The organism is Pseudoalteromonas nanhaiensis (assembly GCF_051235485.1).
Taxonomy (GTDB): domain Bacteria; phylum Pseudomonadota; class Gammaproteobacteria; order Enterobacterales; family Alteromonadaceae; genus Pseudoalteromonas; species Pseudoalteromonas lipolytica_C.
The window spans coordinates 230,686-287,499 of the sequence record NZ_JBPNYQ010000003.1; the positions used below are offsets into that span (position 1 = coordinate 230,686).

Annotated in this window: 41 protein-coding genes and 1 pseudogene (1 of these 42 only partly in view); 12 read left to right on the forward strand and 30 right to left on the reverse strand. The window is 40.2% G+C overall.

What is annotated here, in order from left to right; translation table 11 throughout:
- From ACSFVZ_RS05075 to ACSFVZ_RS05100, 6 genes are all read right to left on the reverse strand, one after another.
- Window positions 1–157, reverse strand: the 5' portion of a protein-coding gene (locus ACSFVZ_RS05075; protein WP_138557601.1) for a RimK family ATP-grasp domain-containing protein. 1,238 nt of this gene lie to the left of the window's left edge; 157 of the gene's 1,395 nt are visible here — the first part of the coding sequence; the start codon lies at window positions 155–157; the stop codon falls past the left edge of the window.
- A gap of 242 nt (window positions 158–399) precedes the next feature.
- On the reverse strand, window positions 400–876 hold the full coding sequence (locus ACSFVZ_RS05080; protein ID WP_138557602.1) for a GreA/GreB family elongation factor: 477 nt from the start codon (window positions 874–876) through the stop codon (window positions 400–402).
- Between the two features lie 76 nt (window positions 877–952).
- The gene (gene secF / locus ACSFVZ_RS05085; RefSeq protein ID WP_138557603.1) at window positions 953–1,873 is read right to left on the reverse strand and encodes a protein translocase subunit SecF; all 921 of its coding nucleotides are present in this window, start codon (window positions 1,871–1,873) and stop codon (window positions 953–955) included.
- Entirely contained in the window at window positions 1,870–3,681 is a 1,812-nt protein-coding gene (gene secD, locus ACSFVZ_RS05090) for a protein translocase subunit SecD (RefSeq protein WP_253038412.1), read from the reverse strand. Before secD ends, secF begins: the two co-directional genes overlap by 4 nt.
- Before the next feature lie 73 nt (window positions 3,682–3,754).
- Window positions 3,755–4,126, reverse strand: a complete 372-nt coding sequence (locus tag ACSFVZ_RS05095) for a hypothetical protein (RefSeq protein WP_138557605.1) — start codon at window positions 4,124–4,126, stop codon at window positions 3,755–3,757.
- A 207-nt stretch (window positions 4,127–4,333) separates the two neighbouring features.
- Window positions 4,334–5,380 carry an NAD(P)-dependent alcohol dehydrogenase gene (locus ACSFVZ_RS05100; RefSeq protein WP_138557606.1) on the reverse strand — a complete coding sequence of 349 codons (1,047 nt, stop codon included), beginning with the start codon at window positions 5,378–5,380 and terminating at the stop codon, window positions 4,334–4,336.
- 211 nt (window positions 5,381–5,591) lie between these two features.
- Between ACSFVZ_RS05100 and ACSFVZ_RS05105 the strand changes: the two genes are divergently transcribed.
- From ACSFVZ_RS05105 to ACSFVZ_RS05115, 3 genes are all read left to right on the forward strand, one after another.
- Entirely contained in the window at window positions 5,592–7,334 is a 1,743-nt protein-coding gene (locus ACSFVZ_RS05105) for an ABCB family ABC transporter ATP-binding protein/permease (protein WP_435558280.1), read from the forward strand.
- Between the two features lie 74 nt (window positions 7,335–7,408).
- The gene (locus tag ACSFVZ_RS05110; RefSeq protein WP_138625158.1) at window positions 7,409–8,122 is read left to right on the forward strand and encodes a YebC/PmpR family DNA-binding transcriptional regulator; all 714 of its coding nucleotides are present in this window, start codon (window positions 7,409–7,411) and stop codon (window positions 8,120–8,122) included.
- Between the two features lie 54 nt (window positions 8,123–8,176).
- Complete coding sequence (locus tag ACSFVZ_RS05115) at window positions 8,177–9,451, forward strand: protein kinase (protein ID WP_435558256.1); 1,275 nt, start codon at window positions 8,177–8,179, stop codon at window positions 9,449–9,451.
- 35 nt (window positions 9,452–9,486) lie between these two features.
- On the opposite strand, the gene ACSFVZ_RS05120 is transcribed toward ACSFVZ_RS05115, so the two are convergent.
- The 8 genes from ACSFVZ_RS05120 to glk all read right to left on the reverse strand — a co-directional run bounded on the left by ACSFVZ_RS05120 (window position 9,487) and on the right by glk (window position 17,716).
- Entirely contained in the window at window positions 9,487–10,608 is a 1,122-nt protein-coding gene (locus ACSFVZ_RS05120) for a sterol desaturase family protein (protein ID WP_435558257.1), read from the reverse strand.
- A gap of 183 nt (window positions 10,609–10,791) precedes the next feature.
- Window positions 10,792–11,199: a hypothetical protein gene (locus tag ACSFVZ_RS05125; protein WP_435558258.1), complete on the reverse strand. Its 408-nt coding sequence runs from the start codon at window positions 11,197–11,199 to the stop codon at window positions 10,792–10,794.
- A gap of 56 nt (window positions 11,200–11,255) precedes the next feature.
- Entirely contained in the window at window positions 11,256–11,600 is a 345-nt protein-coding gene (locus ACSFVZ_RS05130) for a hypothetical protein (protein ID WP_138600582.1), read from the reverse strand.
- A 122-nt stretch (window positions 11,601–11,722) separates the two neighbouring features.
- Window positions 11,723–12,727, reverse strand: coding sequence for a type I glyceraldehyde-3-phosphate dehydrogenase (gap, locus tag ACSFVZ_RS05135; RefSeq protein WP_135924922.1), 1,005 nt, complete (start codon window positions 12,725–12,727; stop codon window positions 11,723–11,725).
- A gap of 18 nt (window positions 12,728–12,745) precedes the next feature.
- A complete protein-coding gene (locus ACSFVZ_RS05140) occupies window positions 12,746–13,366 on the reverse strand; it encodes a bifunctional 4-hydroxy-2-oxoglutarate aldolase/2-dehydro-3-deoxy-phosphogluconate aldolase (protein WP_063705675.1) in 621 nt (206 codons plus the stop codon).
- Window positions 13,367–13,400: 34 nt separating this feature from the next.
- Complete coding sequence (gene edd, locus ACSFVZ_RS05145) at window positions 13,401–15,251, reverse strand: phosphogluconate dehydratase (RefSeq protein ID WP_135924924.1); 1,851 nt, start codon at window positions 15,249–15,251, stop codon at window positions 13,401–13,403.
- Window positions 15,252–15,681: 430 nt separating this feature from the next.
- A complete protein-coding gene (locus ACSFVZ_RS05150) occupies window positions 15,682–16,695 on the reverse strand; it encodes a LacI family DNA-binding transcriptional regulator (RefSeq protein WP_435558259.1) in 1,014 nt (337 codons plus the stop codon).
- 22 nt (window positions 16,696–16,717) lie between these two features.
- Complete coding sequence (gene glk / locus ACSFVZ_RS05155; RefSeq protein WP_135924929.1) at window positions 16,718–17,716, reverse strand: glucokinase; 999 nt, start codon at window positions 17,714–17,716, stop codon at window positions 16,718–16,720.
- A gap of 413 nt (window positions 17,717–18,129) precedes the next feature.
- Here glk and ACSFVZ_RS05160 point away from each other — a divergent pair, with 413 nt between their 5' ends.
- The gene (locus ACSFVZ_RS05160) at window positions 18,130–19,149 is read left to right on the forward strand and encodes a LacI family DNA-binding transcriptional regulator (RefSeq protein WP_135924931.1); all 1,020 of its coding nucleotides are present in this window, start codon (window positions 18,130–18,132) and stop codon (window positions 19,147–19,149) included.
- A gap of 193 nt (window positions 19,150–19,342) precedes the next feature.
- Window positions 19,343–21,529, forward strand: a complete 2,187-nt coding sequence (locus ACSFVZ_RS05165) for an OsmC domain/YcaO domain-containing protein (RefSeq protein ID WP_435558260.1) — start codon at window positions 19,343–19,345, stop codon at window positions 21,527–21,529.
- 44 nt (window positions 21,530–21,573) lie between these two features.
- Here ACSFVZ_RS05165 and ACSFVZ_RS05170 read toward each other — a convergent pair whose 3' ends face one another.
- A complete protein-coding gene (locus tag ACSFVZ_RS05170; protein WP_435558261.1) occupies window positions 21,574–22,500 on the reverse strand; it encodes a phytanoyl-CoA dioxygenase family protein in 927 nt (308 codons plus the stop codon).
- Between the two features lie 422 nt (window positions 22,501–22,922).
- The gene (locus ACSFVZ_RS05175) at window positions 22,923–23,516 is read right to left on the reverse strand and encodes a DUF1287 domain-containing protein (RefSeq protein WP_435558262.1); all 594 of its coding nucleotides are present in this window, start codon (window positions 23,514–23,516) and stop codon (window positions 22,923–22,925) included.
- 245 nt (window positions 23,517–23,761) lie between these two features.
- On the opposite strand from ACSFVZ_RS05175, the gene ACSFVZ_RS05180 reads away from it, so the two are divergent.
- Window positions 23,762–24,481, forward strand: coding sequence for a transporter substrate-binding domain-containing protein (locus tag ACSFVZ_RS05180; RefSeq protein WP_435558263.1), 720 nt, complete (start codon window positions 23,762–23,764; stop codon window positions 24,479–24,481).
- A gap of 8 nt (window positions 24,482–24,489) precedes the next feature.
- Here ACSFVZ_RS05180 and ACSFVZ_RS05185 read toward each other — a convergent pair whose 3' ends face one another.
- From ACSFVZ_RS05185 to ACSFVZ_RS05220, 8 genes are all read right to left on the reverse strand, one after another.
- The gene (locus tag ACSFVZ_RS05185) at window positions 24,490–24,888 is read right to left on the reverse strand and encodes a hypothetical protein (RefSeq protein ID WP_253038458.1); all 399 of its coding nucleotides are present in this window, start codon (window positions 24,886–24,888) and stop codon (window positions 24,490–24,492) included.
- Between the two features lie 47 nt (window positions 24,889–24,935).
- On the reverse strand, window positions 24,936–25,337 hold the full coding sequence (locus ACSFVZ_RS05190; protein ID WP_253038397.1) for a hypothetical protein: 402 nt from the start codon (window positions 25,335–25,337) through the stop codon (window positions 24,936–24,938).
- A gap of 230 nt (window positions 25,338–25,567) precedes the next feature.
- Window positions 25,568–27,967 (reverse strand): glucan 1,4-alpha-glucosidase, encoded by a 2,400-nt coding sequence (locus ACSFVZ_RS05195; protein WP_435558264.1) that lies wholly within the window; start codon window positions 27,965–27,967, stop codon window positions 25,568–25,570.
- A gap of 12 nt (window positions 27,968–27,979) precedes the next feature.
- Complete coding sequence (locus ACSFVZ_RS05200; RefSeq protein WP_281546501.1) at window positions 27,980–29,464, reverse strand: MFS transporter; 1,485 nt, start codon at window positions 29,462–29,464, stop codon at window positions 27,980–27,982.
- A complete protein-coding gene (locus tag ACSFVZ_RS05205) occupies window positions 29,457–31,331 on the reverse strand; it encodes an alpha-amylase family glycosyl hydrolase (protein WP_435558281.1) in 1,875 nt (624 codons plus the stop codon). Before ACSFVZ_RS05205 ends, ACSFVZ_RS05200 begins: the two co-directional genes overlap by 8 nt.
- Before the next feature lie 94 nt (window positions 31,332–31,425).
- Window positions 31,426–33,276 carry a glycoside hydrolase family 13 protein gene (locus ACSFVZ_RS05210; RefSeq protein ID WP_435558265.1) on the reverse strand — a complete coding sequence of 617 codons (1,851 nt, stop codon included), beginning with the start codon at window positions 33,274–33,276 and terminating at the stop codon, window positions 31,426–31,428.
- A 2-nt stretch (window positions 33,277–33,278) separates the two neighbouring features.
- Window positions 33,279–34,775 (reverse strand): tryptophan halogenase family protein, encoded by a 1,497-nt coding sequence (locus ACSFVZ_RS05215; protein ID WP_435558266.1) that lies wholly within the window; start codon window positions 34,773–34,775, stop codon window positions 33,279–33,281.
- Window positions 34,776–34,879: 104 nt separating this feature from the next.
- Entirely contained in the window at window positions 34,880–37,669 is a 2,790-nt protein-coding gene (locus tag ACSFVZ_RS05220; RefSeq protein ID WP_435558267.1) for a TonB-dependent receptor, read from the reverse strand.
- A 675-nt stretch (window positions 37,670–38,344) separates the two neighbouring features.
- Between ACSFVZ_RS05220 and ACSFVZ_RS05225 the strand changes: the two genes are divergently transcribed.
- Window positions 38,345–39,970 (forward strand): alpha-glucosidase family protein, encoded by a 1,626-nt coding sequence (locus tag ACSFVZ_RS05225; RefSeq protein ID WP_235382461.1) that lies wholly within the window; start codon window positions 38,345–38,347, stop codon window positions 39,968–39,970.
- A gap of 60 nt (window positions 39,971–40,030) precedes the next feature.
- Here the strand turns inward: ACSFVZ_RS05225 and ACSFVZ_RS05230 are convergent, their stop codons facing one another.
- The gene (locus tag ACSFVZ_RS05230) at window positions 40,031–40,579 is read right to left on the reverse strand and encodes a TIGR00645 family protein (RefSeq protein ID WP_435558268.1); all 549 of its coding nucleotides are present in this window, start codon (window positions 40,577–40,579) and stop codon (window positions 40,031–40,033) included.
- 238 nt (window positions 40,580–40,817) lie between these two features.
- Between ACSFVZ_RS05230 and ACSFVZ_RS05235 the strand changes: the two genes are divergently transcribed.
- Window positions 40,818–41,060: a hypothetical protein gene (locus ACSFVZ_RS05235; RefSeq protein WP_435558269.1), complete on the forward strand. Its 243-nt coding sequence runs from the start codon at window positions 40,818–40,820 to the stop codon at window positions 41,058–41,060.
- A gap of 84 nt (window positions 41,061–41,144) precedes the next feature.
- On the opposite strand, the gene topA is transcribed toward ACSFVZ_RS05235, so the two are convergent.
- Both topA and ACSFVZ_RS05245 read right to left on the reverse strand, forming a co-directional pair.
- Complete coding sequence (gene topA / locus ACSFVZ_RS05240; RefSeq protein ID WP_435558270.1) at window positions 41,145–43,811, reverse strand: type I DNA topoisomerase; 2,667 nt, start codon at window positions 43,809–43,811, stop codon at window positions 41,145–41,147.
- Between the two features lie 303 nt (window positions 43,812–44,114).
- Window positions 44,115–47,441: a hypothetical protein gene (locus ACSFVZ_RS05245; RefSeq protein WP_435558271.1), complete on the reverse strand. Its 3,327-nt coding sequence runs from the start codon at window positions 47,439–47,441 to the stop codon at window positions 44,115–44,117.
- 193 nt (window positions 47,442–47,634) lie between these two features.
- Here ACSFVZ_RS05245 and ACSFVZ_RS05250 point away from each other — a divergent pair, with 193 nt between their 5' ends.
- Entirely contained in the window at window positions 47,635–48,966 is a 1,332-nt protein-coding gene (locus ACSFVZ_RS05250; protein ID WP_135924966.1) for a dicarboxylate/amino acid:cation symporter, read from the forward strand.
- Between the two features lie 81 nt (window positions 48,967–49,047).
- On the opposite strand, the gene sohB is transcribed toward ACSFVZ_RS05250, so the two are convergent.
- Window positions 49,048–50,064 carry a protease SohB gene (gene sohB, locus ACSFVZ_RS05255; RefSeq protein ID WP_435558273.1) on the reverse strand — a complete coding sequence of 339 codons (1,017 nt, stop codon included), beginning with the start codon at window positions 50,062–50,064 and terminating at the stop codon, window positions 49,048–49,050.
- Between the two features lie 114 nt (window positions 50,065–50,178).
- Window positions 50,179–52,611, reverse strand: a complete 2,433-nt coding sequence (locus ACSFVZ_RS05260) for a VolA/Pla-1 family phospholipase (protein ID WP_435558274.1) — start codon at window positions 52,609–52,611, stop codon at window positions 50,179–50,181.
- A gap of 228 nt (window positions 52,612–52,839) precedes the next feature.
- Between ACSFVZ_RS05260 and ACSFVZ_RS05265 the strand changes: the two genes are divergently transcribed.
- The gene (locus ACSFVZ_RS05265) at window positions 52,840–53,583 is read left to right on the forward strand and encodes a YciK family oxidoreductase (protein WP_135924973.1); all 744 of its coding nucleotides are present in this window, start codon (window positions 52,840–52,842) and stop codon (window positions 53,581–53,583) included.
- A 57-nt stretch (window positions 53,584–53,640) separates the two neighbouring features.
- On the opposite strand, the gene pssA is transcribed toward ACSFVZ_RS05265, so the two are convergent.
- Window positions 53,641–54,966, reverse strand: a complete 1,326-nt coding sequence (gene pssA, locus ACSFVZ_RS05270) for a CDP-diacylglycerol--serine O-phosphatidyltransferase (RefSeq protein ID WP_138558710.1) — start codon at window positions 54,964–54,966, stop codon at window positions 53,641–53,643.
- A 288-nt stretch (window positions 54,967–55,254) separates the two neighbouring features.
- Here pssA and trxB point away from each other — a divergent pair, with 288 nt between their 5' ends.
- Together trxB and ACSFVZ_RS05280 are read left to right on the forward strand one after the other, a co-directional pair.
- Entirely contained in the window at window positions 55,255–56,205 is a 951-nt protein-coding gene (gene trxB / locus ACSFVZ_RS05275) for a thioredoxin-disulfide reductase (protein WP_135924978.1), read from the forward strand.
- Between the two features lie 103 nt (window positions 56,206–56,308).
- Window positions 56,309–56,740: pseudogene (locus tag ACSFVZ_RS05280) on the forward strand (leucyl/phenylalanyl-tRNA--protein transferase); the annotation flags it as partial.
- Between the last annotated feature and the right edge of the window lie 74 nt (window positions 56,741–56,814).

The following is a 56,814-nucleotide window of genomic DNA, read 5'->3' on the forward strand; positions in this document are numbered from 1 at the left end:
TTAAATACTGCCCTGTATCACACAAGTTTAAAATGCGCGTTTTTGGCTCATTATGTTTTGGGTAATCACGTAAGTAGGTGTCAAAGGTAATGACATTTTCGAAATTTTGAGCAATACGTTGCTCATTGTTATCAACCACAATCAAGGTTTTAAACACGACTTTTCCTAAATTAAGTCTTATGAAAAAAATGAAAACACCCAACCAATTAAGTGAACGCATGAGGCTAAACTTCACTTAACTAGATGGGTGCTTGGAATACCAATTCACAATAATTGTGTAATTAAGCGTATTGGTATAAGCATTAAGCTTGATGTGATTTATAGAGGGTTTTTAGCTTTGTGACCAACGAGTTATTTTTTACCTTAAGATGAAATTTATTGATTAATAAATTTTCTAGATCAGAGTATTTCAGTAATGTTGTAAAACTGCTTATTTCCTGCAATAGTCAGTGTTACTTCATCATTAATTTGCTTGCCAATCAGTTGCTTACCTAACGGCGCTTCTCGGGTTACAACATAAATCGGTTGCTCTTTTACGGTGACCACTAAGCCACCAGCACTTGGACCCATAAAGAACCACTTTGCGTTATCTTGCTCATCGATAAGACACACTAATGCACCTTCACGAACCTTATTAAATTCGCTTTCTTTAAACACCGTATTGAATGCCTGAATATCACGGTAGCACTCATTAACTCGCTCAGCTTGCCCTTGCGCTAAGTATGCAGCCTCTAAACCCAAGGTATCGTATTGAGTTTCAGCAACACTTTCTTCGTGAGTTGCTGCATCATGGGCCGCTTTTGCCGCTTCTTTAGCGTTTTGCAGTTGTGCCTCAAGCGCAAAGCGTAAATGTTCAATTACGTGTGTTTTATTCATATCAAAGCAGTTAAAACAGAAAAGCCGCTATTCTATGGAAAAATAGCGGCTGATGAAAGTAAGTTATAAAACTGACTTACGGCATCTCCATATAGGCTTTGGTTTTATCATCCAGTGTTTGGGTGTAATTTTCTGAACTTAACCCCAATAACTGCGGCAAGGTCGCGGCGATACAAATCGATGAGAATGTCCCCACCACAATGCCCACAAATAACGCGATAGCAAAACCCGTTAATGCAGCCCCTGCAAGCAGCCAAATACAGGCAATGGTCGCAAGTGTTGTGCCTGAGGTGATCAATGTACGCGTTAACGTAGAGCCAATTGCATCATTAATCACAACATGGGTATTTATGCGTTGATTGTCTGGCTGAATACGTAAAAGCTCTCTGACTCTGTCGCCAACAATAATTGAGTCATTTAATGAATAACCAATAATAGCCAGTAAACTCGCCAGCACGGTTAAATTAAACTCAAGCCCTAGCAAAGAAAACAAACCAAGCACTAAAGTTAAATCATGTAACAGTGCAACCACTGAACCTACTGCGAGTCGCCATTCAAAGCGCACGGCAAGATAAACCATAATTGCAATCAGCGCTGCAAATAAAGCTAAACAGCCCTGTTCAAAAAGCTCATCACCCACTTGTGAGCCTAAAAATGAGCTAGATAATACGCTATAGTCGACGCCTTGTTCATTCAGCTCTGCTTGCCAAGTACTGGCTTTACTCACCTCTGGCGCTTCTCTTAAAACAAAGTGATATTCACCCGCTTTAGTGATGGTTAATTTGCTCGCAGCCTCAGAGCTTAACTTTGCTTTTAAATCAGTAATTGTGGTGACTGACGTTGTATTAATTTCAGTAATGTAGCCACCTGTAAAATCAAGGCCAAAGTTAAGCCCCTTAACAGATAAAACACCCAAGCTCGCGATGACTAAAATACAACTTAGCAATAGCCCTAAAACGCGCGCTTTACTCGCGGCAGTTAAAGTAGACCAACTCATGCTTTTGCCCCCGTTAAATTGGTTAGTTTAATGTACAGTGTTTGGCTAAGCGCTTTTGAAATGTAAACGCCAGTAAATACGCTAGTTAATAGGCCGAGCGCTAACGTGATGGCAAAGCCTTTCACAGGCCCATAACCTATGGCATATAAAATAATCGCCGTGATCATGGTTGTTACATTGGCATCAAAAATGGTCGTAAATGCTTGGTTATAACCTTGCTCAATCGCTTGATATGTAGGTCGACCCTTGCGTTTCTCTTCTTTTATTCGCTCAAAGATAATCACATTCGTATCAACAGCCATACCTATCGTCAGAACAAGACCTGCAATGCCCGGTAAGGTCAGTACAACGCCCGGCAATAACGACATTAAACCAACTAAAGCAGTTAAATTTAGTAGCAAAGCAATATTGGCAATCAGCCCTAAGCGACGATACCAAAGCGCCATAAATGCAAGGGTAATACCGATACCCAGCATTAACGCAGCTAAGCCATGCTCAATGTTTTCACTGCCTAAGCTTGGGCCTATGGTTTGCTCTTGTACAATGGTCACTGGTGCTGTGAGCGACCCTGCACGTAATAGAAGCGCTAAATCGTAAGCAGCTTGTGGGCTTTTCATATTGGTAATGCTAAAACGAGAGCTTAAGTGCTGAGCAATGTTTGCCACATTGATCACTTCGCTTTTTTTCACAACTTCGCCATTTTCACCCCGTGAGTATTCAGAATACACAGTGGCCATTGGCTTACCAATGTTGTGCTTCGAAAAAGCAGACATCGCATCACCACCTTGCGAGTCTAAACTGAGCTGAACTAAAGGCTTGCCCCACTCATCTTTACCAACACTGGCATTATTGATGTGATCACCTGAAAAAATCGCTATAGGATTTAAATTAACAACGCCACCGCCTTGCACATTAAACGCTTTACCACCTACTTCGACGACCTGATAAAAATCGAGGGTCGCTGTTGCACCAATAATACGCTTAGCTTCAGATGGGTCTTGCACACCGGGTAACTCGATGCGAATGCGCTGCTTACCTTGTCGTTGCGTTACCGCTTCTGTGATGCCAAGCTCTTCAATACGACCACGCAGGGTTGTTAAGCTTTGCGCCATAACTTGTTTATTGAATTCGCTTTGGCTTTGCTCATTAAAATGCAGTAATACCGTGGTTAGGTTATTAGTGGTTGATTTAGTTTGCATCAGGCCTTTGAATTGACCTTGTAACGTTGAGACGAGCCCTGCGAGTTGCTCCTCGGAGCTTGGTAAAATTTGTAGCTCAACCCCTCCTTTTACTTCACTTGCCCGAATACCACGAATTTTATCTTTACGAAGCGCCAATTTAGTTTGTTGATACACACTGCTTAAGTGCTCTTGCATTGCTTTATCTAAGTCAACATCAAGCACAAATAACACCCCACCATTTAAGTCGAGTCCTAACTTAATTGGTGAAAGACCAAGCTGCTGAAGCCACTGTGGGCTTGTCGCATGCTCAACAATTTTAGCGTCTAACTGTGGATATTGTGTTTTGATAAAACTCAGCGCATTGGCACTTTGGGTTGGCTCGCTTAATAAAATAGCCAGTTGTGCTTGGCTATCATTGGCTTCAGTCACTTCAAAACCATGTTGGTTTAGAGAAGTTGTCACACTTTGCAGCGTCACAGTTTGATCTGGCAAGCTAATGTGCAACCAAGATTTATTAGGATAAAGATTAGGTAATGCGCTTACCGCTAGTAAAATACACGCCGCTATCATAGCGACATAACTCATTTTTAGACGACGCCATAGCGCCGGCTTTGATTTATGTGACATACATGACTTCCTTCCGGCATTGTCAGCCGGTAAAAATTAACTCCAAAAATACAAAAGTAACGAAGGAAGTCGTTTAGTTATGGTAGGTCGTGTTGGCTTTGTACAAAAGATTAGCGTCTTTCCAGCCACTAATGCGGGATTTACGCTGGGTTGCTAAGGCAAACCATGGGATCTCACGCACAGCCCCTGGCGGCGCTAGAAAGTGCTCTTTCCCCCAATCTTCAGCAAAGAATTCTATTAATAGCTCGTAATCAGGGTCAACCTGACTATGATAAAGAAACAATGATGAATTACTGGCAGTTAAACGCGGCACAAGGGTATCAAACCCCGATGGTTCTACCGGTTTGTGGTGTTCTGCTGTATGAGTTTGGGAAATAACTGGGGTTTTAGTCAGCTCGACTTGGAACAATTTAGTCGCAGCAAAGTGTGAGTGAGTATCAGGCATAGCCATGCTCTGTGCACTAAAGAACACAGTAAATAGCAAGATAATGACTGAGAAAAACCGTAACAAGAACTGACCAATAAATTAAGCGGATAACATGGCTATAATGAGGGTAAAAAAATAAAACACAAGGTATTACTTAAATAAAAATAACTAAAATAAAAGCGAGCCCATTTTGGCCCGCTTAGTAATTTAACTTTATTAAACGAGTTAAACCTCTAATGATGACATGTCGATAACAAAGCGTGAGGCCATATCACCTTGCTTTAATTTATCGAATGCGTCATTAATTTGCTCCATTTTGATCATTTCAACTTCAGGCAAAATATTATGTAGTGCACAGAAGTCGAGGATTTCTTGAGTTTGCGCAATACCGCCAATCAATGAGCCTGCAACACGGCGACGCCCCATTAATAACGGCACTGAATTAGACTCAGCAAGCGCACCTACTTGACCAACCAATACTTGAGTCCCATCAATATCTAAAAGCGGGATATACGGCGTAAAGTCGTGTTTTACCGGAATGGTATTAATGATCACATCAAATTGATTAGCATGCGCTTGCATGGCAGCTTCATCGCTTGATACCAATAAATCTTTTGCGCCATAAGATAAAACCTGCTGTTTTTTCTTATCACTACGGCTAATTGCCGTAACATGTGCGCCCATTGCAGCTGCGATTTTAATCGCCATGTGGCCTAAACCACCTAAACCAATCACACCAACACGGCTACCTGGGCCGACATTCCAGGTACGTAATGGCGAATACGTTGTGATACCCGCACATAAAATTGGTGCACATTTAGCAAGGTCTAAGCCTTCAGGCACGCTCAGTACAAATTCTTCACGCACCACAATGTGTTTTGAATAGCCACCTTGAGTGAGTTCACCGCTAATGCGATCTTGTCCTGAGTAAGTCCCTACCATACCTTCACGACAAAACTGCTCTTCACCGTGATGACATTGGTCACAGCTTAAACAGCTATCAACCATACAACCTACAGCAACATTATCGCCCACTTTGTATTTAGTAACGCCGCTGCCTACTTCAAGGACGCGACCAACGATTTCATGGCCTGGCACGACTGGGTATTGAGTCCAGCCCCAGTCGTTTTCTGCGGTGTGCAAGTCTGAATGGCACACGCCACAATAAAGAATTTCAATTGATACATCTTCATCACGAAGTGCACGGCGTTCAAAATGATACGGCTCTAATGGTTTTTCAGAATCATGTGCTGCATAACCGACGGTTTTCATGCTTACTCCTTAATTTTCTTCGTGTTTAACTCATGCAATTAACAAATTTGCTAATGCGCTGGTGTATACTGCACTCAGTATAGAGGTAAATTTGCAAAATACACTTGCCTAAAACACGAAAGCTTTTGCCTATTTTTATCAAATTGATTTTTAAGAGACCCCAATGCGTGGAATGAGCCGCAAAGAACAGGTGACGAGATCGCCTGATGCAATGAACCTATCACAAAGCATCAAAACACTCTGGCCCTATTTAATGACCTTTAAAGGCCGCGTTATTTTAGCCGTAATGGCGCTTATTGCAGCAAAGGGCGCCACATTGCTGATGCCTTGGGCACTAAAAGAAATAATTGAAGCGGTTGATGCGAGTATCAACCCGTTATTAAGCGTTCCTGTTGCCTTGCTCATCGCTTATGGTTTGCTGCGCTTTGCCAGTGTGTTTTTTGGTGAAGTACGCGATGCATTATTTGGCCGAGTTACAGAGCACGCAATGCGCCATATTGGCTTAAAAGTATTTAAACACTTGCATAGTTTAGAGCTTGCCTTTCATCTTGACAGGCAAACAGGTGGAATTAGTCGCGATATAGAGCGTGGTACAAGTGGCCTTAGATTTTTAATGCGCTTTTTGATGTTTAATATCGTACCAACCTTATTTGAAATAATCACAGTAGCGATTATTTTTGCGACCTTATTTTCGCCGTGGTTTGCACTAGTCACCGTTATCGCGGTCGCTATTTACATTGCTTTCACTGTGATAGTAACTCAGTGGCGTAACCGGTTTATTCGTGAAGCAAATACTGCCGATAACAACTCTAATACCCGTGCTATCGACAGCTTACTAAATTACGAAACCGTTAAGTACTTTAACAATGAACAATATGAAGCGAGCACCTACGACAGCTTTTTAGCTAAATGGGAGCAAGCAAGGCTAAAAAATCGTTTATCATTACTGGCGCTTAATTCAGGGCAGGCACTTATAATCGCCGCGGCTATTACAGCGCTAATGTGGCTAGGTGCCAGTTCAGTGGTCAATAAAGAGCTGACAATAGGTGAGCTTGTGATGATCAATGCCTACATGATCCAGCTATTTTTACCACTTAACTTTTTAGGTTTTGTTTATCGTGAGATACGCCGTGCGCTGACTGACCTTGAAAACATGCTCGGGCTATTAAATCGAAAAGCCGCCATTAGCGATGACAAAGATGCAAAACAATTAAAAGCAACCAAAGCAGCTATCCGATTTGAAAATGTCTCTTTTAGTTACGACAAACAACGGCCAATTTTAAATAACTTAAGCTTTGAGGTTACTTCTGGCAGCAAGGTGGCCATTGTGGGTGCCAGTGGCGCAGGTAAAAGCACTCTAAGCCGCCTACTCTACCGCTTTTATGATGTGGATGCGGGCAAAATTTACATCGATGAGCAAGCAATCAACACAGTTACACTTGAGAGCTTGCGCCAAGCTATTGCCATCGTACCGCAAGATACCGTGCTATTTAATACCAGCATTCGCGAAAACATCGCCTACGGAAACCCAACTGCAAGCGAAGATGAAATTGATAAAGCCATAAGCCTTGCCCATTTAGATGGGTTTATTGCCAGCCTAGACAAAGGCGATAAAACCCTTGTTGGTGAGCGCGGTTTAAAAGTGTCGGGCGGTGAAAAGCAGCGCATTGCAATCGCCAGAGCCATTTTAAAAGGTTCACCGATTTTATTATTTGATGAAGCAACATCGGCGCTAGATTCGCATTCAGAGCAAGCCATTCTCAGTGCGATGCGTGAAGTCGCACAAAGGCACACCAGCTTAGTGATTGCACATCGTTTATCAACAATTACTGACGCAGACAAAATTATTGTGATGAAACAAGGACAGGTTGTTGAACAAGGTCAGCACCAACAGCTACTTGCTGCGAATGGTGAATACGCTCGAATGTGGCAGTTGCAGCAAAGCGATGAATAAACACTGTTAACTAGTGGGTTAAATGATTAGAATAACCGCTTTATTTTTATCTATAACAAAAAGGCAACACGCAGATGGGCAGAGCTTATCAAAACAAAAAAGACTCAATGGCAAAAACTGCGGGTGCAAAAACCAAAGTTTATTCAAAGTACGGAAAAGAAATTTATATCTGCGCTAAGAATGGTGGTGTTGATCCCGATGGCAACTTAGCGCTTCGTCGCTTAATCGATCGTGCTAAAAAAGACCAAGTACCTACGCATGTAATCGAGCGTGCAATCGATAAAGCCAAAGGTGGTGGCGGCGAAGATTACGTAGCAACTCGCTACGAAGGTTACGGACCTGGTAACTGTATGATTATTGTTGACTGTTTAACCGACAACAACAAACGTACCTTTGCTGACGTACGTGTTTGTTTTACAAAAGCGAATGCAAAAATTGGTGCGCAAAACTCAGTATCACACTTATTTGATCACCTTGCTATTTTTGTGTTTGATGGTGATGATGACGAGGCTGTTTTAGAAGCACTAATGATGGCTGATGTTGATGTAACAGATGTAGAAGTTGAAGACGGTAAAGTGACTGTATTCGCTCCACACACTGAGTACAACAATACCCGTACAGCACTTGAAGAAATGGGAATTACTGATTTCCACGAAGATCTAATTGCTTTTGTGCCGCAAGTAGAAGCACCCATTGAAGGTGAAGACGTTGAAGTCATGGAACGCTTTTTAGCCATGCTAGAAGACTGTGACGACGTACAAAACGTTTACCACAACGCACAGTTTTAATAAAAAAGGCCAACCAAGTTGGCCTTTTACCTTTTTAGCCCAAAGGAATCAACATTGAATACCCTCGAAGAGTTAAAAGCCGGTTCTCTACAAGGTTGTACACGGCTTCAGCTTGTTGCAGAACTAACCGAATTGCCAAAAGAAATTTATACCCTAGCCGATACGTTAGAAATTCTCGATTTATCTAATAATCAGCTAAGTGATTTACCTGACGATTTTTACAAATTAAAAAATCTCAAACGGCTGTTTTTATCATTTAATCAGTTTAAACATATTCCAGACGTGCTAAGAGAATGCCCAAACTTAATCATGGTGGCATTTAAAGGTAATCAAATTACTGAATTTAAAGCGCACTGTTTGCCAACGCAGATTGAATGGTTAATCTTAACTGATAATCAAATTCCCGCTTTACCTGATACATTTGGTGAGTACAGCAAGCTTAAAAAGCTCGCACTGGCAGGTAATCAGTTAACACATTTGCCAGTCTCAATGGCTAATTGTAAAGAGCTTGAGCTAATACGTTTAAGTGCCAATAAACTTACAAAAATTGAAGATTGGCTTTTAGCTTTACCGAAACTTGCTTGGCTTGCCTTCTCTGGTAACGATTTAAATCGCTCAACTAGCTTGCACTGTGAGCTGTTTAGCCAAATCGCACTGGATGAAATCGAAGTTAAAAAGCAGATTGGCCAAGGTGCATCTGGGGTTATTCACTTAGCCAATTTGCATCAACAGCCTGTTGCTCTTAAGTTATTTAAAGGCGAGATCACCAGTGATGGTTATCCACTCGATGAGCTAAATTGCTGTTTAAAAGCCAGTGAGCATCCAAATCTCATAAAAGCATTGGGCTATGTCGATGAAGAGTCTCAACTCGGTTTAGTGATGGAGCTTATCAGTAAAGAATTTACGAATCTTGGTTTGCCCCCCTCCCTTGCGACTTGTACTCGTGATACCTTTGAAGACAACTGCCAGTACGAGCCAGAAATGGTGCTAAAAGTTGTTAAGCAAATGGCCAGTACCCTCGCTCATTTGCATCAAAAGCAAGTTAGCCATGGTGACATTTATGCCCATAACAGCATGATCAATTCACGTGGCGAGTTATTATTTGGTGACTTTGGTGCGGCAACAGACTTATCGATGCTGACGCCTAATCAACAGCAGCTACTAGAAGGCATTGAAATACGCGCCTTTGGTTATTTCATCGATGATTTACTGACTGTAGTGACTGAAGAAAACGACATTACTAAGATGCTTGCTGACATAGCTCAAGAGTGCTTAGTGCTCAACTCAGACAAACGCCCTCGCCTTTCTGAGCTAGTTTCGCGATTATGATTTAGGGTCATTATTAATAAAGCCTCTGTGAGGCTTTATTTTTGCTTTTTAAACGGGAACACCTGCTGCTTTAACATACCTTCGGGCATGTAATCGCCAACTACACCATATTTATCGGGCCACTCTGCTTGGCCTTTGACAGCAGTGCCAAATAGATAATCTAAAAAAGAAAAATGCGCAGCATAGTTACGGTCAATGGCTGCTTTATCAGATGAATGATGCCAATGATGAAACTGTGGCGTAACCAGCAAATATTTTAACCATCCAAATCTCACACGAACATTGGCGTGGTTAAATACTGCCTGAAAGCCAACAATTATTACATATAGGCTAATAACATCCGATGGAAAGCCGAGCACAAAAATAGGCGTGAGCACTAAGCTGCGCGTCACGAGTATTTCTAAAATATGCTGACGAGAGCCTGCCAGCCAATCCATCTCTTTTGCACTATGATGCACGGCATGAAAACGCCAAAGCAGAGGCACTTCGTGATAAGCCCTATGCACAAAATATTGCATTAAATCGGCTACTAAAATGATTAGAAATAGCTGCAGTAAAAATGGCAGTTGAATAATAAAGCCTTGCACTGTTTCAGACACAGCCCAGCCAAATGCATGATGCACGAACTGATTGGTTGCCAGCAACACAAAACCAATAATTAAGTGATTAACAAAGAAATGATTTAAATCACCCTGCCACTCTGAGCGGAGAATTTTTTGTTCTTTTCGGTGCGGCAGAAGCTTCTCAATTAGAATAAAAATCAGGGTTGAACCAAGTAAGTCAAGAATGAACCAATCAAGCCCCAAGTACGGCGTATTATCTTTAAAGTCGCCCACCTCAACATTCGGCCCACCAAATGCAATAGCCACAACTATAAACACCCAAGCCATTGCACCGAGCCGTTTATTAGTATTACGAACAAAGTTCAACAACCCTAAACTGCCTGAAATAATCAATGCCACAAACATTAGCTGACGTAAAAACTCAACACTGTAGTTTTGCCTGAGCTCTGGGGTCGTTAAGTACTCTGGAAAATGAAAGGCTAACACCCCTAAACAGGATAAAACCGCTAAGAAGCAAGCAATATAACCGCTAATATTGCCTTCACCCACTTGAAACTGCTCAGCCCTAAATAGCCGATGATAAAGACGTGTCATGATATAAAAATCCATTTATCAATTTTTTGCAGCATAACACAGAAGAATTTAGGAACAAATGTACGCTGAGTCATCACGAAAATGTGTAAATTACAAATTAATAGCGAAGAACTGTCTAATATTATTGAACATCCATATCCTTATGAAACGAAATAGGCTTATAAAAGAATAAGCCTTTAACTATTACTGAAATGCTTTATCAAACTTATCTTGATCAAGGTATTTATCAAATGCACCTAAAGCATTACCCACACTTGGCTCAGCCATTAACTCTTGCATTGCAACTTCACCGACAATACCGAATGCGTTTTCCATTGCTCCCTGACCGCCGACTTCAATCGCTGCTTTAGCTTGCTTTGGACAGTCTTCGGTTAATAAACGCGTAACTAACGCACCAACATAGCGATTAGTTTCATCTATATCTTGCTCTGTCACGTTCGAGAAAGGTTTAATTATACTGTGCGTTGACATACCCAGATAAATCCATTTAGCTAGATTTTTCCGCTCTTTGCCATTCAGTGAATCAGTTAAACACACTGCAAGTTGCTGAGCTTCTTCTGATGCTGAAGCATAACTAGGCAGTAACGACATTACAAAGAGTGAAGTAGTTAATAAGATTTTTTCATTATTTTCCTCATAAACTGGGATTAACCATAGAATTCTACTTCAGTTTTTACACCAAATGGTAAAATGAATTCTCTAAATTCAGGGTCCCCTTGCTGAGCTTTTGGATATTTAAGGTTATACATATTCTTTTTAAACATATTTAAGAATTGCTTATTTTGCAGCTTATTATCCAATACACTGACTTTGACAACATCACCCGCTTGATTAACCATCATCATAAATAAAATTTTATCATCAGATCGTCTGAAGTCGTCTTTTGCTTTTGTTATCACATCTTTGGGAATATTAAAATCTGGTAGGTTTTTATCTTGTGTTGATGAGCAAGACACTAACAAGAGGCATAAAGGTATTAAAAATTTATTCATCATCTGTCCCTATAAATGTTTAAAGACAAGATACTGTGAATAAATGCTTTTATCCAGTAAAAACCAAAAAAGCCACGATAAACGTGGCTTTGTTGGATAAAGCTTAAACTTTTACTGTTCTATTATAAGAACTGACCTAGCGCTTTAACTTGGTCTAACATGCGGTTTGAGAAACCCCACTCGTTATCGTACCAAGCCATCACTTTAACAAGCTTACCATCTACTTTAGTTTGTGTAGAATCGAAGATTGAAGACGCTGGGTTGTGGTTAAAGTCGATAGAAACAAGCGGTAATTCGTTGTATTCAAGAATACCTTGCATTGCACCTTCTGATGCAGCTTTAACGACTTCGTTGATTTCTGCTGCAGTTGTTTCACGCTTAGCAACGAACGTTAAGTCTACTAAAGAAACGTTGATTGTTGGAACGCGTACTGCCATACCGTCAAGTTTACCCGCAAGTTCAGGAAGCACTAAGCCAACCGCTTTAGCTGCACCTGTTTTAGTTGGGATCATTGACTGAGTTGCGCTACGTGCACGGTATAAGTCTGGGTGATAAACGTCAGATAAGTTTTGATCGTTTGTGTAAGCATGAATGGTTGTCATGCTACCTTGCTCGATACCTACTGTGTCGTTGATTGCTTTTGCAATCGGTGCTAAACAGTTTGTTGTACACGATGCGTTTGAAATAATGTTGCTGTCAGCGTTTAAAACTTCGCTGTTAACACCATGAACAACCGTTGCATCCATATCAGTACCAGGCGCAGAAACGATTACTTTTTTAGCACCGGCTTCAATGTGTTTTGCAGCTGCTTCACGTGAAGTGAATAAACCTGTACATTCTAATACGATATCGACGTTTAATTCCTTCCAAGGAAGGTTTGCAGGATCACGCTCTTGCGTAAGGGTAATTTCATCATTACCAATTAGCATGGTGTTTTCAGCAAGTGTTACTTTTTGAGAAAATTGACCGTGTACTGAGTCAAATTGAGTTAAATGCGCGTTAACATTTGCTGGTGCTAAATCGTTGATAGCAACAATTTTGATTTCGTTGTTTTGAGCTGACTCATAAAGAGCACGTAATACGTTACGACCGATACGTCCATAGCCATTAATTGCAACATTAATCATTCTAATATCTCCCGTTAATTATTTTACTTCACTTGCTTGGCGAGCAAGCGCTTCAATGGCTTGCCAGTCTTTGTTTTCAATAAGTTGTTTATCTAACATCCAAGTACCACCTACGCAGATTACGTTTTTAAGTGCTAGGTAGTTAGGTGCTGTTTCAAGGCTAATGCCGCCAGTTGGGCAGAAAGTCACTTGCGGTAAAGGGCCACCAATTGATTTAAGCATTGCTGTACCACCTGCCGCTTCTGCAGGGAAGAACTTTAAGAACTTAAAGCCTTGGCTCGCTAATTTCATTACTTCACTTGGTGTTGCTGCACCGGGTAAAAATGGAATATCAGACTCTTTAGCCAGTGCTAATAATTCGTCGTTTACACCTGGGCTAACCATAAAATCAGCACCAGCTTCTACAGATGCATTAAATGTCGCTTTATCAATAACAGTGCCTGTGCCTACGTATGCTTCAGGTACAGCTTCTTTCATAAGCTTTACTGCTTCTGCCGCAATCGGCGTTCGCAAAGTAATTTCTAATGCTTTTAAGCCACCGTTATAAAGCGCACGTGCAAGGGGTGCTGCATCTTCAAGTTTTTCGATAACAACAACCGGTACCACAGGTGCCGATGATAAAATTTTCTCAATGCTCATTGTATGTTCCTCATAGCCCAGTAACGGCGTATTATTATTCTAAACCGAAGGCGCTAGCGCCAAGGTCTGCACTACTTACTATATTTCTGAAACCTGCGAATAATTCTCGGCCTGTACCATATGTTTGGCTTGGTTGGCTAAGTTGTAATTCACGTTTTGCTAATTCTTCATCGCTTACGTGTACTTTTAATACACCCGCTGGTGCATCAAGTGTCACTAAATCACCTTCGTGAATTTTTGCGATTACACCACCTTCAACAGCTTCAGGTGCTAAGTGGATTGCTGCAGGAACTTTACCTGATGCACCCGACATACGACCGTCTGTCACAATCGCCACTTTGTAGCCTTGATCTTGGAGTGTTGCCATTACTGGCGTTAATTTATGAAGCTCAGGCATGCCTTTCGCTTTCGGACCTTGCTCTTTAATTACAGCAATAAAGTCGGTGTTTAATTCACCACGGCTATACGCTTCTTGTAACTCGCCTTGTGAGCTAAATACTTTAGCTGGCGCAGAAACAACCTGATGTGACTCAGCCACTGCAGATACTTTAATAACTGCTTTACCAAGGTTACCTGTAAGAAGCTGTAAACCACCCTGCTTACTAAACGGATTATCAATCGGACGCAATACTTCTTCGTCGTGTGACTTTTCAGGACACGCTACCCATTTAACTTTGCTTGGGCCTGTGCTGTTAGTCATGATTACTGATGAATCTTTATCTAACATTGGCTCTGTGGTGTAAGCTTCAAGGCCATCACCAACAATCGTTTTCACGTCGTTGTGTAGGTAACCTTTGCTAAGTAGTTGCTTCATTAGGAAGCCCATACCGCCAGCAGCTTGGAAGTGGTTCACATCTGCTGAACCATTCGGGTAGATGCGTGTAAGAAGTGGCACAACTTCAGATAAGTCAGCCATGTCTTTCCACGTAAGGATCACACCCGCTGCTTTAGCAATTGCTACTAGGTGGATTGCGTGGTTTGTTGAACCGCCTGTTGATAACAAGCCGACTAAACCATTAATAATTGTTTTTTCACTGACTACGTCTGCAAGGCAGTTAGCATCTTTTGTTTCGATTAACTGCTTTAACATGGTTTCTACAGCATGACCTGTTAAACCATCACGTAGTTCTGTGTATGGGTTAATGAAAGAGCTACCAGGTAAATGTAGACCCATGATTTCCATTAACATTTGATTCGAGTTTGCAGTACCGTAGAAAGTACAAGTACCGGCACTGTGATACGACGCGCTTTCTGCTTCTAACAGCTCTTCGCGACTTACTAGGCCTTGTGCAAATTTTTGACGTACGCGGGCTTTTTCTTTATTCGGGATACCCGATTGCATTGGACCTGCTGGTAAGAAATACGTTGGTAAATGACCAAATGATAAGGCACCAATTAAAAGTCCTGGGACAATCTTGTCACATACACCTAAACAGAAAACACCGTCAAACACGTCGTGCGATAAAGAAACCGCAGTCGACATTGCAATCACGTCACGTGAAAATAATGACAGCTCCATACCATCACGGCCTTGTGTTACACCGTCACACATTGCAGGTACACCACCAGCAACTTGTGCTGTTGCATCGTACTTGGTTGCAAGGCTTTTAATGATTTCTGGATAATCTTTGTAAGGTACATGCGCTGAAAGCATGTCGTTATAAGCGTTGATGATAGCTAGGTTTGGTTGCTCGTCAGCTTTTAAACGAGCTTTGTCATCGCTGCTACAAGCAGCCATAACGTGTGCAATATTACCACAGCCTAAACCTGCACGAACTCTTGTTTGTTTTTTTGCGTGCGCGATTCGCTTTAAATAAGCTTGGCGGGTCTCTTTACTACGTTCAATAACGCGGTCGGTGACTTCTTGGATACGAGGATGCAACATAAAATTCGACTCATCTCTATAGTTAGAGGATAAAGGCTCAGTAACAATTACAGACTCCACGAATATAACTGTACTGAGCATCTTTGATTTACCCGTTCAAAGGTACGCTATCAGGCTGTCTCTCACAACCAACCTGACACCGGTGTCACTGTATTAACTCATGACTGTGACACCGGTGTCAACCCTATCTGTTAAATTTAGTTTAATTTTTTTAAATGACCAAATAATGAACAATTTAATTTTAGTAGAATATGAGGATATTTCATGTTTATATCTACTTATAACGACTTAGATAAAGCATGCACATTACCAAACTTATTATTTATAAACAGTAAGTTAAATTAACATTCGCTCTTTTCTAGCTTCAAAATAAAAAAGCCCGAGAACGCGTCACTCATTCTCGGGCTACTGTGAAAAAATATGATGAAATTTATTTAATTGCGGCTGTTGATTCACGAGTAATTAGCTTTGCTTCAAGTGTCACTTGATAAGGTGACTCTTGTGGTTCACTAATATGTGAAATTAATTGCTTAACTGCTTGTTGTGTCATTTCTTCAACTGGCTGTGCGATGGTGGTTAAGCCTGGCCAAATATGACGGGCAATAGGTGCGTTATCAAAACCTGCAATAGAAATATCGTCTGGCACTTTCAATTGCATTTGCGTAGCTAACTTTAATACCGCTGCTGCCATGTAGTCATTAGAAGCAAATACCGCTGTTGGACGAGGGTTCAAATCTAAAATAGTACGGGCACTATCAACACCAGAATGATAACTAAAGTTACCTTCTTCGACTAAACGCTCATCAAATTCAATGCCGTTTGAGGCAAGTGCACGGCGGTAGCCTTTAAAACGTTGTTCTGTAGCACTATGATCTGGGTGACCTTTAATAAACGCAATTTCTTTGTGACCAAGCTTAATTAGATGCTCAGTTATTTCAAAAGCGCCCTGCTCGTCATTACTTCGTACAGAAATAGAATCATCTTCAAGGGTGGCTGAGGCTACACGAGCATACGGGATCTTTTTCGACTTTAAAAAACTCACTAATTGAGGAAAGTCCGAAAAAGGTGGAGTTAAAACGATACCATCTAAACGAGAGGTTTGAATTAACTGCTCAATGTTACTAATTAACTCTTCGCCACGTAACTCACAAGGATGAATCAATAAGTTGTAATTAAGTTCATGACATGCCGCTAAAGCACCTGTTTGCACGCGGGTAATGTAACTTTTACTCGGGTTGTCGTATAAACAACCAATTATGAAACTGCGATTTTGTGCTAAACCACGGGCAATAGGATTAGGCGTGTAATCTAACTCTTTAAATACTTTTAGTACCTTTTCGCGCGTTGCATCACTCACGTTTGGCTCATTATTCAGCACGCGAGAGACTGTTTTCTTAGAAACACCAGCATGGCTGGCAACACTGTTGATGGTAACTTTTTTCATCCGCTCTTAATCCAACTGCAAATTACGCGTTACTGTTTACATGTAAACACGCAGCAGCACCAATGAATGGAATGTTGTCTTGTGTTACTAGTGTAACAGGGATCTGTGAAGTATATTGCGACATAATACCTTTGTCTGCAAAACGCTCAATAAATCGACTCGATAATAGACGTTGTTGCATGCGTGGTAAAATACCACCACCAATAAATACACCACCTAATGCACCAAATGTAAGTGCTAAATCGCCGGCTACGCTGCCAATCCAATCACAAAACTGATTTAATGTCGCATCACACACTTCGCATTGGCCTGTAGTAGCTAATTCACTAATTTGCGCTGCATCTAAATTTTTAGCTTCTACACCTTTTACCGCAGCCATAGCACGATACAAATGCGCAATACCTGGGCCTGAGAACACTGTCTCTACTGACACATGATTTAATTGTTTTTTAAGCTCAGTGATTAAAAGGCGGTCTAATTCTGTTACTGCGGCAAGGGTAATATGACCCGCTTCGCAGCTAAGTACTGCGCTGCCTTGAGAGGTACGCACTAAGCACGCTGCACCAAAACCAGTGCCTGGGCCCATTACTGCAATATTTGCATTTTCATCTGCTTGACCTGCCTTAACGGCCATATTTTGCGAATCGTCTAAATATGGTGCTGCATAAGCAAATGCGGCAAAGTCGTTGATAACTTCAAGTTGCTCAAATGAAAACTCAGCTTTTAAATCTGCAACGTTAAAGTGCCAGCCAAGGTTTGTTAAGTGTACTTGGCCTGCTTTTATAGGGCCCGCTACCGCTAAACATGCACGCTTAGGCTTTGGGAACGATATTTGACTGAAATACTGATTAATTGCACTTTCTAAAGAACCAAAATCAGCACTTGGGAATGTTAAATTATGCTTTATAACAAACTGATTTGTTTGCGTATTAAAGTCTGTGATTAAAGCGAAACGAGCGTTAGTGCCGCCGATATCGGCAACAAGAATAGGAGCGAATTCTGTAGTTGTCTGTGTGTTCATGTTGTTTTCTCTATTTGTCTAAGCTATTGCCGCTTATTTTTCTAGTTTTCAATGGCAAAGCCACTGTGTCTGCTAAACTTTGGGTCGTTGCCTCAAAGAAGCTATCTTTTGTATTAAAAAAATGCTGCCCAAATGAATGGGCAGCCAAATACGTTTTGACAACAAAATGATAAAACAGTGACATTATGACACCGGTGTCAGATTCGAATCAATAAAAATTTTCATTATTTGTGAATGCATACGTATTTTATTAAAAAACTCACGCCTTAAGTGCTAAAAATCAACAAAATGCACAGAAATAACACCTATTAGCTCTGAGTTTTGCTTGTAATTAACCACTCGTCACAAATAGCTTGAAAAAAATATTAAATAGCCGAAAATGGCAATTACTACTTATGTTATTTGGTAACAATATGAAAGGTAAGGCGACATCTTTTGACATTGCACATTATGCGGGTGTGTCACAGTCAACCGTGTCTCGCGCATTAAGAAACAGCCCTTTGGTCAACGAAGAAACGCGTAGACGTGTTCATGAGGTAGCAAAACAGCTCAACTATAAAGTTGATAAAAATGCCAGTAACCTAAGAACACAACAAAGTAGCACCCTCGCCCTTTTGTTATTTGAAGATCCAACCTCAGATGAATCACAAATAAACCCTTTCTTTTTAGCGATGCTTGGTAGTATTACCAGAGCGTGTGCGAAAGAAGGCTATGACTTGCTTGTTTCGTTTCAATCAAGCAGCTCAGATTGGCAAGCTGATTATGAAGATAGTCACCGTGCCGATGGCTTAATCTTATTGGGTTATGGGGATTACCTCGATTATCAACCCAAATTTAAAACCTTAATTGACCAACACACTAAGTTTGTCTGCTGGGGCGCAAGCGTCGATAACCGCCCTGACTTAACAGTGAGCTGTGATAATTATGGTGGTGGTAAGTTAGCGGCAGAGCATTTATTAGCTACAGGTAGAACAGATTGTGCTTTTATTGGTGATGCCTCTGAGCATAGCCCTGAGTTTTTTGCCCGTTACCAAGGCTTTAAAGATGCATTTTTAGCTAAAGGTGTGACCCTTAACGAACGTAAAATGGCTAATGCCATTTCTACAGAAGAGTCAGGCTATCATGCTACTCGATCATTGATTGCCAATAATATTCGTTTTAACTCTTTATTTGCAGCCAGTGACCTTATTGCTATTGGTGCTATTCGCGCCCTGAAAGAAGCAAAAATAAAAGTTCCTGACGATGTTCACGTTGTCGGTTTTGATAACATTGCTGTTGCCAGCTTTGTTAATCCGCCTCTTACCACTGTTCAGCAAGACACCACTCTTGCGGGGCAAATGTTAGTTGATAATCTACTTAAGCTTATTCGTGGTGAACAAGTAGAAAATACGCTTTTACCGCCTCGTTTAATTATTCGCGGTTCGAGTGTTTAACCCTTAGCGATAACGCCACAGTTATCGCTATCTGCTCTGCAAACTAGGCTTTTATTTATTAAAATCGCTTTTTTTTCGATTTACCCAAGACTATTACTTCGAAAAAGCAGATAATTACACCTATTATGATGAAAATGCTTATCTAGCTGTATAAAGCTTCAGATAGCAATGCGCACAAAGGTGGAATTTTTTAATGGAAATTAAAGTTAATTTTCTCGACAACCTCAGACTTGAAGCCAAGTTTGATGATTTCTCTGTCATTGCTGACCAACCTATTCGCTATAAGGGTGATGGCACTGCACCAAGTCCATTCGATTATTTCTTAGCGTCTTCTGCATTGTGTGCGGCTTACTTTATTAAAGTGTATTGTAATTCACGCGATATCCCGACTGATGGTATTCGTGTTGCGCAAAACAATATCGTTGACCCAGAAGACCGCTATAACCAAATTTTCCAAATTCAGGTTGAATTACCTGAAAGCTTATCTGAAAAAGACCGCACGGGTATTTTACGTTCTGTTGAACGTTGTACGGTAAAACGTGTTATTCAAACTGGGCCAGAGTTTAAAATCGATACTGTGGAAAGTATCGAAGCTGACGCACAAGCAATGCTGATGGCAAAACTAGGTGATGGCAGCAACACGTTTATTTTAGGTAAAGATTTACCGCTTGAAGAAACCATCGCAAATATGACGGCCATCCTTGAAGAATTAGGGATGAAAATCGAGATCTCTTCTTGGCGTAATATTGTGCCTAATGTATGGTCTCTACATATTCGTGATGCAGCCTCGCCTATGTGTTTTACTAATGGTAAAGGTGCAACTAAAGAAAGCGCGTTATGCTCAGCTTTGGGTGAATTTATTGAGCGCTTAAACTGTAACTTCTTCTATAACGATCAGTTCTTAGGGGAAGACATTGCTAATAGCGAGTTTGTTCATTATCCAAATGAAAAGTGGTTTGCTCTGACTGACGATGACTCTCTACCAGAGGGCATTTTAGATGACTATACCCGTGAAATTTATAATCCAGATGGTGAGCTATGTGGCTCACACCTAATTGATACCAACTCTGGCAATAAAGAACGTGGTATCTGTTCTATTCCTTATGTACGCCACTCTGACGGTGAAACTGTTTACTTCCCATCAAACCTAATCGAAAACTTATTCTTAAGTAATGGTATGAGCGCAGGTAACAACTTTGCCGAAGCAAAAGTACAATGTTTATCTGAAATTTTTGAACGTGCTGTTAAGCGCCAGATCATTGAGCAAGAAATTGTTTTACCAGACGTACCTCAAGAGGTTTTAAACAAATACCCAGGGATTGTTGCAGGTATTAATGGCCTTGAAGAACAAGGCTTTCCAGTTGTAGTAAAAGATGCCTCACTAGGCGGTCAGTTCCCTGTCATGTGCGTAACACTCATGAACCCTAAAACTGGCGGTGTATTTGCTTCTTTTGGTGCACACCCAAGCTTTGAAGTTGCGTTAGAGCGCAGCTTAACTGAGCTATTACAAGGCAGAAGCTTCGAAGGTTTAAACGATGTGCCTAAGCCAACATTTAATAGCATGGCTGTGTCTGAGCCAGAAAACTTTGTAGAACACTTCATTGACTCAACTGGCGTGATTTCATGGCGTTTCTTCAGTGCTAAACACGATTATGAGTTTGTTGAGTGGGATTTCTCTGGCAGCAATGAAGAAGAAACAGCGAGCTTATTCGGTATTTTAGAAAGCTTAGGTAAAGAAGCTTACATTGCTGAGTTCTCAGATCTTGGTACTGCATGTCGTATTTTGGTGCCTGATTACTCAGAAGTGTATCCAGTAGAAGACTTAATCTGGGACAATACCAATAAAGCACTTAATTTCCGCGAAGATATCTTAAATCTGCACCGTTTATCAGAAGATCAACTTGCTGATTTAGTTGAGCGCTTAGAACAAAGTGAACTTGATAACTACATTGATATCATCACCTTAATCGGCATTGAGTTTGATGAAAACACAGTGTGGGGTCAGTTAACGATTCTTGAGCTTAAACTACTTATTTACTTAGCACTTGGTGATTTAGAGGCAGCAATGGAGCTTGTTGAAGCTTTCTTACAATATAACGACAATACTATTGTAGAACGTGGTCTATTCTACCAAGCAATGCACGCAACGTTAGAAGTTGCTCTTAGTGATGACCTTGAAATTGAAGATTACATCCATAGCTTTACCCGTATGTTTGGCCAAGAAACAATGGATGCCGTGGTTGGCTCAATCAACGGCGATGTGATGTTTTATGGTCTAACAGAGACCAGCATGAAGCTTGAGGGATTAGATAGACACCTTCGTTTAATCGAAAGCTATAAAAAACTACATACTGCTCGCGCTAAAAAAGCCGGGTTATAAAATCCATACCCCCCTCAAATTCACACTTTGAGGGGGGAAGAATACTATCTACATTTAATTTTTTTTGAGTACATCATTTTCTTTAGATACATTAAATCTCTCGCAGCCCCCCGAAATTCTTTTAATAATGACATACTATATTTAATTTCAAATGTAGACTCCGGGATAAAGGCATAGTTTATGCTGGATAGATTTTTACTTTCTATTGCCCTTCTCAATTCTTCATTATTTACTTTTTCGTCACCAAATAACGACCTGATGATAACATTTTCTTTTGGTACAGAATCACGTACTTTTTGTAGGTTAAATCTTTTTTTATGACTTTTTATTTTTTCATTCAGTTTTATTGAGCTAGTATTTTTATCTTGGAATGAAATTTTCAATACTCTTCGGTAATTATTATTTTTATTCGGGCTAGCTCTGTGAAATGCAGTTCTATTAAATAAAAAAGAATGTCCTCTTTTACCTGTTATACTGTAAAATTTTGAGCTCTTAAACAATCTAGGAAGATAACCTAACTTTTTTGTGCAAACTTCAAATGCACCATCATTGGCACCTACATCAGTTAGATATACAAAAAGGCTTATATGCTGAATACCTCCCTTTTCAAAATCATGAATACAGTCTATGTCTCTATGCCAACCGTCTAAAAAGTTGTCCCCTGCTATATGAGATTTTTGAGACTTACCATCAATTTCATATGAATGACAATGATAAAGAATTGGATTGGGCATTAGCTTATAAATTAATGATATTAAGCTTGGGTTAAAAACATCGTAAAGAACCCCTAAATTAAGCATATCTAAAGCATCTACATAGCGTCTAGATTGATTCTGCTGTAAGAATAATTGATCAAATTTAGTATTCAAATACTCTATGGTTTTATCTGAATAGATTGGTTCAATTGCGACAAAAGAATTTTTAGTAAGCTTTTCAGCTAATGTTGATTTAACTGTAAACTTACTAAGCATATCTATACATTCCAAAAATCAAACAGACAAGAAATATAGAACCATAAATAGTAATAAATTCACTCAACGAATATATGCCTATTAATGATGTTATTAATGTTAATACTAAGGCTATTACACCAAAGCTCTCTTTGATACGTTTTTTCATAATCCCTTCACTTATCGAATTGTTCCTTTTTTGTACTTAAAAAGATTGAAACTGACAGTTTTACTTGAAGCTTTTTATAAAACTGCTCAGCATAAGTTATAGGTACAAAATACCTTAAATTATTATAAAAACAAAATTTATTCCATGTTCTTAATACAAAGAGCTATAAACTTTAACAAATAACGAACAATGCACGCTGTTATAGCAAAAACACGAGGTTATAAAATGCAAGACGATAGCAATTGCTTATGGCTTAATTCTGATTCAGGAAAAACTATTTGCTAAGATTTGGTTCAAATCGATAGTGACCTGTAATTTTATAGTTAAATAACATATCTTCCATTTTCGGCCCCCAGCCAATGTTATGAACAATGAGAGGTCTTAATTTATCTTCAGATAGCTCATCTGTTACAATGCCGATATGAGGCCTATTATTAGGTAAAACCCAAGTCACAATATCACCAGCTTGGTAATCAGCAGCTGTTTTGCTAATAACTTTTCTTGTGCCAAATTTTTCAAAAAACACTTGCAGGTTAGGTACCCTTCGGTGGTCAATGTTGGTATCTGGTTTGGTCAAGCCCCAAATTCGCTTTGAAGGATATAAGGTAAAGTTGTCGCGCATATCTTCATGTACAAGCGTCTGTAAATCAATTCCTAAAGCTCTATAGCTGCGAATTATCACATCGGTACACACACCTATATTTTTTGGTACATCGCCATTGGGGTAGTCAATTTTTCGATAACTGCCGTTATAAACTACAACGTGTTCAGTACGCTCTTTCGCAGCTTTGACTAATTTTGATTGAAAGCTTTGTGCTTGCGTATCAAACGCAATCAATGAAGATAAAATTAAGGCTGTTTTTATCATTTACAAACTCCATTTGGAAAAATAATACAGTACTTCATAGGCTACAAAATGCTACACGATTTCAACATTACAGTTTCCAGCTTTCCCCTCAAGTAAAAAATTCTAACGCACTGTTTTAAAATATATAAATGAATAACTCAAGCTAAATACATACAACGATGTTATTTCAGGCTGCTACCTTGATATTGTTTTTATAGCTAGTCATTGATAAATTAATAATTAATTAAAACATGACAAGCTTATAAATGGACTTTATACGTTTTTTTATCACCTTATGTGCTTTATTTATTGCTTCATTCAGCCATTCAATTTCAGCTAAATTGCTGATAGGTGTATCAAGTGAAAATGGCGAATCTTTAAAGTACTACCGTAAACAATTTCATGGTGAATTAAAGTCAGCATATAGCTGTGTTATTAATCATCTCGAATCCGACTTTGACGTTATTACAGTACCGCAAGCTCGTTTAATTAAGATGTTAAAAAATAATGAAGTAGATATCGCTATGCCATTATTGCTCCTTCCTCAAAGAGATCTATTTGCGGCTCGTTCAACAACAATTTATCAAGTTGGTTACCAGCTCATAATCCAGGCAAATGAAACAGATTTAAGTATTAAAAATTTACGCAAGCAAGCATTATTACAAGGCATAGCATATAAGCGCGGTACTGGTGCGCACACCTTAATACTTAAATACTTAGACATTGATGAAAATGAAATACTAAGCCATGAGCAACAAGTTAATACATGGCAACAAGCTGTTGAGTTTGTAGCTAAAAACAGAGCCGGTATTACAGCCCTACCGACTGTAATTGCAAAAGATATCGAGCCTCACCACTTTGATGGCGTTACACGCATAAAAATGCCAGACCACCAATTAGGCCTTTATATGTCAACACGTTTTGCCAAAAGCGCTGAAGCAACTGTAATCAATGATGCATCTAAAACCTGTAAAGAACTTAGATAAACGATTAATTAGTTATTTTTCTCAGTATTAAGTTCGGCTAAACGGCTTTCAACTTGCATCCGCTCTTGCTCTGTTAGTTCGCCATAGAACTTAGGATATGGCCAGCCATAACCCCAGCGAAAGCTGGTTGGTAAAAAAGGTGTACCACCCACTCTGACACCAGCAAGCATCAATACCGCAATCTCTTTCTCACCTACTTTTGCAACACACTCTTTTAAATCGACATCAGCTTGCTCACGTTGCTTGAAAGTACCGCCTTGCCAATATGCGAGATCATGGGCTGTACAGCAAGACAACCACAAGTTTTTATGTTCTATAGTTCCATCAGGGAAAGAGCTGCAACCATCACTGCTGAAGGGTTTTAATTTTGCATTAGCAACACTTAAGAAAGGGTAAGTAAGTAGCATTAGAAAAACAAAGCGAAGCATGTGTTTCATTGTTTTTGAGCTCATAGTTAATTTTCAATATTATAAACAGAGCCTTCACAACGCATTGATTTATAGCACTGATATGTATTTGACGTAGTATAACATTGAGAAAAAACTATACCATTACCACCCATTTTATGTGCTTTAACTTTTAAAGAATCTTGTAAAGTACCTTTTATATTGGAAGGATTGTAATAATAAGCATCTTCAGGGATAAGAGAGTCATTTTTTTCGTGACAAAAGTTCGATTCTACATTACCTAAATAGGTTGATCTAAAGTTGAAAATTTCTCGATCGTTATAAACCTGGACTTGTTCACCTCTTCCTCTGTTTTCGGCGTCAGCAATAATATAATTACCGAAGTTAGAATTAATAGAGCAAGAACATTGTAAAATCAGTAATAATATAAGTGAAATTCTTTTTAGCATATTAATTAAATTCCCTTTACTTTTAATTTAAACAAAGCTACTTAACCTGAGCAAAACCTCTATTTTTAAAAAATAGTGCAATTTTTGCTTTTACTTAAATAGGTGTTTTTCTCAGACAATTATATTTGCATAATGCTAAAATATCACACTATTTGAAAATTAATGTAAAAAAGTGCAAAACAAAAAAAACCGCCAAGTGTTAATCGGCGGTTTCATCATATGAAGCTGAATTATTTCAATGCGTCTTCAACAACTGGGTAATGGTCCCACACATGTTTATCGCTCACTGAGCGAAGTAACTTGATATATTCAGCGTGAGTCCAAGCAAGTGGTGTCGCTGAGTTTGTCCCCTCACCTAACTGATAGCCTGCTTTATTATTACCAACGCCATCCCAAACTTGCTCAGGTAACATCATGCCTTCATTAGCAAATGCTTCCATGCCTTTTACATAGGTGTCTTTAATCGCTTGTTGCTTCATCGCATCAAGGCTATTGGTTGCGTTTGCCGCAGCGATTTCATAGTGACCACGCTCACCGGTGAAAAACGGCCAAACACGACCACGTTGACCTGGAGTGTTATTGCCACCTTCAGCATAGTTGTTACCTGTCACTTCATCTTCACCGTAACCATCGTTACCATAACGACGGTAGCCTGGGAATGAACCCGAACCATCAGCAAAGTTAAAGGTGTAGCGCACTTGCAGGTTATCAACTAAGGTTTCGTCATCATACTCTGGTAAAGTTTTTACAATGCTTGGAGCAAGTGCATCACGCACACCATAGCGAACAAGCTCTAAGAAACCGCCATCAAGGATTTGCTTTTTATCAAAGCCTTTACGACCGTTATTAGCATTAAGTGTGGTTGATGAGTTTGGATCTTTGTCTTGACCGATTCGGATGAAATATTCACCATCACTGTTTTCAGACTTAAGGTTACCTTGAGTCGTAAACATCGTGCTTTCAATTTCACTGTTGTAGGTTTTAGCCGTTGCTAGATAACGCTCTGCATTTTTAGTGTCACCTGCTTTTTTAGCAATATCAGCAGCCGTTACTAGGCCTGCAACTACCGCAGCTGTTGTTGAAGGAGAAAAACCATTTTGCTCTTCCCAGCGCTCTTGTTGCGTTGCTGGTGGTGTAATTTGTGTGTCGTTCCAAAGAATTTTCGCAACGCCACCATCAACTAAGAAATCAGCCGCTGGTTTTAACATTTTGCCATACCAATCTGTCAGCTCTTGATCGCTAAGTACGCCAGCTTGGTGTAGTTTCCACGCTAACATAATCGGCATTGCTGTTTGATCAAGCTGAACAGCTACCCATTCAAGCTCACCATCAACGTGCGTTTTTTGTAAGAACCAACCCGTGTCACCACCATTGCCTGGCGTGCTGTCCGTCACTTGTACTTTTTCTAGATATTCAAACGCCGTTTTAGCTGTACGTGTATCACCCATAGCCATAAATGCCATAGCAACTTGATAGAAATCACGCACCCAAACGGCTTTATAACCAGTAGAACCAGTTTTAGCCGAAACCGTTTCACCCCAAGGGTTAGAAAGTGACGCAATTAAAGCACCTGCATGAGTTTTATCTTCTTGCGCTTTTAATACCATGGCGCTGGTATATAGCAATTTACCATTATCAGCAGTGCTGTTAGTTAATGTGCTCAAAGGTTCAAGGCTTGCTAAGTAATCTTGCCAACCAATTGCCGCACCTTCGCCGTTATAAGCAGCAAGCACTTTTTGGTAACCTTGGTTTAAACTTGTTTGGCCTTCTTTTAAGCTTGCAGCTTCAGAATTACCAAAGCTTAAAGCTAAATCAAAGGTGGTGTTTTTAGATACTTCGCCAAGCTCTGCAAGTAAGCTTACATTACCCGACTTATCACCGGTATTTTGGTAAGTCGTTGAGAGTGATTGCGATGCTTTTAACTCTTTTAAGCCATCACTCACACCTGTAAAGCCAACACTTGCCTTTTTAAATGGTTGAGCGGCTTGTAAAGATAAAAAGTTATCATCTTGCCAAGCAACTAGACCTTTGTCGGTCACTTTTGCGAAATCGTCTAAACCGTTGTTATCAATGTAAGGATTTACATTAACGTAGGCTTTCACACCTTCAAGGTCAGTATTAAACACGCTACGAACAAACAATGTTTGCCCGTTAGGATCTGTAAAAATGTGTTTTTCTAGGGTGAACCGGCCTTGTTTATCTTTACTTACCACTTTGTACGCAAGCGATAATGGGCGACCCGCGTCGTCTTTATATAAATAATCAATGCTAACATCCAGATCATCGTTTTCTGTTACGGTAAAGTCTTTACCAACTACAACAAACTGCATATCTTTGATTTGTGCTTGGTGAATTAAACCAAACATGGTTTCTGTGATCATGCCTTTAGCGATTGAAAACCAAACTTTTGATACTTTCCCTGTAGCAGCTGCATCGCTATAGTGGCCGTCTTGGTATTGCTCGTAAGATGTACCAATACCTGTTTTACCTGAGTATGCCCAAAAAGGTTCAACACCCGGAGCTCCTGGCGCAGACACCTGCTCAACTGATGTATTAACTGATTGCTCTGAACTACAAGCTGTTAAACCTAACGCTAAAAAACTTGCGGTAATAAGATTAAATTTTTTCATGGTGTGTCCTTATTATTGTTGCTTAACGCGCAGTACAGCGACCGCTGCTAGTACAAATGACACTGCACCTAGCACTAACGCATAAATCGGTTGATTATCAAAAAAGTGACGTAAAATTAGGCCTAATACGCTTGCCGCTAAAAGCTGCGGAATAACAATAAAGAAGTTAAAGATACCCATATACACACCCATTTTCTTACTTGGTACTGAGGTACTTAACATTGCGTATGGTAAAGATAGAATTGACGCCCAAGCAAACCCTACCCCAATCATTGGCCAGATTAGTAAACTTGGATCTTTGATAATAATAAAGCTGACCAAGCCCAATGCACCTAACACTAGGTTGATAGCGTGAGCCATTTTTAGCCCTACTTTTTTAACGATAATTGGAATACACAGTGCTGCAATAGCTGCAAAACCGTTATAAGCGGCAAATAATACACCAACCCAGTCAGCACCGTTGTTGTAAGCAAGAGAGCTTGTATCACTGCTGCCGTAGTGGAAGCTAGTTACTGCCGAGGTGGTATAAATCCACATTGCAAACAATGAGAACCAGCTAAAAAATTGTACCCAAGCCAATTGTTTCATCGTTTCTGGCATAGTGAATACATCATTCACAACTTGATAAAAGCCACCACTGGTTGCGTTTTTAGCTTTTAAAGCACCGGCAATAAATTGAATAACACCAAAGCTAATCAAACCACCTGCAAGCAAATACAGCTCTTTCTCAAGAGAAAGACCGGTAACGATACCAAGTACAACAAGGCCAAGCACCGTAAAGATTGCAGCGCCTTTGTTAAAGTTGACATCACTTTGAACATCAGCCGAGTCATCACTTTGCTCTTGTTCATGAAAGCTTTCAAGCTCTTCTGGTGAATATTCTTTAGTTGTAAAGACGGTCCAAAACACAGCAATAATTAAAACAACGGCACCAAAATAAAACGAGAATTTTACAGAATCCGGGATTTGCCCAGCAGGTGCAGTATTGGCAATATCGAACCAGTTAGTCATCATCCAAGGTAAAGCAGACGCGACAACCGCACCGATACCAATGAAGAAGCTTTGCATTGCATAACCAGTTGCACGTTGCTTTTTCGGCAGATTATCACTGACAAGTGCACGGAAAGGTTCCATAGTCACGTTAATTGACGCATCCATGATCCATAACATACCCGCCGCAATCCACAGGCTTGGTGAGTTAGGCATAATGAATAACGATAACGTCGTTAAAATAGCCCCATAGAAAAAGAACGGACGACGGCGACCTAACTTATTCCATGTTTTATCGCTCCAGTAACCAATGATAGGTTGTACGATAAGACCTGTAAGCGGCGCTGCAACCCAAAGGATTGGAATGTCATCAACATTGGCACCTAAAGTTTGAAATATACGACTCACATTACCGTTTTGTAATGCAAAGCCAAATTGGATGCCAAGGAATCCAAAACACATATTCCATATTTGCCAGAAGCTTAGCGTTGGTTTGTTATTATTCATAGTCAGCCTTTAAGGTAAATACTGCACTGCTTAAGCCGTTCAGTTGTAATTGAATTGGCGCCTTCGTTGCTGCCTCAGAAATCACAATGTCGGCATGATTTTCTAGATTGTCAGTTAACGTTAAACCACTGTGGTTAAGTTTAGGTAATAACGCTTGGTTAAGAGTAAGCTCAACATTCTGTGGATTTTCTGAAAAGTTACTTACTACAAGCACCAGCTGTTGACCTAGCTTACGCGTAAAGGCTATTACTTGCTCTGAGCCAGTCAATTCAACCGCTTGCATGTCACCGCCAACAATTGCAGGAAGTGTGTTTAATGACATTAACTTGGTGTAGTAAGCGCGAAGATCAGCTTGCTGCTTTGAAAGCGCACCGCCATCGAATTTACCATTATTCATCCACGCTTGATGTGCAGGTACACCCATGTAGTCGAAGATACTTGTACGCGTTGGGTCACCAAAACCACCGTCCTCAGAGCCATCTTCACCGACAGCTTGACCAAAATAAAGTAAGGTTGGCGAACGCGACATTAATGTAGAAACCACCATAGCTGGCTTACCTTTTTCACTGCTACCAGCGAAATCCGGGCTAGCAATGCGTTGCTCATCATGGTTTTCTAAAAAGTGCAGCATGTGCTCTTCAATATCAGCCACTTGGCTTTGGATTTCAAAAATAGTTTCTGCTGGTTGTTTACCTTGCATCACAGCTTTAACTGTGTCGTAAAAGCCGACTTTGTCGTACAGATAATCCATCTTACCCTGCTGAATATAAGGGCGATAAAGCGTTGGGTTATAAACCTCAGCCAGAATAAAGGCATCACTTTTTTGCATTTTGATTGATGAGTTTAAAAAGCTCCAAAGCTCAACAGGCACCATTTCAGCCATATCATAACGGAAACCATCAACACCTTTATCTAACCAATATAGTGCGATATCACGGAATTTATACCAGCTATTTGGTAGGTCTTTATCCTGCCAAAATGCGTAGTGCGCACGGTAATCTTTTTCAGCGTAATCAGCTGGTAGCGTTGGGAAATCGTAGCTGCCGTCTGGTTTCACACCGTAATTGATTTTAACTGTTTCGTACCAATCATTGATGTCGGGTTTAGCAGCGCGTGCCCCATTTCCCGTCCATTTTGCAGGTGTTTCATCAAACTGATTATCTGCAAGTGGATGCGGGTTACCACCTAATACTTGGTAGCTATCGCTTGTTGGCACTTGAAATGACTGCCCTGTTACATAATAAAAATTATTATCGCGAGCATAGGTTTTCGTCGTGTCATCATCAGCGCCGAAATCTTTAACACCTTCAGGCTTGGCAACCGACTCGTAGTTACGCGCGACATGATTTGGCACAATATCAATAACAACTTTCATACCGTGCTCATGAGTACGATTGATAAGCTCAACAAACTCTTCTAGGCGGCGCTCAGGGTTAATTGCTAAATCAGGATTAACATCGTAATAATCTTTCACCGCATAAGGCGAGCCTGCACGCCCTTTTACAACATCAGGGTCATCTTGAGACAAACCGTATTCAGTATAATCAGTTACTAATGCATGACGCGGCACACCGGTATACCAAACATGTGTCGTGCCTAGCTCTTTGATACCTTGTAATGCTGCATCATTAAAATCAGCGAATTTGCCTACCCCATTTTCTTCTAATGTGCCCCACGGTTTATTCGTGGTGTTTGTATTACCAAATAATCGAGTGAATACTTGATAAACCACAGGCTTAGAGATAGCTGCTTGGCTAGCTTCTGATTGTTGCTTTTGCGTGTTCTGCTGTACTGGCGCATCGTTACCACAGGCAGTTAAACCTAAAACCGAAGCCACTACTAGCGCAGTTAGTTTGTATGTTGTCATCATTACTTCATTTTTCTGTAAATATCAGTTCATACTAATGTTAAGGGCTGCATACGGACAGTAAATGCATACGTATTCAGCTTATTAGTTGCAATTATTCAAGCTCGATTAAGCGTGCTTGCATAGCTTTTAAGCGGATTAGCGCTGCAAGATCAACAGGTTTTTCGCTGATTAAATCACGTCCTTTATTGTTGCCTTTCAGCACTTCTTGCATGTAGCTTAAGTCCCAATCAATGGCTTGTTGGTTTTTGTTAAGAATAACTAATACAGTTTGCTCATTGTGTTCTCTCACATAGCTATACACGCCTTGCTTCGGTGAAAAATGCATTAAACGGCCTTCGCTTAGCGCTGGTTTTTCTTGGCGCAGTCGAAGCAGCTTTTTAATGCTAGTTAACATCTCTTGCTGATCAGCTGAAAGTCCTTCGCCTGTGAAGGCATTCGCTTTTTGACCATGAAACCCACCCGGGAAGTCAATGCGAATATCACCGTGGTCATTACTTGGCGTGTTATCAAGTAACAGTTCTGTGCCGTAATAAATTTGTGGAATACCGCGAGTCGTTAACAGTAGCGTCATGGCTAATTTTGTTTTTGCTAGGTCTTGACCAAGCTCAGTGTAAACACGGCTCATGTCATGATTATCAGCAAAAACTAAAATGTTATCTGTATCAGCATATAAAAAGTCATTCGCTAGCGATTGATACACTTTTACCCAACCTGTATTCCAGCTTTCTTCTTCGTTGAGTGCTTGGATCAGCGCTTCTTGTAATGAAAAGTCCATCACACTCGGTAAGTCAGAGGTATAACCATCTTGATTTACTTTGCCGCGCTGCCAATAAGAAGCAATTGCTGGGTTGGTTGTCCACTCTTCACCAACAATATTAAAGTTCGGATACTCGGTCATAATGGCTTTAGTCCAATCGGCTAAAAATGCTTTATCTGAGTATGAATAGGTATCAACACGAATGCCGCTTAAGTTGGCGTATTCAATCCACCAAATGGCATTTTGAATCAAATAAGTAGACAGTAACGGCTGACGCTGATTTAAATCAGGCATAGACTCAACAAACCAACCATCATTAAATTGACGTTTATCGTATTGGCTCGCATGTGGGTCTTGAATTGTTTGTCTGGCGTGACTTGTGGCATTTTTGCCGTTTTCAAACTTGCCATCAAAGTTAACCCAATCTGCTGTTGGCATATCAGCCATCCACTGATGCGATGAACCAAAGTGGTTAAGTACCATGTCCATCACTAAGCCGATGCCATGCTCTTTCGCCTCTGCTGATAAGGTTTTGTAAAGTGCATTACTACCCATACGCGGATCAACTTTGTAAAAGTCAGTAATGGCATAACCATGATAAGAGTAACTTGGCATGTCATTTTCAAGCACCGGTGTTAACCAAAGTTGCGTCACACCTAAGTCCTCAAGATAATCTAGGCTATTAATAACACCTTGAATATCACCGCCATGTCGGCCACCTTTAAAGCTTGGGTTTGCAGCCTCCTTCATACCAGCAACGGTGTCATTGCTTGGATCACCATTTACAAAGCGATCAGGATTGATTAAATAAAGCGTATCTTTATTTGTAAAGCCATGACGATTGGCACTTTGTTTATCACGGGCATTTAACGGGTAAGTAAATTCTGTGCCATCTTCAGCTTTAAAGGTTAGTGTTCCCGCCTTTGCATTATCGCTAATGGTTAAATCTAAAAACGCGTAGTTAGGGTTATTCGTTGTTGTCACCCCTTTAAACTCAACACCTTTATAAGGCATCATTTGCCACGTTTTGCTAGCAATATTGTTATCGTAAAGCATGACTTGTAACGAGTCATTTTGCATTCCTACCCACCAGTTTTCTGGTGACACAGTAATTGCAAAGCTGGCTGTCGAGTTGAAAAGCGTAAATGCGGTCGTTAACGCTAAAAATATTCGTGTTGTTTTCATAGTTAATTTTGTACTTTTTCTAAGAATTGACTGTGGCTCGGCAGTTGCTCTACAGTGCTATTAATCAAGGTTTTTAAATTACTAAATAGCTCATTTAACTGCTCATCTGATAACGCATCAGTTAATGGATGGTGATCCTCTGCTATAAGCCCTTGCCCTATCATCACTTGTTGCCATGCAACTTCGGCAAATAGCTCATCGTCTTCTCTTACGAGCTTGCCACTGGTTTTAAATAGCTCAATTTTCTTTTTAAGACTACTTGGAATATCCATGCCTTTACAAAAACACCAAAACGCACTGTCATCACGCTCAGTAATATTGTAGTGAAGAATAATAAAGTCACGAATTCGCTCAAATTCTGTTTTACTTTGTTGATTAAATTCATCCACAAGGCTTTGTTTAATACCTTGATGAGGAAAAAACTTAATTAAACGAATGGCTGCACTTTGAATTAAATGAATACTGGTCGATTCTAATGGCTCTAAAAATCCGCTCGATAAGCCAACCGATACCACATTTTTATGCCACTGCTTTAAACGGCGGCCTGTTTTAAATTTAATAACGCGGGGCTCTGTCAGTGGTTTAGCAGGTAAGTTATCCAAGAGCTGTTGTTTTGCCGCTTCGTCTGATAAGAAACGAGAAGAATAGACAAGACCGTTGCCTACACGATGCTGTAATGGAATTTGCCACTGCCAACCCGAGTCTCTTGCAATTGAACGTGTATATGGAATTGCATCGTTAGCTGATTCACTTTGCACTGCAACAGCACTATCACAAGGTAACCAATGTGACCAATCCTCAAAACCTGCATTAAGTGTTTGCTCTATTAATAATGCACGTAAACCTGTGCAATCAATAAATAAGTCGCCGTCAATTTGCTCGCCATTTTTAAGCAATAAAGAGGTTATATGCCCGCTTTGGTGACATTGATTAACCGATTCAATTTTGCCTTCAATCCGTTTTACGCCCCGTGATTGTGCTAATTCTTTTAAGAACTCGCCGTATCGTGTGGCATCAAAATGATAGGCATAATGTAAGCCCGCTAACTGAGTATTTGGAATTTGTTTAAGGTGGGCAAATTTATGTGCTTTTGCAGCTTGGTAGTTAAGTGAAAAATCCCAAAAATCAGGTGCATTATTAGCTTGATTTGCTTTTAACCAAAAGTGGTAAAACTCACAAAACGGGAAGTCTTTACCTATCTCACCAAAGGCGTGCATATAGCTGTGACCTTGGCTGCGCCAATTTTCAAACTCAATACCCAGTTTAATCGTTGCGCCAGTGGCCTTAATAAATTCTTTTTCGGTTATACCTAGCGCACCATTTAGATGCAAAATAGGTGGAATACTGGCTTCACCGACACCGACAGTGCCAATTTCTGCTGACTCTATCAGGGTTATATCAAGCACTTTACCCAGCACTTTATTGAGTAATGCTGCAGTTATCCACCCTGCGGTACCACCGCCAGCAATCACTACTTTGGTTATTTTTTTTGATTCCATAGTACACCTAACGCCAATTTCAATTCATTGAGTGTAGCTCACTGATATAAAAAAGCCCTTGTAAAACAAATCACAAGGGCAATTTTATATCTCTGTTTAGCTCATTACAGCTTGTAGCTGAAGCCTAACAGGAATGTACGACCGTAGTCTTGATAATCACGTACTTGAAGTGAGTTTTCACCTTGTAGTGATGTGAACGGCTCTTCTGTGATGTTCTGAACTTGGAAAGTTACAGATAAACCGTCAAGACTCTCTACACCGCCTTCACTAAAGTCATAACCAATTTGTGCATCCCAAATTGTTTCGCCTTTAATATCAACTTGTGTAGTAGCAAAACCTAAACCGTATACGTCACCTTTAAAGTCACTACGTTTACGCATGCTTGTACGTGCTTGGAAACCGTTACGCTCAAAGTAAACTGTTAAGCTATCGATTTGGTCAGATAAACCAGGTAGCTCATATTCGTTACCATTTTGGTCAGTTAAGTCTTGCTCAACACCTGTATGGCTTGCGATTAAACCAAAACCGTCTAGAGATTCACTGAACATAGTGAACGGTAGTGTTAATGAAAGCTCATAACCCCATAGGTCACCAGAACCACCATTTACTTTACCAGAACCAGTACCTGTTGAAGTTGCAGGGATTTCACCGGTTGACGGGTCAGCTACACCGCTCATGTCGATTTCATAAGTACCATCGAAAATCCACTGAGTGATATCTTTATAGAATACAGCAGCTGCAAAGTAACCTTCTTCATGGAAGTAGTTTTCGTAGCTTACATCAAAACCTGTAGCTTCTTTTGGTTCAAGTTCAGGGTTACCACCTGATACACTCCAGTAGTTACCATTTTCATCAGGTTGTTGATTGTAAGAAGCATTAACTGATGAGTTCATTTCATCTAAGCGAGCACGAGAAATCGTTTTCGCCGCGCCAAAACGTACAGTTTGCTCTTCATCAATTGCAAACGATAAATTGATGCTTGGTAAGAAGTGGCTGTAATCGTGGCTTACATCAGTTGGTGATACAACAACTAAACCATTCACTGTGTTAGCGGCAAAGCCTTGTGAAGACTGTTCAGTTTTCACATAACGAACACCAACGTTACCTGTTACAGGGATTGAACCAATTTCAGCATTAATGTCAGCTTGAGCAAAAAACGCTGTTACTTCTTCTTGTACAGTCCAAGATTGTGTCTTGTGTTTTGAATCAGTTAAGCTTTCTTGAAGAAGGTTATAATAACCGTCGTTTACTAAACCGTTGGTATCGTATGCAACCATGTTGCCCATACCAATGAAGTCAAGGCTCGCTGTACCTAAACGGTATTGCTCAGGGATTGATAACATACCTGGATTTGATAAAGAGAAATCTTTTAATGTCATGAAGTAACCTTCAGACACTTTGCTCTTTTCACGGTCACGGTAAGACATACCAAATGACACACGGCTGATGTAAGCGTTATCAAGTACTTTGCTTGCAGCAAGTTTTAATGTGCTTAATTCATCATTGATTTCTGGCGCGTTGATAAAGCCATCTTGCGCTGTATTTTGGTATTCAGTACCTGTTAAACCATACTTATCGTTAAGTGCAGCACTTGCACCCCAAGATAATGGGCCACCAAGTTGGATTAAGTCGTAGTCGCTGTAATCAAGGTTGTGGCTGAATTGCGCGCCAGTGTTACCACCGTCAAACTCGTAACCAATCGTATCAGCAACACCATTTGCGTCACCACGACCTGTTCCTGAGTAGCTTTCGATACTCCAGATTTGACGTTCAACTTCAGAGCGGCTTACGTCAAATTCTACTGACCAGTCATCACTGATGTCGTATTTTGCATTAAAACCAAACTGAGTTAGCTCAGCGTTACGCTCTTCGTAGTCGTTACGAACAACAACACGTTGACCTTCAGTTACTGCACTTGTGATAAAACCAGAGTCAGCATCAATTACAGCTGAGCTTGGGTCGATTGAACCTTGGCCCCAAGCAAATGGCACTTCAATACCACGTAAGATTTTTTCATCCGAAAAATCAACGTATAAGGCATCGAATGTCATGTTAAGACGATCTGTCGGCGCAGCTTCAATAACAAGCATCGCTGTGTCACGCTCAAGAGTCGATGAACGTACGAATGGTTTAGCACCACCTAAAATTGAATACGTGTTACCATCTCCACCGGTAAACTCAGGGTAGCCCCATGAATTCCAACGTTTTTCTTGGTTAGGTGAGCTCATTGTATTGTAAGCAAATGCAACACCAATTGTGTCATCTGCAAACTGATCAATGTATGAAACAGTACCGCGGAAACCTTTATCGTCACCGTCTGGGTTTAATTTATCAAAACCAGTTTGCTCATATTGGCCATTGAACATGATAACTTGCTCACCTTTGCTTAAAGGTTTAACAGTTTGCATGTCGATTACGCCAGCAATACCTTCTGCATCAAGACTAGCGCTTGGTGTTTTATATACCGTTACGCCACTCATAATTTCTGATGGGTAAAGGTCAAATTCTACGCCACGGTTGTCACCGATTGATACTTGCTCACGGCCATTAAAAGTAGTAGCACTTTCGTTTTCACTGAAACCACGAACACTTACGCGGCTAGCTCGACCATCTAGACGTTGAGCAGTTAAACCAGGAAGGCGTGCAATTGATTCTGCAATTGATGAATCTGGTAGCTTACCGATATCTTCTGCTGAGATTGACTCAACAACTTCAGGAGTGAAGCGTTTAGTATTAATAGATTCTACAACACTGCCACGAAAACCTTTTACTTCGATAACTTCAACGTTATCGTTTTTTGCTTTTTGGTCTTCTTCTGCAGCATACGCTACAAAGCTATTTAAACCTGCGGCTGTTAAAGCCAGAGTTAATATACTTGGTTTGAACATAGACATGATGCTTTTCCCATTACCCAAATTGTAATGCCAACGCGATGCAGATATTTATTATCTAATAGCTGAAGTCGTTGACTGATTTTGTTGTCGGAATGAATATTAACGCCGAGATTATTTCCTTAACAAATTTATGCATACGTATTCAGCGTAGTTCAACCACTCAAAAATTAACAATACATTTACACAATTAAGACTTAACCCATTGTAATTGTTAACTTTAGTATGATACCAGCACAATTTAATAAGAATGAAACATTTTCGCCATAATTTTGAACCCTAACTCTCCAGTAGAAACACAAAAGCCTCTTCAACAGGGTGTTAGTAAAAGAAGCAATGTTAATAAACAGAAAAAGTTCGACAAACTGGAAATTGGTCTTACCAAATTTTATTTGCACTACTTTGGCCAGAAGCAACTGTTTTATGCACCAAGCTGGGGTTTATTGTTTTTACAAATAACAAGCAAAGCCAATTGGTAAATTTTTTCATAGATGAAATAGCCAATTGAACTGGTGCAACGACGGATATTTTTTCAGTAATTAAAATATGAATTTAGCGTGCATACGTATGCAGAGTTTTTACACTATCCCAGCCTTCACGTATGCTTTTGACATTCCGGCAACATCTAGTTAGTTGCCCAACAGTTTACAAACACTGAGTGTCACGATGGAGAAAAACATGGCTCAAAAGCAGTGGTATAAAGGTGCGGTTATCTATCAAGTTTATCCGCGCAGTTTCCAAGACACCAATGGCGATGGCATTGGTGATATCAAAGGTATCATTGATCGCATCGATTATATTAAGAGCTTGGGTGTTGATGCTATTTGGATTTCACCTTTCTTTAAATCACCAATGAAAGATTTTGGTTATGACATAAGTGATTATCGTGATATCGACCCTATTTTTGGTAACCTTGCTGATTTTGATGATTTAATTGCACAAGCTCACCAACGTGATATTAAAATTATTATTGATCAGGTATTGAGCCATACCTCAGATCAACATCAGTGGTTCCTCGATAGTCGTGAAGATAAAACCAATGATAAAGCTGACTGGTACGTTTGGGCAGATGCGAAGCCGGATGGCACACAACCAAATAACTGGTTATCTATATTTGGTGGTCCAGCATGGCAATGGGAACCGCGCCGTGGTCAATATTACTTGCATAACTTCTTTGCAGAACAGCCTGATTTAAACTTCCATAATCCTGAAGTTCGCAAAGCCGTATTAGATAATGTGGAGTTTTGGCTTAAGAAAGGTGTTGATGGTTTCCGCTTAGATGCGATCAATTTCTGTTATCACGATGCACAATTACGTGACAATCCTGCTAAGCCGCCTGAAAAGCGTCAGGGTCGTGGCTTTAGCGAAGATAACCCGTATGCGTTCCAGTATCACTACTACAATAATACGCAACCAGAAAACTTAAGCTTTATGCAGGACATTCGTGCCCTATTAAATAAATACCCTGGCACGGTTGCTTTAGGTGAAATCTCATCAGAAGACTCATTAGCTACTATGGCTGAGTACACATCAGGTGGTGATAAACTCCACATGGGTTATAGCTTTGAATTACTTACTAATGATTACAGTGCAGAATATATTCGTAATACCGTGAGTACATTAGAAGAGCGTATGACTGAAGGCTGGCCATGTTGGGCATTTAGTAACCACGATGTTGAACGTGTTGCTAGTCGCTGGAGTAAAGATAACACGATCAATCCGCAGCAATGTAAAATGCTGACCGCCCTGCTTGCTTCACTACGCGGCAGCGTATGTATGTATCAAGGTGAAGAGCTTGGTTTAGGTGAAGCTGAAGTCGCTTTCGAAGACTTACAAGACCCATACGGCATTACTTTCTGGCCAAACTTTAAAGGCCGTGATGGATGCCGTACTCCAATGCCATGGGACGCAAGCGATACTGAACAGGCTGGCTTCTCAACAGCTAAGCCATGGCTACCTGTAGGCAATGCTCACAAAGCTGTTGCTGTTAATGCGCAAGATCAAGACAAAAATTCGATTTTGAATGCCTACCGTGAATTTATGGCATGGCGTAAAGATAAAAATGTTCTGTTAGAAGGCGACATTGAGTTTTTAAACACTCAAGAGCCTGTACTTGCTTTTTATAGAACCTTTGAAGGCGTCAAAATGCTGTGTGCATTCAACCTAGGCGCACAAAGTAGCGAGTTAACAATCTCTGATACAGTGTCTTCACTGCATACGGAGCTATCGCATCACACAGCTGAGTTAAACAATAATACAGTCACTCTGCCCGGGTTCGGTTGCTTTTATGCAACCCTGAATTAATTATCAGTTGTTAAACACCAAGCCCTGCAATGCAGGGCTTTTTTATTACTAATAACACGATTAGTGATTCATGGTTTTACTATTAATGTAGTCAGTTAGTGCAAATAACACTCCCGACACCACAAACGTAACATGAATTAACACCTTCCAAAGTAACTCATCCGTTGAATGGTTGTTTGAGCTGATAAACACCTTTAAAAGCTCTACAGCAGAGATAGCGACAATGGCGCTTATTAATTTCATCTTAAGCCCTGAAAAACCAACCTTTCCCATCCATACAGGTCTGTCTTCGTGATTGTCTATATTCAACTTTGAAACAAAGTTTTCGTAACCACTAAAAATAATGATAAGCAAAAGCCCAGCTAAAAGCGCGGTATCAACCAAAGTTAATATTCCCACCAATAACTCTTGATTAGTTGCCGAAAACGTATTTAAGGCCATGCTGTAAAGATATTTGAAAAACTTTAACAACAATAAGACTACAGCGACTAATAAACCTATAAAAAATGGCGCTAACAGCCATCGAGAACGAAAAATAAGTTTTTCGACGACTCTCTCTAATGTAGAAGGCACTTTTTTGTTTTTAGTTTGATTAATCTGTTCTGACATTTCTAAAATCACTCTCATAAATATTAGTTTGATAATACGCGGTTTTTATTAGTAATTTCTATATTTGCAGCGCACTACTGTGACTATTTTTTGTTTATCTTTACGATAAAAATATTTCGTTATCTTTTTTACAGATTTCGTTTATAAATTCACTTAAGCAAAGCGGTATGCCCTTTGCGCACCTTTACTGAGCACTTTAAGCCAGTAATTATTAATTATGTTGATTAGGAATAATTAAATGAACAAAGCATTGCTAGCACTAATTTTGGCACCTGTATTAAGCGTGTCAGCGTCTAACGCAATCGCTAACGAAGCACCTGAAGCATCAGCTGAAATGATCAAAGAATACACTGAGATGTGTTTAAACTGGGCTAAAGATGATGACATCAGCAACGAAGAATTAAAGCTATACGTACTAAAATGTGTGAATGATGAGCTTGAAGCTGAAGGCTTTAAGAAAGTAAAAGACGTACAAATTTAATTTGTCGTTAAACCAGATATAAAAAAACCGGAATGACACAAAGACGTGCGCTCCGGTTTTTTATTGCCTTGAAAAGCTAAGGAATTATTCCTTAGCTTTTGTCGATGTTTTCTTTTTTGCAGGCGCTTTCTTTTTACTTTCTTCAACCCACTTGCCATTTTGGTAGTGAGCAGTCCAACCTGTCGCCTTACCATCGACTTCACTCATCACATATTGTTCTTTATTTTTACGGCTATAACGAACAATTGCAGGGTTGCCATCTGGGTCTTGCGTAGGCGCATCAGCTAAATAATAAAACTTCTCAGAAATACGATCTCTAAAACGTTTTAACTCTTCAACTTTAGGTGCACGAGTTTCACGAGACTTAGGAAAAGTATTCGCCGCCAAGAAAATACCTGAAGCACCATCACGAAGTACAAAGTAAGCTTCTGATTTTTCACATTCTAGTTCTGGTAAATGAACCGGATCTTCTTTCGGTGGCGCAGCTTCACCATTTTTGAGTAATTTACGCGTATTCTTACACTCTTCATTACTACAGCCAAAATACTTGCCAAAACGGCCTGATTTTAACTGCATATCTGAGCCACATTTATCACATTCGATAATTGGGCCATCGTAGCCTTTAATTTTAAAGGTACCTTGTTCAACGATATAACCCTTACAGGCTGGGTTATTACCACAGACATGCAGTTTACGTGTTTCGTCTATCAAGTATGAATCCATTGCCGTTTCACAGATTGGGCAACGCTTCATTTGCATTAGTGATTCTGTTTCAACATCTTCAACATCTGCGGCAATCGCTTCATCACCAGGCACCAAATTCATGGTTGTTGTACAACGCTCTTTAGGTGGCAGGTTGTAACCTGTACAGCCTAAGAATACACCAGTTGACGCAGTACGAATCCCCATTTTACGGCCACAGGTTGGACAATCTATGTCTGTTTCAACCATTTGATTTTGGCGCATACCGCCTTGCTCTTCATCACCTGAAGCAATTTCAAGCTGAGTTGAAAAGTCTGCGTAAAACTTGTCTAGTACTTGTGTCCAAACGCGCTCACCTTCTGCGATATCATCCAGACGACCTTCCATTTTAGCGGTAAAATCAAAGTTCATCAGATCTTCAAAGTTTTCCACTAAGCGGTCAGTAACTATCTCACCCATTTTTTCAGCGAAGAAACGGCGATTTTCAACGCGCACATAACCACGGTCCTGAATCGTTGAGATAATTGATGCATAAGTTGAAGGGCGACCAATACCACGCTTTTCAAGCTCTTTAACTAAGCTTGCTTCACTAAAGCGCGCAGGTGGCTTAGTAAAGTGTTGCTTAGGATCTAACTCAACAAGCGTTAGTACATCACCCTCTTTTACTGCTGGTAATGATTGATCTTCTTCATTCTTTTTACGAACAGCTGGCTGAACTTTTGTCCAACCATCAAAGCGAAGTACACGGCCTTTTGCTTTTAGCTGATAATCACCCGCACCTACGGTTAAAGTTGTTAGGTCATATTCAGCAGGTACCATTTGACAAGCTACAAATTGACGCCAAATTAATTCGTAGAGCTTTTTCGCATCTGCTTCAACACCATCTAAATGGCCTGATAATACCGAGACACTTGATGGACGTATCGCCTCGTGCGCCTCTTGTGCATTGCCTTTAGAGCTGTAACTGATCGGTGCTTTTGGTAAATACTTTTCACCAAACTGCTCGGTTACGTAATCACGGCACATTTCAACCGCATCTTTTGATAAGTTGGTTGAGTCGGTACGCATATAAGTAATGTGGCCCGCTTCATATAAGCGTTGAGCCAGCATCATAGTCTTTTTAACACCATAGCCTAAACGTGTACTAGCAGCCTGTTGCATGGTTGAGGTAATGAATGGTGCACTAGGCTTACTCTTGCTTGGCTTTTCTTCAACGCTAACAACCTTGTACTGAGCTTTCTCTAGGTCAGTAACCGCAGTCATTGCCTGCGCCTCATTAACAGGCTTAAATGCTTTGTCAGCGTATTTTGTAACTTCTAAACGTAATGCAGCTTCACTATTTTTAACATCAGCGTGTACATCCCAAAACTCTTCAGGGATAAATGCTTTGATTTCACGCTCACGCTCAACGAGTAAACGCACAGCAACAGATTGCACACGACCGGCTGATAAACCACGAGCAACTTTAGCCCAAAGTAATGGTGACACCATAAAGCCCACTACACGGTCAAGAAAACGACGCGCTTGTTGTGCGTAAACCATATCAGTGTTTAGTTCACCCGGTGTTTCGAATGCTTGTTGAATTGCATTTTTAGTAATTTCGTTAAAAACAACTCGCTTATACTTTTCAGGCTCGCCACCAATAATCTGTTCGAGGTGCCATGCAATTGCTTCCCCTTCTCTATCCAAATCGGTTGCGAGATAGATTTTATCGGCGTTTTCAGCAAGCTTTTTTAATTCTTGAACAACTTTTTCTTTGCCTGGCAGTATTTCGTAATGTGGTTCCCAACCTTTTTCAGGGTCTATCCCCATGCGGGCAACAAGATTCTTATAATCTCGTTGCTTTTTATAGGCAGCTTTTTCTTCTGGTGACATTTTGCGAACTTCAGCAGGCGTTTTGGTCGCCGCTGTTTTCGTTTTGCCTGAACCTGAAGTTGGAAGATCACGCACATGCCCAACACTGGACTTGACGATAAAATCCTTTCCTAAGTATTTGTTAATTGTTTTTGCCTTTGCCGGAGACTCTACAATTACTAGTGATTTGCCCATAGTTGCCTATTTCTGACCGAAAGTTTTAAAGTTTTTTGCCCTTATAAATGTATATCCATCACATTAAACAAATAAGTATGATTTTTTAACATTGGAGCACGAATATTTATAGGTATATCTACAAACACCAATTGTTACAAGCTTTTAATCGAAACTTTTCTTCATTGACTGAATAATTAAACAATTTTTGTTGCTAATTTAGTCAATGTGGTGTTTTGCGGTAATTTCAAGGGGAATATATAGAACAGCAACAAAAATGCCAACCTTCTGGTTGGCATTTTTTAAATTTAATTGTGCTTAAATTTATTTATCATCAAGTATAGCAATTGATTTACTTACTGTTTTTGTAGTACCAAATTGATTCTCGAAATTAAATGTAATGGTCAGCACACCATCTGCGTCTTGGTTACCGTCAACCTCTCGAGCTATACGTACACTTGAAGACATTGTTGAGTCTCTATTTGTGCTTCCGATAATATCTTGATGTTGCAGTATAGAAAAATCACCATTGTCTGCAGTAATTGTTACCTCTGTACCTGCAGGTAATGGATTACCAAATTCATCACTGTAGAAAATTTGGATATTGATACCCGTTAAACCTATATCAATATCTTCTGGGCCTGAATCAGGATCATCCTCATCGTAATTCGGGTTAGGGCGTGTAACACTCGACAAATCAATCGATTCAACATCACACCAGCTTGCATTATCTGATTCTTCAAAGCCACCTGCAAATGTCGAACTACAATCAGCTGGCACAACTACTTCGTAAGGAGCAGTCACTACTTCATTTGATTTTAATACTGCGAATCGTACATAAGGTTCATCACCAGACATAACTACTTCAATCTGCTTACGAACTTCAATTAAATCACGCGTACATTGCCCAGCATTAAAGGCAGCTTCACTACATAACAATCCGTTATATTTACCATCAGGGCCGTCATATACACCATCATTATCAAGATCTCGCCATGTTTCATTATGACCGCCTCGTGAATTTTTCTCCGAGCATGGGTCTGAATCAGCATCGTAAGAATCTCTGGTTGCATCGCTACAGTTAGCTTTGTCAAAGGTATTATTTTCATTGTGGTCATTAAATGCTTCAGGTAAATCATATAACGTATAATATTCACCAACATCAAATAACCCGTTTCGACGAGTAACGCCATCTGATGACTCCTCATCCTCGTAGCTCTCTTGACCTTTCGCTACCGCAAGTATGCTTGTTCGTCCACCTCGAATTACACCATTTGGATCATTTTTAGCGCGAACTAAGGTGCCAATACATGGGGCTGCAATACCAAAATAAGGGTCGCAGTTTACTTCACCAGTTTTAGGGTTTATTCCTTCAGTAGTTGCAGTATTACCATCAATTTCACCAATTCTATTACCCCATTTGTAGTCATAGAAAGGTCGTTCACCCTGCGAGCGCCATGTAACAACACATGATGCATCAGTAGTACGACATACTGCTTCATTACTTTGTGAACCTATAACACCTGACTCAGTTAAAACGGTTGATTCAACACCATCACTATTGAATTGATTAAATTGGTCACCAAAATAAACTGTCAGGTTATTAGTGACGCCATTATAATTTAATGCATTTGGATTCAAGACTTCTGGGCTTAAGTCAAAACTGTTTTGATCTGTAACACCAGAGTATAAAGCAAGTTGAGATGACACTGCGTTAATTTGCTCAGTTAAAGGCACTAAGTGAAGTGTCCCTGCAGGGCAAATTTCATTGCTTGGTTCAGCTTCACATAGTTCAACTTCATCTGTCCAACAAGATAAATCATCACCTTCAGGCAAGGCAGCAACATCTTCTTTAGAAACAAAACATGCTTTAACGACAAGTGGTCCAGGAACGATGCCTGAAGTCACTGTTGTTTGTACAACACCATTGTTGTCTGTATTAGCAGTTCTTTGCGTTAATTTTGCTAAACCTACTGAGTCCGTCAATTTAAAATCAATACGTTGCTGTGCAGAAACAATACCATCCGCATCAAGTAATCTGAAACGAACGACTGATTGTGTTGGTAAGCCACCTTCACCAGGTGGAAGCGCAATCACTGGCTCCGAAACATCAAGAAATTGTATTGATTGAACAGCCGATACTTCAACAGGTATAACAGTAGACGCCGTAAAATTTTTGCCGCCCGTTTCAACTGTAATATTAACCACATCATTGATTGAACAGCCGTTAGCACGGTATGTTGAGCTTGCAATACCTGCTGACGATTGTACCGATGCATCAATTGTCGAGTCATTATTTGAAACACACGTAGAGTTAAATTCTACTTCTGTAGGCGTGGTAAATAAATTACCTTGCTCGTCGCGAAGGGTAACTTCAATAATAGTACTACCACCCGCTTTCAAAGGAATTGTATTGCCTTCACTATCTGTGTTTAGTCCATTATCAACTTCTAACACTAGATCAGCGATACCAACAGCAAAGTTAAGATCTGCACTTTCACCTAACGATGACACCGAAATAGTACCAGCACCGCCTGTATTTCCTGGCTGTAATTTTAAAAGTGCAACACCAAAGTTATCAGTCAGAGCTCGACCTGAAGAAGGTAATACAGAACCAAGATCAGTTGTTACATCAACCAATGAGTTAGCAACACCATCACCGCCTTGGTCATTTATTACTTCTACAAATAAATCACCTAACTCGGTTGATGAAATTGAATTAGTAATAGTACAGCCAGAAGCTTGCGAAGTTGGATCAAGCTTCACATTATTTCGATTTTGATCCCACGAAGGGTTGCAGCCTGTTAGCATTAGAACAGACACTGAGTATTGGGCAGCATCAGAAGAAGCATCATCACCATTTGATATAAAACCTACCGTTTTCGTAATGGTGTTATCATTTTCATCTGTATATGTTGCGATAACTTGACCAGCGCCTTTTGAATCGCCACTACTTAAAGTGACATTTGCTTGGCCATTTTCATCTGTTAGCGCAGTACCTAGTACGGGTGTAATTTTACCTGTGAAGTTTGTAGTAAACGAAATCAATTGGCCAGCAATTGGAGTGCTTTCATCAAGTAAAGTAGCTGTAACCGTTCCTTTGTTGTTTTTACTAACCGGGTTGTCTGAAGAGAAAGGTAAACCAGAACTGTCAACAATCGAAAGCCCTAATGAAATTGTGCCACTGCTATCACCCGTTTGTGAACCATCGGATGTGAAACCAAAAGTATCACTAAAAGTCTCTTCACCAACTATGTAGGATGCAGTAATGATACCAGCTCCTGCCGTATCACCTGCAGTGACAGTAATTGATGCAACACCATTTGAATCGGTCAAGCTCGTACCAGAAGCAGGTGTTATCAAGCCAATACTACCATCAAGACTAAAAGTTATCACTTCACCAGATACAGCAACCGCCTGATTGGTCAGAGTTGCTGAAATAGTTAATGGTGATTCGACCGTTACAGAACTCGACTCTTCATTTGTGCCCGCTGTATAACCTTTCACAGATACAGAGTAACTTGGGGTATCAGTCGTACCACCATCCCCTCCATCAAGTGAACCGCTATCGTTCTCTAACGACCCACCGCCGCCACAGGCAACTAACAATGAGCTGAAAACTATAATACTTAGCCATCGCAATAAAGGCATTGACCTCTCCCTAGTTAGCTATTTTAAATTTATTTATATATTTACCTAATATTAACCTAAAAATTGAACGAATATCATAATTTTTTTATCAGATTTACAGCGAATTAATTTAAAATATTTGTCGAATTTTCCTGTATAAAAATCTTCAGGCTGGTAGGCTATGGCGAAATTTATAAAAATATAGACTAGGTATATGTCAAAAGTACGATCTTTAAGCCTTACGTCTCGTATCATGGTAGGTATGGTACTGGGTGTGCTTGTTGGTTTTATCTTTCAAGCGATTTTAGCGGGTGAAGACGATTTCCTAATTCCACTAGGATTATTCTCTTTACCAATTAAAGCATTTTTTGTGGATGGTATCTTCCATGTAGGTGGGCAAATATTCATCGCAAGTTTAAAGATGCTGGTTGTTCCATTGGTTTTTGTATCGCTGGTGTGTGGTACATGTAGCTTAAGTGACCCTAAAAAACTAGGTCGATTGGGTGGAAAATCAATCTTACTCTATCTAGTAACAACAGCAATAGCGATCACCGTTGCTATAACACTAGCGCTATTAGTTAATCCTGGTGAAGGTATTAACCTACCATCAGATGCGACCTACAGTGCTAAAGAAGCACCTACCCTTGCACAAGTCATTATTGGAATGTTTCCTACCAACCCAATTGATGCAATGGCAAATGGCAATATGCTGCAAGTTATTGTGTTTGCTTTGTTATTTGGTGTGGCGATGGCTTTAAGCGGTAAAGCAGGTAAACGTGTTGCAACCGTGTTCGAAGACTTAAACACCGTTATTTTAAAACTTGTTACCCTACTGATGAATATCGCCCCTTACGGTGTATTCTTTTTAATGGCTAAGTTATTCACAACTATAGACTTTAAACTCATCACAAGCCTTGCCTTATACTTTGGCGTGGTGGTCTTCGCGCTCTTAATTCATGGCTTTGTAAACTATAGTATCTTATTAAAAGTGTTAACTGGTTTAAATCCAGTGACGTTTTTAAAGAAAATGAAAAACGCCTGTTTGTTTGCGTTTAGTACTTCAAGTTCAAGTGCAACAATGCCTATTACCCTTGAAACTGCTAGCAAAAAACTTGGTGCTCACAACTCAGTTGCTTCATTTACGGTACCTTTAGGCGCAACTATTAACATGGACGGCACAGCAATTATGCAAGGTGTTGCTACCGTGTTCATTGCACAGGTCTTTTCAGTTGATTTAACTATTTCTGATTATTTAATGGTTATCTTGACCGCGACACTAGCATCTGTTGGTACTGCCGGTGTGCCAGGTGTTGGTCTTATCATGTTAGCGATGGTGTTAAACCAAGTAGGCTTACCTGTAGAGGGCATTGCTATCATCATTGGTGTTGACCGTTTACTTGATATGACTCGTACCGCTGTAAACGTAACAGGTGATTGTATGGTGACCTGTGTGGTTGCAAAATCTGAAGGTGAATTTGATGAGGACGTATTTAACGACCCAAATGCCGCTAAAGATTTAGAAGACTATCATAAGTCGATTAAGTAATAATTTACTTATGAACGACTCATAAAAAACCCGCTTAAATAGCGGGTTTTTTATTGCCTATATACTGTTTAAAACTGAAACTTAAGGGTTTAAGCCTTTAAAACGCGACATTAAACTCACACCTGCTTTACTCAAACCAGTGCTTAAGCCCACCGCTAATTTATCGCTCAAATTCTTCTTAATACGGTATTTCACTTTGAAGATTTGACGCTCTTTTGCTTGGCTCAATAAAATATCATCGCTTGTGTCAATTTTATCAACTAAGCCTTTATCAAAGGCTTGAGTAGCAAACCAGTGCTCACCTGTTGCGACCATGTCTATATCAAGTGAAGGGCGTTGTTCACTAACAAATGTTTTGAATAAGCCATGCGTTTCTTCTATTTCCTGTTTGAATTTTTCGCGACCTTTGTCTGTATTTTCACCAAATAAGGTTAATGTTCGCTTGTATTCGCCTGCAGTAATTTGCTCAAAGTCCACATCATTCTTTTTCAAAATTTTATTAAAATTAGGAATCTGCGCAATAACCCCAATTGAGCCAACAATTGCAAATGGTGCAGCTACGATTTCATCAGCAACACATGCCATCATATAGCCACCACTCGCCGCTACTTTATCAATGGCTACAGTCAAATGCACTCCTGCATTACGTAAGCGTTGTAGTTGAGACGCTGCAAGTCCGTAACCATGCACTACACCTCCGCCACTTTCTAGACGAACAAGAACACGATCTTTTTCTTTATCTGCAATAGTTAAAATAGCTGTGATCTCTTCACGTAAGCTTTCTACTTCGTGCGCATCTACACTGCCATTAAAGTCAATTACATATAGACGTGACTTAGGGTCTTCACTGTGTTGTTTTTTTGCGGCTGCTTTTTGTTGTTTCTGGTGAGCTTTTAACTCTTTCTTTGAAAGTGTGTTTTCGATAAAGCTTTGTTTTAAATCATCAAGCTGTTCACTTAAATCATCAATGGTTATCTCGCCCTTCTTCGCTTTAGGTTTTACTGCAGCTCCCATGATAATGGCAACAATGACAGCAATAGCGATGACAAATGTGAGGGTTTTTGCGAAAAACAACCCGTACTCATATAAAAATTCCAATCAAACTCTCCACTTATTAATTATTCGCCACAATTTACCATGCTTTAAAGCAAAAAAAAGCCACATGATGTGGCTTTTTACTTAATTGGTTATTACTTAATTAATAGGTTTCAGTTATTCAGTGACAACATCTGAGTTTGTAACCTGAAGATACTGACCACGGCTTGCTAAGAAAGTCGCAATTTGCAGTTGCATCTCAGCTGTAGCAGCTGCACTTTCTTGCGCTGTAGCACCTGAATCAGCAGTAGCTACAGGCGTTAACACTGAGCTGTGATGACCTTTCGTGAATTTAACCACATAGCTCATCGCATCAGCAGTTGGACCTTGTGTCTCAGCAACCGTTGATAAGCCCATTAAGTTGGCAAGAGGTAAACTACCAGCAATTGGATTACTCGTCACCATTGGTGGGATAACCATATCAGCATTGTTATTTTCACCGTCGCCCACGACAACACTCATGTAGACTGGTGTGCCAAGCGCTGCAACTGATGCGGCGTAGTTTGAAGGATCACCACTATCAAGCGCCGTTTGTGCAGCAAAAGCAAACTGAGTAATTATGCTTTGAATATTAGCAAGTTTTACAGTTTCACCAGCCATAGTTAGCGAACCAATGTACTCTTTATACGCACATGTAACAAAAGCTGTTTGGTTAGAAGCAAGTGAACCACAGTTAGACAGCGCTTCATTTTGTGCATAAGCACCAAACTCTGCAGATTCAGCTGTGCCTGCTGCAAGTAAAACAGAGCCTTGCACAAAAGGACCAAATGTATTTGACTCAATTAAGAAACTGGCGATACCACCGCCACCACTGGCAAGTGCAACACTCTTCACGTTGAACATTGGATCAACTTGGTCAGCTAGCGGTGCATTAGTCACAGCAACAAATGCTGGAGCAACTACAGAGCCTAATGAATGGCCTAAGAATGAAACATCTTGGGCATTTAAATCAGCAGCACCAGTAAAGTTAAGACCTAAACGTAACCCCAGTAAATCAGCAACTGATTGACGTAAGCTATCACGCGCTACTAATAATGACTGTAAGTTCATGTAGCTTAAAACTGAACCTGTAGAAGCATTAAAGTCATCAGTACCATCGCCGTCTACATCTACACCACGCTCACCATGCATTGGGTGGTCGATTGCAGCAGTTGCAAAGCCTTGCATTGTTAATTGTGCTGTAATTGCTAGCATATCTTCTTTTTTAGAAGTAATACCGTGCTGAAGAATCACTACTGGCCAACCACCTTCAGGCATTACCAGAGGATCCAACCCTAACTGACCACGTATTGCGTTGATCACAGGTAAAATTGGTTTAGTAACTTGTACTGGAACGTTAGCAATGCTTTGTGTTTTTGGAATTGTGTTGTATTTGGTTAAGTGTTTAGTTTGATCTAAACCTAAATCACGCAGTTTTCCACCACTTAACGCCATACATAAACCATCAGTTTCGCTGATTGGGTCTGTTGGGAATGAGTCACCTGCAGTAGATGCATAGCCAAGTACAGCAACACCACTGTCGCATAGCCCTTGCCAATAAGTTGCTGATAAATCATCAACCGTTTTGCCTGTAGGCGTTGCTAAATACATAGGTAGCATCACGCTACCCTTTTGATATTGCACACCACCAAATACTGGTGAAACACCTGTAATACCTTGTGATGCGAATACTTGCTCAACTGTAATTACGGGTTGCTCTGGAATTTGAACCATTGGTGTTGGTAAGGCAGGTTGCGAAAGGCTAGCTGCTAAAAGCTGTTTAACAGTACCTAGTACTTGACCTGCTGATTGCATTGTCATCGCAGCAGAGTAAATAATTTCATCTTTTGTAATTGCGCCACCTGAGGTGACTGCATTTTCGTAGCTATTAATCACCGCTTGCAGAGATTTTTGTGAATCAGTAATTAGCGGTGTTTCTTCACTAACAAGTGCATAAGTTGAAGATGGTTCGATTGAACGCCCTTCTGAGTCCATTAAAGACGTTGTTAAAACGTTTATGTAGGTGCTACCCGCTTTAAAAGGTTTAAGTGGGATCACGGCAACCGCATCACCAGAACCTTGTGTAATGAAGTCAACACCAAAGGTAAGCTCAGAAACCAACTTACAGGCAATGCCTGCAGGTACTTGCGAACAGGTTTCATCTGTTTGACTTGCGCCCATAACTACTTCAAAAATACGAACTGCACCAGGTGAACCGGCAGAAGCCATATCAAGTGAGATACCCGCAGGGAATGCTAAATCGATTTTAAACGGAGTTTGTGTTGACCAGCCATCAAGGGCACCTAGTGCAAGCTGAGGATCAGCATAGGCTGCGCGTTCAACACTAACATTGTTGTCGTCTAATTCACCCGGCATATTTAAAGTGCCATCAAGTGTACCACTCATCAGTAAGTCATTAGGTACCGAGATAACGCTATTTGCAGGGTCAAATTTAACGGTCGCGGTTGGGATGACAGGTGGGGTGTCATTTTTAACATCTTCTAATGTTTCTCCTCCACCACAGCCGGTAATGACTGACGCAATGGCTAGTGAGAGTAGCATTTTTTTCATAATTTCGCTCCGCGCAAATCTTATTGTTATTGTGTGTTCAAAGTTAAACGTAGTTGTTCTACTACCTTTATTCTAAGTTAAATTAATGTAATTAGATTATTAATAAGACATTAGACCAGTTAAAGTTAACGTAAAGTTTCAATTTTCGCCACCTTAATTTGCAATAAATTCGATAACTTGGCTTTTTGCTATGTTAAAATAGCAAAAAATCTAATTGATGGTACTTTTATGCACACTTATAAAGCCGCAGAGAATGCGCTAAAAGACAAAGTAATTCTAATAACAGGTGCGGGTGATGGCATTGGTCGCGTAGCCGCATTAACTTATGCCAAGCATGGTGCCACTGTTATATTGCTTGGTAAAACAACTAATAAACTCGAATGTGTCTATGATGAAATCGTGAACGCAGGCTACCCACAGCCGGCTATCGTGCCGATGGATTTAAAAGGTGCAACAAAACAAAACTACCGCGATTTAGCCGCAACTATAGAAATGCAGTTTGGCAAGTTAGATGGTTTATTAAACAATGCAGGTATTTTGGGTTCATTAGGGCCGCTTGAACATTTTTGTGTTTCTACCTTTGAAAACATTATGAAAGTGAATGTGACTGCGCAAGCCATGATCACTAAATTTATGTTTCCATTATTGCGAAAGTCACCAAGTGCATCTGTTATTTTTACATCCTCTGGTGTTGGTCGCAAAGGCCGTGAGCATTGGGGTGCATATGCAATCTCAAAATTTGCTGTTGAAGGCATGATGCAAACTTGGGCCTGTGAAGTGGGCAAAACCAATATTCGCGTGAACTGTATCAACCCTGGTGCAACTCGCACATCTATGCGTGCTTCTGCATACCCTGGTGAAGATAGAGATAAATTAGCAACGCCAGAAGATTTAATGCCAACTTATTTATACTTGATGAGCGACGACTCTAAAGAGGTGAACGGCCAATCTTTAGATGCTCAACAGAAGTAAGCTAATAGCTAGACACAAAAAAAGCAGCTTTCGCTGCTTTTCTAATCTTTAAGCCCACTAAATAAAGCGTTTGATAATAAAATCTACTTTCACACGCTTTGCCTGACCCAAAAGTTTCTTAACAGGCGCAGGATAATCATCCATTGTCTCTAAGTCTTGCGGGCCATTTAAACGACGACAGTGCTGCAAAATAGCGTGTTTTTCGTTTTCTATTTGCTCAAGAATATTTTGCTTCGGATCGTCAATTAAAATCCCGTTTTCGATATCTAAACCCCATGCTCGCGGATTCAAATTATGTCCACTAAGCAAATGTAAACGCTTATCTGAACAAATTCCTTTTAAATGGAAAGAGTTGCTTTCATGTTTCCAAAGATAAACATTTAAATTGCCATTTGCGATGTGACGCTTCTGAGACTTTAAAAATTTAAGTAGGATTGTTTCATATAAATAAGGGAGTGCACCAATCTTACTAAAAGGCTCACTAGGAGGCAGATAAAAATCGTTCGCAGTTTTATCACCTACTACAATTGTTACTTGCTTACCTTGTTTTAGTAAGCGACGTAAAGAGCGCATTAATGGTGCTGGGAAATTAAAGTAAGGCGTATAAAGTACTAATTCTTCTTCCGTGGTATCAAATAATGACTTAATCAAACGATTTAGTTTATTACTACGACGGCCTAAGCCTAAGAAAAGACGAACCCCTAATTCACCCGCACTCGCCTCTGCTGCACTTTCATAACTTGCTGATTTAAGATCACGCATTAACTGCTTTTGCGCATTTTTAATATCGTTGAAGTTAACTAGAGGTCGCTTATCAATACGAGGAACAGCCTCAGAACTTAATAAGTGTGATTCAATAAACTCTACCACTGAGTTACACAAACCAGCTTGATGCACTAAAAAGTAGCGATCTAAACGATAACGATCGTCCTGCTGCAAATAGACATTGTTAAGACTTGCACCGCTGTACAATAAAGTATCGTCAATCACAAAGCCTTTTAAATGTAACACACCAAAAAGCTCTTTCGCTTTAACAGGAACACCATAAACCTTTACATTAGACTGGTATTTTTCCTGAAAGTCACAATACATACTGGCATTGCCATCAGATTTTGCAGCGCCAATTAAACCTCGCTGAGCGCGATGAAAATCAACCAGTACTTTTACCTCTAAATCTGGATTAGCTAATGAGGCTTCGTGTAATGCCGTTAAAATTTCTCGACCTGCTTCATCATCTTGAAGATACAAAGCAGTTATATAAATTCTTTTTGTCGCTGAACGAATTAAACGCAATAGTTCAATGCGATACTCTTTTGCATTGGTTAAGACCTGTAAGTCTTCCGTAGTCAGCCCGAATGCGGGCTTTTCCTGCCAAAATACCATAATTGCCTGTTCATTTATTTAGCTCATAACTAAAGCTAATATCAAAATTAGCTAAAACATACCAAAAAAATATTGCTTGGTCATGAATAAACGTACTTTGAAGGCATAACAATTGAGAAATAGTTCATTTAACAAGCAAAAAGAGCAGCTTAAATCATAATGAGTAAGGATTATTTGACAGCTTTGCGATTTACCAAAAAAAATAATCGAGCCTTTTGTTTACATCCGCCTTGTTTTTCTTAGAATCGGTCGCATAGACATCGTATTGAAACGTTTTTAGGAAAAACCATGAGTGACGCTAAACACTGTAAACTATTAATTTTGGGTTCTGGACCTGCGGGCTATACGGCGGCAGTTTATGCTGCACGTGCCAACCTTAACCCTGTTCTAATCACAGGAATTCAACAAGGTGGTCAATTAACAACAACGACCGAAGTTGAAAACTGGCCTGGTGATGCGCATGGCTTAACTGGCCCTGCATTAATGGAACGTATGAAAGAGCACGCTGAACGTTTCGAAACTGAAATTATCTTCGATCACATTAACAAAGTTGATGTTACTAAGCGCCCTTTCACTTTAACAGGTGATTCAGGCACATATACTTGTGATGCATTAATCATTGCAACAGGTGCGTCTGCTAAGTACTTAGGTTTAGAATCTGAAACAAACTTCCAAGGTCGTGGTGTCTCTGCTTGTGCAACCTGTGATGGTTTCTTCTATCGCGGTCAAAAAGTTGCTGTTGTTGGTGGTGGTAATACGGCAGTAGAAGAAGCTCTTTACTTATCTAACATCGCCGACGAAGTACACGTGATCCATCGTCGCGATAGCTTCCGTAGCGAGAAGATTCTGGCTGATCGTTTAAATGAAAAAGCGGCAAACGGTAATGTTGTTTTACATTACAATCGTACTTTAGATGAAGTTCTTGGTGATGAAATGGGTGTAACTGGCATCCGCATTAAAGCAACTGACTCAGAAGAGACTGAAAACCTTGACCTTGCAGGTGTATTCATCGCAATTGGCCATAAGCCAAACACTGACATGTTCGAAGGTCAACTAGAAATGAAAGATGGCTACTTAGTAGTTGAATCAGGCTTAAACGGTAATGCGACACAAACAAGCGTACCAGGTGTATTCGCTGCAGGTGATGTGTGTGATCACATTTATCGTCAAGCAATCACATCAGCAGGTACAGGTTGTATGGCTGCCCTAGATGCTGAGCGCTTTTTAGATAATCTATAATCTATTGCTAAATACTAGCTTTGTTGGGGTTGTCGAAGAACAGCCCCTTTTTTATGGCTAAAATTTTGCTAGAATCATAATAAATAACAACGATAATGCTGATATGATCAAGCAACTTTATCAGCTCTCACCCGAGAGTGTAGATTTCCCAAATCCTGAATACGCCCTCGATGAGCCTGATGGTTTATTAGCTATTGGCGGTGATTTATCAGTTAACCGCATTAAACATGCTTATAAAAATGGTATTTTCCCATGGTTTAGTGATTACGAACCAATTATGTGGTGGTCACCTAGCATGCGCGGTATTATTGAGTTAAATGAATTTCATGTCAGTCGTAGTTTAAAAAAGCACTTAAAACGTGCTCCGGTTCGAGTCACTGTTAATCACGCTTTTTCGCACGTTATCAATGCTTGCCGTGAGCAACGACTCGACGCCGAAGGAACGTGGATCACAGAGCAAATGATGCATGCTTATATCGAAGCACATCATCAAAATATTGCTCACAGTGTAGAAATATGGCAAGAAAACGAACTAGTACTTCATCACACAAGTTCTGACTAGTTGAGGGCACCATAAGCCCTCTCAAGTTTTTCACGAGCTGATTCAAC

What these genes read in the sequence shown, in the direction of transcription:
- ACSFVZ_RS05095 (WP_138557605.1), bottom strand. Translation starts at nt 4,126, where the DNA reads ATGCCTGATACTCACTCACACTTTGCTGCGACTAAATTGTTCCAAGTC.
- ACSFVZ_RS05230 (WP_435558268.1), bottom strand. Translation starts at nt 40,579, where the DNA reads ATGTCAGAACAGATTAATCAAACTAAAAACAAAAAAGTGCCTTCTACA.
- ACSFVZ_RS05180 (WP_435558263.1), top strand. Translation starts at nt 23,762, where the DNA reads ATGGACTTTATACGTTTTTTTATCACCTTATGTGCTTTATTTATTGCT.
- ACSFVZ_RS05210 (WP_435558265.1), bottom strand. Translation starts at nt 33,276, where the DNA reads ATGAAAACAACACGAATATTTTTAGCGTTAACGACCGCATTTACGCTT.
- ACSFVZ_RS05220 (WP_435558267.1), bottom strand. Translation starts at nt 37,669, where the DNA reads ATGTCTATGTTCAAACCAAGTATATTAACTCTGGCTTTAACAGCCGCA.
- ACSFVZ_RS05175 (WP_435558262.1), bottom strand. Translation starts at nt 23,516, where the DNA reads ATGATAAAAACAGCCTTAATTTTATCTTCATTGATTGCGTTTGATACG.
- ACSFVZ_RS05225 (WP_235382461.1), top strand. Translation starts at nt 38,345, where the DNA reads ATGGCTCAAAAGCAGTGGTATAAAGGTGCGGTTATCTATCAAGTTTAT.
- ACSFVZ_RS05140 (WP_063705675.1), bottom strand. Translation starts at nt 13,366, where the DNA reads ATGAGCATTGAGAAAATTTTATCATCGGCACCTGTGGTACCGGTTGTT.
- ACSFVZ_RS05105 (WP_435558280.1), top strand. Translation starts at nt 5,592, where the DNA reads ATGAACCTATCACAAAGCATCAAAACACTCTGGCCCTATTTAATGACC.
- pssA (WP_138558710.1), bottom strand. Translation starts at nt 54,966, where the DNA reads ATGGTATTTTGGCAGGAAAAGCCCGCATTCGGGCTGACTACGGAAGAC.
- ACSFVZ_RS05110 (WP_138625158.1), top strand. Translation starts at nt 7,409, where the DNA reads ATGGGCAGAGCTTATCAAAACAAAAAAGACTCAATGGCAAAAACTGCG.
- ACSFVZ_RS05160 (WP_135924931.1), top strand. Translation starts at nt 18,130, where the DNA reads ATGAAAGGTAAGGCGACATCTTTTGACATTGCACATTATGCGGGTGTG.
- ACSFVZ_RS05200 (WP_281546501.1), bottom strand. Translation starts at nt 29,464, where the DNA reads ATGAATAATAACAAACCAACGCTAAGCTTCTGGCAAATATGGAATATG.
- ACSFVZ_RS05190 (WP_253038397.1), bottom strand. Translation starts at nt 25,337, where the DNA reads ATGCTAAAAAGAATTTCACTTATATTATTACTGATTTTACAATGTTCT.
- trxB (WP_135924978.1), top strand. Translation starts at nt 55,255, where the DNA reads ATGAGTGACGCTAAACACTGTAAACTATTAATTTTGGGTTCTGGACCT.
- ACSFVZ_RS05080 (WP_138557602.1), bottom strand. Translation starts at nt 876, where the DNA reads ATGAATAAAACACACGTAATTGAACATTTACGCTTTGCGCTTGAGGCA.
- ACSFVZ_RS05265 (WP_135924973.1), top strand. Translation starts at nt 52,840, where the DNA reads ATGCACACTTATAAAGCCGCAGAGAATGCGCTAAAAGACAAAGTAATT.
- glk (WP_135924929.1), bottom strand. Translation starts at nt 17,716, where the DNA reads ATGAACACACAGACAACTACAGAATTCGCTCCTATTCTTGTTGCCGAT.
- ACSFVZ_RS05215 (WP_435558266.1), bottom strand. Translation starts at nt 34,775, where the DNA reads ATGGAATCAAAAAAAATAACCAAAGTAGTGATTGCTGGCGGTGGTACC.
- edd (WP_135924924.1), bottom strand. Translation starts at nt 15,251, where the DNA reads ATGTTGCATCCTCGTATCCAAGAAGTCACCGACCGCGTTATTGAACGT.
- ACSFVZ_RS05195 (WP_435558264.1), bottom strand. Translation starts at nt 27,967, where the DNA reads ATGAAAAAATTTAATCTTATTACCGCAAGTTTTTTAGCGTTAGGTTTA.
- ACSFVZ_RS05260 (WP_435558274.1), bottom strand. Translation starts at nt 52,611, where the DNA reads ATGAAAAAAATGCTACTCTCACTAGCCATTGCGTCAGTCATTACCGGC.
- topA (WP_435558270.1), bottom strand. Translation starts at nt 43,811, where the DNA reads ATGGGCAAATCACTAGTAATTGTAGAGTCTCCGGCAAAGGCAAAAACA.
- secD (WP_253038412.1), bottom strand. Translation starts at nt 3,681, where the DNA reads ATGTCACATAAATCAAAGCCGGCGCTATGGCGTCGTCTAAAAATGAGT.
- ACSFVZ_RS05185 (WP_253038458.1), bottom strand. Translation starts at nt 24,888, where the DNA reads ATGCTACTTACTTACCCTTTCTTAAGTGTTGCTAATGCAAAATTAAAA.
- ACSFVZ_RS05245 (WP_435558271.1), bottom strand. Translation starts at nt 47,441, where the DNA reads ATGCCTTTATTGCGATGGCTAAGTATTATAGTTTTCAGCTCATTGTTA.
- ACSFVZ_RS05120 (WP_435558257.1), bottom strand. Translation starts at nt 10,608, where the DNA reads ATGACACGTCTTTATCATCGGCTATTTAGGGCTGAGCAGTTTCAAGTG.
- ACSFVZ_RS05235 (WP_435558269.1), top strand. Translation starts at nt 40,818, where the DNA reads ATGAACAAAGCATTGCTAGCACTAATTTTGGCACCTGTATTAAGCGTG.
- ACSFVZ_RS05150 (WP_435558259.1), bottom strand. Translation starts at nt 16,695, where the DNA reads ATGAAAAAAGTTACCATCAACAGTGTTGCCAGCCATGCTGGTGTTTCT.
- ACSFVZ_RS05205 (WP_435558281.1), bottom strand. Translation starts at nt 31,331, where the DNA reads ATGACAACATACAAACTAACTGCGCTAGTAGTGGCTTCGGTTTTAGGT.
- ACSFVZ_RS05100 (WP_138557606.1), bottom strand. Translation starts at nt 5,380, where the DNA reads ATGAAAACCGTCGGTTATGCAGCACATGATTCTGAAAAACCATTAGAG.
- gap (WP_135924922.1), bottom strand. Translation starts at nt 12,727, where the DNA reads ATGATTAATGTTGCAATTAATGGCTATGGACGTATCGGTCGTAACGTA.
- ACSFVZ_RS05165 (WP_435558260.1), top strand. Translation starts at nt 19,343, where the DNA reads ATGGAAATTAAAGTTAATTTTCTCGACAACCTCAGACTTGAAGCCAAG.
- ACSFVZ_RS05170 (WP_435558261.1), bottom strand. Translation starts at nt 22,500, where the DNA reads ATGCTTAGTAAGTTTACAGTTAAATCAACATTAGCTGAAAAGCTTACT.
- ACSFVZ_RS05130 (WP_138600582.1), bottom strand. Translation starts at nt 11,600, where the DNA reads ATGAATAAATTTTTAATACCTTTATGCCTCTTGTTAGTGTCTTGCTCA.
- ACSFVZ_RS05125 (WP_435558258.1), bottom strand. Translation starts at nt 11,199, where the DNA reads ATGTCGTTACTGCCTAGTTATGCTTCAGCATCAGAAGAAGCTCAGCAA.
- ACSFVZ_RS05250 (WP_135924966.1), top strand. Translation starts at nt 47,635, where the DNA reads ATGTCAAAAGTACGATCTTTAAGCCTTACGTCTCGTATCATGGTAGGT.
- secF (WP_138557603.1), bottom strand. Translation starts at nt 1,873, where the DNA reads ATGAGTTGGTCTACTTTAACTGCCGCGAGTAAAGCGCGCGTTTTAGGG.